Raw genomic sequence first — 57,671 nt, forward strand, 5'->3', positions numbered from 1 at the left:
CAAATCATTCCTGGTGTTGCTGATTATTATGCAACTACAGTTTTTGATGGTTTTGATTTTGCTAACCTTTTAGTGAAAACTCGTGAGGGTCGTCCAATTAAAATTGATAACAATACTATTTCTGGAGCTAAGTTTTCAGCCAATGCTAGGATTCATGCGTCTATTTTATCTTTATATGATAGCATGCGTTTGAAAGAGCCTAAATTGGAAGGAAAAGATAGTAGCTGGTCTGCTGTTGATTTAAAAATTAAATCTAGTCTTGCTGATGCAAAAGCAAAAGGTGGGCAGGTTGTATTGTTGACTAATACTTTGGCAAGTCCATCAACTGAGAAATTGATTGGTGAATTTATTGCTAAAAATCCAAATGCTAAACACGTTGTTTATGATGCTGTTTCTTCTTCTGAAGCATTAGATGCATTTGAGACTGTTTATGGAGAAAGAGCTTTAGTTGATTATGATTTTTCTAAAGCTTCTTTAATTGTTTCTGTTGGGGCTGATTTCTTAGGAGACTGGCAAGGTGGTGGATACGACTCTGGTTATGCTAAAGGACGTATTCCTCAAAACGGAAAAATGTCTCGTCATTTTCAGTTTGAATCAAATATGACTTTATCTGGAGCTGCTGCTGATAAGCGTATTCCGATGACTATCGCGAATCAAAAGCAGGCTTTAGTTCAAATATATAATATTGTTACAGGTGCTAATGTCTCTGTTTCTTTAGACGGGTCGTTTAAAGCTGAAGTAGTGAAAGCTGCTCAGCAACTTAAAGCTGCTGGTTCTAAAGGAGTTTTAGTATCTGGACTTGAAGATAAAAATGCTCAATTATTAGTTTTAGCTATCAATCAAGTGTTGGCTAGTGAAGCTTTTAGTACTGCTGGAACAAGACAAATTAGAAAAGGTTCGAATGCTCCTGTTGCTCAGTTATTAAAGGATATGAATGCTGGAAGTGTTCACACTTTGATCATGAGTGGAGTTAATCCGGTTTATACTTTAGCAGAAGCTGCTTCATTTGAAGCGGGATTAAAGAAAGTAAAAACTTCAGTTGCATTTTCTCTAAAAGAAGATGAAACTGCTTCGCTTACTACAATTGCTGCTCCAGCTCCTCATTATTTGGAGTCTTGGGGAGATGTTGTGATTACAAAAGGAACTTATAGTTTGACTCAGCCAACTATACGTCCTATTTTCAATACAAAACAATTCCAAGATATTTTACTATCATTAAACGGAATTCCTGGAACTTTCTATGATTATATTAAAGCTAATTCAGCTGGTATTATTGTGGGTACTTCTTGGAATAAAGTATTGCATGATGGGGTTTTTGTAATAGGTTCTAGTGTATTAACAGGAGGGTCATATGACTATTCTTCTGCTGCGGCAACATTATCTAAATCAAAATCTACTGGTGATTTTGAATTAGTATTGTATACTAAAACAGGTATGGGTGACGGGCAGCAAGCTAATAATCCTTGGTTGCAAGAATTTCCGGATCCGATTACAAGAGTTTCTTGGGATAATTATTTAACAGTTTCTAGTGCTGATGCCAAAAAGTTTGATTTTTCAAACCCAATTGTTGCAAACGGAGGTTTAAACGGAAGTTATGCAACTATTACAGTTGATGGAGTTAAGTTAGAAAATGTTCCAGTAATAATTCAGCCAGGTCAGGCTGTTGGTACAGTAGGTTTAGCTGTAGGTTACGGTCGTAAAGCGGCTTTGAAAGAAGAAATGGTAGTAGGTTTAAATGCTTACTCATTATATAAAAATTTCAATAGTGTTCAATCTGTATCTATTGCGAAAGCAGGAGGAGAGCATGAGTTTGCTTGCGTTCAGGGACAGAAAACATTAATGGGTAGAGGAGATATTATTAAAGAAACTACTCTTAAGATTTTTAATGAAGAAGATGCAGAGCATTGGAATGAACAACCAATGGTATCTTTGGATCACCAGGAAGTTAAAGCCACTACAGTAGATTTATGGGAATCATTTGATCGTTCTACAGGACATCACTTTAACCTGTCAATTGACTTAAACGCTTGTACTGGTTGTGGGGCATGTGTTATTGCTTGTCACGCTGAGAACAACGTACCTGTTGTAGGTAAAGCAGAGGTAAGAAGAAGCCGTGATATGCACTGGTTGCGTATTGACAGGTACTATTCTTCTGAAAGTACTTTTGAAGGTGACAACGAAAGAAAAGAGAATATCGCAGGTTTATCTAGTTCATTATCTACATTTAATGAAATGGAAAAAGCAGGTGAAAATCCACAAGTAGCTTTCCAGCCAGTTATGTGTCAGCACTGTAATCACGCACCATGTGAGACAGTTTGTCCGGTTGCTGCTACATCTCACGGTCGTGAAGGTCAAAACCATATGGCATACAACAGATGTGTTGGTACACGTTATTGTGCAAACAACTGTCCTTATAAAGTACGTCGTTTCAACTGGTTCTTATACAACAAAAACAGTGAATTTGATTATCACATGAATGATGATTTAGGTCGTATGGTATTAAACCCAGACGTAAACGTTCGTTCTCGTGGTGTTATGGAAAAATGTTCTATGTGTATCCAAATGACACAAGCTACAAAATTAAAAGCGAAAAATGAAGGACGCCCAGTTGCTGATGGAGAATTCCAGACAGCTTGTTCTAACGCTTGTTCTTCTGGAGCAATGATATTTGGAGATGTTAATGATAAAGATAGTAAAGTGGCTAAATTGGCAGCTGACGAAAGATCATATCACTTATTAGAGCATGTTGGAACAAAACCTAATGTGGTTTACCATGTTAAAGTTAGAAATACCTAGTACAAAAAATTATTAATTAAGAAACAATATAAAGGATTATGTCGTCTCATTACGAAGCACCCATTAGAAAACCTTTAGTTATAGGTGATAAATCTTATCACGATGTAACAGTAGATGTAGCTGCACCTGTTGAAGGTCCTGCAAACAAACATTGGTGGATTGTATTTTCAATCGCATTAATAGCCTTCCTTTGGGGATTAGGCTGTATAATTTACACCGTATCTACCGGTATCGGAACATGGGGATTAAATAAAACAGTTGGTTGGGCTTGGGATATCACGAACTTCGTTTGGTGGGTTGGTATTGGTCACGCAGGAACTTTGATTTCTGCAGTATTATTACTTTTCCGTCAGCGTTGGAGAATGGCAATTAACCGTTCTGCAGAAGCAATGACTATTTTCTCAGTAGTTCAGGCAGGTTTATTTCCAATCATTCACATGGGGCGTCCATGGTTAGCGTACTGGGTTTTGCCTATTCCAAATCAATTTGGATCTCTTTGGGTAAACTTTAACTCGCCATTACTTTGGGATGTATTCGCGATTTCAACGTATCTTTCAGTATCATTAGTTTTCTGGTGGACTGGTTTATTACCTGATTTTGCAATGCTACGTGATAGAGCGGTTACACCTTTTACAAAAAGAATTTATTCTATCTTAAGTTTTGGATGGAGCGGTAGAGCAAAAGACTGGCAACGTTTTGAGGAAGTATCTTTAGTTCTTGCAGGTTTGGCTACTCCACTTGTACTTTCCGTGCACACGATTGTATCGATGGACTTTGCTACTTCTGTAATTCCGGGATGGCATACAACAATTTTTCCTCCTTACTTCGTTGCAGGAGCGGTATTCTCAGGATTTGCAATGGTAAATACCTTGTTGATCGTTATGAGAAAAGTTTCTAACCTTGAAGCATATATTACACTTCAGCATATTGAATTGATGAATATCATTATTATGATTACTGGTTCTATTGTTGGTGTTGCCTATATCACTGAATTATTTGTAGCTTGGTATTCTGGTGTTGAATATGAGCAATATGCGTTCTTAAACAGAGCAACCGGACCTTATTGGTGGGCATATTGGGCAATGATGACTTGTAACGTTTTTTCTCCACAATTTATGTGGTTCAAAAAACTAAGAACGAGTATTATGTTTTCATTTATTATTTCGATTGTAGTAAACATCGGAATGTGGTTTGAAAGGTTCGTAATTATCGTTACTTCTTTACATAGAGATTACCTTCCATCTTCTTGGACAATGTTTTCACCAACATTTGTTGATATTGGAATTTTCATTGGAACAATTGGTTTCTTCTTCGTATTGTTTTTATTATACTCTAGAACATTCCCTGTAATTGCTCAGGCAGAGGTTAAAACAATTTTGAAAGGAACTGGAGATAATTACATTAGAGAAAGAGCAGAAAATAAAGATTCACACCATGAGTAATAAAGTAATATACGCCATTTATAATGACGATGATATTTTGATGGATGCAGTAAAGAAAACCAGAGCTGCACACCATCATATTGAAGAGGTTTTTACTCCATTCCCAGTTCACGGATTGGATAAAGCGATGGGTTTACCACCAACAAGATTGGCAATTTGTGCTTTTCTTTATGGATGTGTTGGTATTTCTGTTGCAACATTTATGATGAGTTATATTATGATTCATGACTGGCCACAGGACATTGGTGGAAAACCAAGTTTTAGTTTTATTCAGAATATGCCATCTTTTGTGCCTATTATGTTTGAGATGACTGTATTTTTTGCTGCCCACTTAATGGTTATTACTTTTTATATGAGAAGTAGATTATGGCCATTCAAAGAAGCTGAAAACCCGGATGTAAGAACAACAGATGACCATTTTTTAATGGAAGTTGCTGTAAATGATAACGAATCAGAACTTGTTTCTTTTTTCGAAAGTACAGGAGCTGTTGAAGTTAAAGTAATTGAAAAGAATTAATTGTAGCTATGAAAAGGATATATAAAATAACACTTTTAGTTGGTATAACTATTTTAGTTTCATCTTGCCACAATAATTCGGCGCCAAACTATCAGTATTTCCCTAATATGTATGAATCTGTAGGATACGAAACTTATTCTGAGGCTTCTGTATTTAAAGGTGGAAAAGAAGGGCAGCTTCCTGTAGAAGGAACTATCAATAGAGGTTTTGAACCTTATGAGTATGAAAATTCAACTGCTGGTTATGAATTGGCTAAAGCTAATTTAAAATCACCTTTGACTCAGGAAGAGAGAAGTTCTGAAAAAGGAAAAGAGCTTTTTGAAATTTACTGTATAAGTTGCCATGGTGCTTCTGGAAACGGTAAAGGTAAATTAGTTGAAAGAGAGAAATTTCTTGGAGTACCTAGTTATAAAGACAGGGTTATTACTGAAGGAAGTATCTTTCATGTTGAAACTTATGGTTTAAACGCGATGGGTTCTCATGCAAATCAATTAAGTGCCCACGAACGTTGGTTAGTTGCTGACTATGTTCTAAAACTAAAAAGCCAATTATAATTGTTGAACAAACTGATCGTAATAGATATGTACACATTTTCAAGTAAATTAAAAACGTTTTCTTTCATCTTAATGGCCGTTGGTATATTAGGGATTGGATATGGTTTTTTAAACGCTCCTAAAAATATTGAAGACGTAGAAACTCTTCTTAAAAAAGAAGCATCTGAGCACGGTGGAGGACATGGTGAAGCCGCTGCAGCACATCATGAAGAATCTGCTGAAGCAGCTCACCATGAGGAAAAACCGGAAGTTGTTCATCATGAAGAGGCTAAAGATGCACATGCTGAAGTAGCTGTAAATACACACTCAGTTATTGCACATAAAGATTCAGTTGTTGCAAAAGAAGAAGTCGCTAATGAAGTAAAAACTGAAGAAGCACACGAGAGTACAGTTGCAGAAGCTAATGTTGCTAAACATGAAATAAAAGATCAAAAACATGAGGAAGTTTCTCATGAACATGATCCTAAAGCACACGCAGAACACGTTCTGCACCAATTACAAAACAAGCCATGGTCTGCTTTGTATGTTGCATGTATTTTCTTTTTGTTGCTTTCTATGGGTGTTTTGGCATTTTATGCTATCCAACATGTTGCTCAAGCTGGCTGGTCTCCTGTATTGTTTAGAGTTATGCAGGGAATAACAGCTTATTTGCCTGTTGGTTCTCTTATTTTCTTTGTTATACTAATTTTGTGCGGACTTCATTTTAATCATATTTTTGTATGGTTAGGAGAAGGAGTAACAGATCCAAAAAGTGAGCATTATGATGCAATTATTGCAGGTAAGTCAGGTTATTTAAACTTTCCTTTCTGGATAGCTAGAGCGGCTGTGTTTTTAGGAGGATGGAATTTGTACCGCTATATTACTAGAAAAAATTGTTTAGCTCAAGATGAAGCGAATGATGATTTAAATTATAAAAAGAATTTCAAACAAACAGCTGGATTTTTAGTATTCTTCATAGTTTCTGAGTCTATTATGTCTTGGGATTGGATTATGTCTTTTGATCCACACTGGTTCAGTACTTTATTTGGGTGGTATGTATTTGCTTCTTTCTTTGTAAGCGGTATTACTACAATCGCTTTAGTAACTATTTACTTGAAATCTAAAGGGTATTTAGAATTTGTAAATACAAGTCATATTCATGATTTAGCTAAATTTATGTTCGGAATTAGTATATTTTGGACTTATTTATGGTTCTCTCAATTTATGTTGATCTGGTACGCAAATATTCCTGAAGAGGTTACATATTTTATAACAAGAATTCAATTATACAACCTTCCTTTCTTTGGTGCTGTAGTTATGAATTTTGTTTTCCCTGTATTAATTTTGGTTAATACTGACTTTAAACGTCTAAACTGGGTTATTGTAATGGCTGGTATTGTTATTTTATTGGGGCACTATGTTGACTTTTTTAATATGATTATGCCTGGTACAGTTGGTGACAGATGGTTTATTGGAGTTTCTGAAATTGCATCTATTCTTTTCTTCTTAGGGCTATTTATTTTTGTAGTGTTTACTGCATTAAGCAAATCTCCTTTATTGGCAAAAAGAAATCCTTTCATCGAAGAAAGTAAACATTTTCATTATTAATATTTAAAGAAATAAACAGATGACAAGTTTGTTGGTAATTGTAGTTTTAGTTTTATTAGCAGTTGCATTATGGCAATTGACCAAGATATTTGATCTTACTCAAGTAGGATCTTCTTCGGACGATTCGCAAGTTGCATCAGATAATGATAATAATATTCAGGGATATATTATGTTTGGCTTCTTGGCTTTCATTTATATCTTTACGATTTATGGTTTACTAAAATGGGGTAATTTAGCACTGCATACGCCAGCTTCAGAGCATGGTATTTTAGTAGATAGTTTAATGAATATTACTTGGGTATTGATTTTTAGTGTGCAAGTTATTACTCAAGGATTATTATACTGGTTTTCTTTTAAATATAAAGGGAATAAGGATAAAAAAGCATTATTCTTTGCTGATAGTAATAAATTAGAAGCAATTTGGAGTATTATTCCATCTGTTGTTTTAGCGGTTCTAATTCTTTATGGATTGTACGCTTGGAACAATATTATGTTTGTTGATAAAGATGAAGATGTAATAGAAATTGAATTATATGCTCAACAATTTAAATGGACAGCACGTTACGCTGGACAGGATAATGTTTTAGGAAAAGCAAACGTTCGTTTAATTGAAGGAGTTAATACTTTAGGAGTTGATATGTCAGATCCTAATGCTCAGGATGATATTGTAGTTAGCGAATTGCATATTCCAAAAGGAAAAAAGGTACATTTCAAAATGCGTTCTCAAGATGTACTACACTCAGCTTATTTTCCTCATTTTAGAGCTCAAATGAACTGTGTGCCAGGTATGGTAACTGAGTTTGCTTTTATTCCAACTTATACAACTTCTGAATATAGAGAGCTTCCTTTTATGGTTGAAAAAGTTGCAAATATCAATAAGCTTAGAGCACAGAAGAGTGCTGAACTTATTGCTAAGGGAGGTACAGCATTAGATCCTTATACATTTGACTATTTATTATTATGTAATAAAATTTGTGGAGCTTCTCATTACAATATGCAAATGAAGGTAGTTGTAGATTCTCCTGAAGATTATAAAAAATGGTTAAGCGAAAAAACTACTTTGACTGAGGATATTAAAGCTGCAGCTGCAGCAGAGAAACCGGCAGAAGGTGGAGTTGAATCAACTACAGATAGCACTGCTAAAGATACTGTTAAAGCAGTAATTGATACTGTTAAAGCTGTTGTAGCTAAAGTTGCTATGAAATAATAATATTTATTAAGAAAATTTAAAGTATACATATATGTCAGCAGAAGCGCACGATCACGATCACGGACACGATCATCACGAGCACGAACATCATCATAAAGACACTTTCATTACTAAATACATTTTTAGTATTGATCACAAAATGATTGCTAAGCAATACCTGATTACAGGTATTATCATGGGAGTAATTGGTATTGGAATGTCCTTGCTTTTTAGAATGCAATTGGCTTGGCCAGAAGAGTCTTTTAAAATATTTAATGTTTTATTAGGTGATAAATTTGCACCTGATGGTGTAATGGCAAATGATATTTATTTAGCTTTAGTTACTATTCATGGTACTATTATGGTATTCTTTGTACTAACGGCCGGATTAAGTGGTACTTTTAGTAACTTACTTATTCCGCTTCAAATTGGTGCAAGAGATATGGCTTCCGGATTTATGAATATGATTTCATATTGGTTGTTTTTTCTTTCGGCCGTAATTATGTTGTCATCGTTATTTGTTGAAGCTGGACCAGCTTCTGCAGGTTGGACAATTTATCCACCATTAAGTGCTTTGCCACAAGCGATTCCAGGATCAGGTGCAGGTATGACTTTATGGTTAGTTTCAATGGCTATATTTATTGCATCTTCATTAATGGGATCTTTAAATTACATTGTAACTGTAATTAATTTAAGAACTAAGGGAATGTCTATGACCAGACTTCCTCTTACTATCTGGACATTTTTCGTAACAGCTATTATTGGTGTTATTTCATTTCCGGTATTATTATCTGCTGCTTTATTATTGATTTTTGATAGAAGTTTTGGTACTTCATTCTTCCTTTCTGATATTTATATTGCAGGAGAGGTTTTACATTATCAAGGCGGTTCACCTGTATTGTTTGAACACTTATTCTGGTTCTTAGGGCACCCTGAGGTTTACATTGTAATCTTACCAGCAATGGGTCTTGTTTCTGAAATTATGGCTACGAATTCTCGTAAACCTATTTTCGGATACAGAGCTATGATTATGTCAGTTCTTGCAATTGCGTTTTTATCTACAATTGTTTGGGGGCACCATATGTTCCTTTCGGGAATGAATCCTTTCTTAGGATCTGTGTTTACTTTTACAACTTTATTGATTGCAATTCCATCTGCTGTAAAAGCTTTCAACTGGATTACAACTTTATGGAAAGGTAACTTACAGTTTAATCCAGCGATGTTATTTTCTATTGGAATGGTTTCTACATTCATCACTGGTGGGTTAACAGGAATCATTTTAGGAGATAGTACTTTAGATATTAATGTTCACGATACTTACTTCGTAATTGCTCACTTTCACTTAGTAATGGGTATTTCTGCTCTTTATGGAATGTTTGCCGGTATTTATCATTGGTTTCCTAAAATGTATGGAAGAATGTTAAACAAAAATTTAGGTTATATTCACTTTTGGGTAACAGCTGTTTGTGCTTATGGTGTTTTCTTTCCAATGCACTTTATAGGATTAGCCGGTTTGCCAAGACGTTATTATACAAATACAAACTTTCCATTATTTGATGATTTGCAAAATGTTAATGTTTTAATTACAATGTTTGCTTTGATTGGTGGAGCCTTCCAATTAGTATTCTTATACAATTTCTTTAGTAGTATTTTCTACGGTAAGAAAGCTGTTCAGAATCCATGGAAATCTACAACTCTTGAGTGGACTACCCCAGTTGAGCATATTCATGGTAACTGGCCAGGCGAAATTCCACATGTATACCGTTGGCCATATGACTATAGTAATCCAAATCATGATGTAGATTTTGTACCGCAAAATGTACCAATGAAAGAAGGTGAAGAAGTTTTACATCACTAAAAAATAATTCAAAAAAAGACTGTCCGAAATGGCAGTCTTTTTTTTGTTTACGATTCATTAAAAAATCTTGTTTTAGAAACTCATTAGTTTCTATATCTTTGTAAGATGAATGAAAACCTTGATCCTACCACAAAAGGATATAACCCAGAAGAGTTAGATCTTGAAAAAAGATTGCGTCCACTATCATTTGATGATTTTGCCGGACAAGACCAAGTTTTAGAAAACTTAAAGATTTTTGTTGCTGCAGCTAATCAGCGTGGTGAAGCACTCGATCATACTCTCTTTCATGGTCCTCCGGGATTAGGTAAAACTACGTTAGCCAATATTTTAGCAAATGAACTTGAAGTTGGAATTAAAATTACTTCGGGGCCGGTTCTCGATAAACCGGGTGACTTAGCAGGGTTGCTAACGAATCTTGACGAAAGAGATGTTTTATTTATTGATGAAATTCATCGCTTAAGTCCAATTGTTGAAGAATATCTATATTCAGCAATGGAGGATTTCAAAATTGATATTATGATAGAATCAGGACCAAATGCCAGAACGGTTCAAATCAATTTAAATCCTTTTACCTTAATTGGAGCTACTACACGTTCCGGATTATTAACGGCTCCAATGCGTGCTCGTTTTGGAATTTCATCACGTTTGCAATATTATACAACCGAACTTTTGACGACTATTGTTGAAAGGAGTTCAGCTATACTTAAAATGCCAATTTCTTTAGATGCTGCTATTGAAATAGCTGGTCGCAGTCGTGGTACACCTCGTATTGCTAATGCATTATTGCGAAGAGTACGCGATTTTGCTCAGATAAAAGGCAATGGGACTATCGATCTTGAAATTGCTCGTTATGCCCTAAAAGCGCTTAATGTTGATGCACATGGTCTTGACGAAATGGACAACAAGATACTGTTAACAATTATTAATAAATTTAAAGGGGGACCTGTTGGCCTTTCTACTTTAGCAACAGCTGTTTCTGAAAGCAGCGAAACAATCGAAGAAGTATATGAACCCTTTTTAATTCAGGAAGGTTTTATTATGCGTACGCCACGCGGACGTGAGGTCACTGATAAAGCTTATAAACATTTAGGTAAGATCAATACGAATATTCAAGGCGGATTGTTTTAATAGCTATATTAATGTCTGAGAGTAAAAAATATAATTATCCTCATAAAATTTCATTAGGAAGATTTCTATTGGATGCTGAAGGCGTTAGAAGGAATCCGATACCTTATCATAAAAAATATTTCGAAAAATTTGGTGATTCTTTTTCAATTAAGATAGGATTGTCAAAGCATATCATATTGTCAAGGGATAATGAAGTTGCACAATATATATTACAGAAAAATCAAAAAAATTACCATAAATCTAAATTTCAGTCCGTTTATCTTTCTAAATATTTAGGAAAAGGATTATTGACAGTTGATGGAGACTTTTGGTTAAAACAAAGAAGACTTATTCAGCCTGCTTTTCATAAACAAAAAATGAATCAATTGGTTGAGAATATGAATCAAACAATTGTTTTGGAACTGAATAGTTTGGAAGAAGGAAAGCCAATTGATCTTTTTCCTGTAATGAGTAAGTTGGCATTTAATGTTGTCGCTAAATCGCTATTTCAATTTTCCATTTCTGAAGAAAAATTAGATCGAATAAAATTTATTATTGAAGAAGTTCAGAACTTTTTGGTTAAGGAAATAAGACTGCCTCATAAAGCTTGGTGGTTTTCATTAAGTGGGCAGGTGAAAAAGCACGAACAGCTTGCTTTAGAAAACAATAATATCATCAAAGAAATTATTGATATAAGAAATTCTTCAAATGAAGAATATAATGATTTGCTCAACATGTTAATGGAAACCAGATATGAAGATACCGGAGAGCCAATGTCAATTGCCCAACTCATAGATGAAATTAAAATCTTATTTATCGCCGGACACGAAACTACTGCCAATGCTTTAACATTTGCTTTATACCTTTTAGGACGACATTCAAAAGTTCAACAAAAAATACTAGATGAAATTTTAGAAATTGAATCCCAGACGGATAATGTTGTTGAACAGCTTCAGAAAATGACATATACTAATGCTGTACTAAATGAAGCAATGCGTTTATATCCTCCAGCATGGATTACTGACAGGCAGAATGTAAAAGACGATACATTAGCTGGCTACAATATTAAAAAGGAGACCTTAATTGGTGTTTCATTTTATGCGTTACATCGAAATCCCAAGTATTGGGATAATCCGGATAGCTTTGATCCCGAGCGTTTTTTGGGTGAACAAAAGAAAATTTCAATGCAATATTTTTATCCTTTTGGCGCAGGACCAAGAATGTGTATTGGAGCCGGTTTTGCTATATATGAAATGTGTCTGACCATTGCTCATATAGTGAAAAAAAATAGAATCGTATCGAATACTGACGAAGTCAAGTTTAACCCTTTGATAACATTAAAGCCTGTTGGGGTTGAAGTTTTATTCTTGAAAAGATGAGTATTAATGCTAAAGAGACATATTCGAAATTTATAAAATCAGAAGCTAAAAGATTAGGTTTTCTTTCTTGTGGGATTTCTAAAGCTGGTTTTCTAGAAGAAGAAGCACCCCGACTTGAAAAATGGTTAAACAAAAACCATCACGGTCAAATGGCTTATATGGAAAACCATTTTGATAAACGGTTAGACCCAACTTTACTAGTTGATGACGCAAAAAGTGTTGTTTCACTTTTATTAAATTACTACCCAGCGGAAACTCAAAGTCAGGATAGCTTTAAAATTTCAAAGTATGCCTACGGTCAGGATTATCATTTTGTAATTAAAGAAAAATTAAAAGAGTTTCTGTTTTCTATTCAGGAAAAAATTGGCGATGTTTCGGGTCGTGCTTTTGTCGATTCTGCACCTGTGCTGGATAGGGCTTGGGCAGCCAAAAGTGGTTTGGGCTGGATTGGTAAAAGTGGTAATTTGATTACTCAAAAAGTAGGTTCTTTTTATTTTATTGCTGAACTGATACTTGATTTGGATTTGGAATATGATTATGCAACGACAGATCATTGTGGCTCTTGCACTGCTTGTATCGATGCTTGTCCTACACACGCCATAGTAGCTCCCCATGTAATTGACGGTAGTAAATGTATATCTTATTATACTATTGAACTTAAAGAAAATATACCTTATGAAATGAAGGGTAAATTTGACGAATGGATGTTTGGTTGTGATACCTGTCAGGATGTTTGTCCCTGGAACCGGTTTTCAAAATCACATTCAGAGCCATTGTTTAATCCTAATCGTGAGCTACTTTCGTTTTCCAAAAAAGATTGGATAGAAATTACAGAAGAAACTTTTCGTGTTGTTTTTAAAAATTCTCCTATCAAAAGAACCAAGTTCGATGGTTTAAAGAGGAATATAAAGTTTTTAGAATAATATTTTATTTAATAGGCACGCTATCCGCTATCATATATTTTTATTTAATTGTTTTGTCAGAAGTAAGGTTGTGCTTTTATAATAAAAGCCATGAATCATTATTTTTCTTTATGAGAATATTTTTGAAGGTTAAATGTTTTGTATTTCATTATATATGAATTGATTATGTGTTAAAAAACAGAAGAAGGTGTTTTTTGTATTCTATTTTTTTTAACTTTATAGTCCTAAAATATTTCAGATATGACTGTAAATCAAATATTAAACGCAAAAGGGAAAAATGTTTATTCTGTAGGTTCGACTACAACTGTTTATGAAGCATTGAAAGTGATGGGCGAAAAAAATATAGGCGCTATTCTGATTATCGATGACTTTGAACTAAAAGGGATATTGTCTGAGCGGGATTATGCACGAAAAATTGTTTTAAAAGATAAATCTTCAAAAGAAACTTTAGTTGATGAGATTATGGAAAGTACTGTTTTTACGGTAAAACTTTCAGATAATTTAGAAGACTGTATGGAACTCATGAGTACAAAAAGAATAAGACACCTGCCGGTTTTAGAAGACGAAATTGTTGTAGGTATTATTTCGATCAGTGATGTCGTAAAGGCCATTATTGAATTACAAAAGGATACGATTAATCACTTAAATTCTTATATTTCGCAATAACGATTTATAAAATAAACTTATAAATAGTCCAAATTACATTGGGCTATTTTTTTTGTAGTAATCCAATATTTTTAGGGAAAAGAATGTTCAAAAACAGATTGATTTAAACCAAGTCTTATATCTTTGTAAGGCAAAATAAAAAGCGAAGACGAATGAATAAAGAGACTAAAAGAAGAGAAGCGTTATTGTATCATGCAGAACCGACTCCAGGAAAAATTCAAGTAGTTCCAACCAAAAAATATGCAACCCAAAGAGACTTATCTCTTGCTTATTCTCCAGGGGTAGCAGAGCCATGTCTGGAAATCGCAGCAAACATTGATGACGTTTATAAATATACAGCAAAAGGAAATTTAGTAGCCGTAATTTCAAATGGTACAGCTGTTTTAGGTCTTGGAGATATAGGTCCTGAAGCAGGAAAACCAGTAATGGAAGGAAAAGGTCTGCTGTTTAAAATTTTCTCTGATATTGATGTTTTTGATATTGAAATTGGAACAAAAGATGTAGAAGAATTTATTCAGACTGTAAAAAATATTGCTCCCACTTTTGGAGGGATTAATCTGGAAGATATTAAAGCTCCGGAATCTTTTGAAATAGAAAGACGACTGATAGAAGAGTTAGATATTCCGGTAATGCATGATGATCAGCATGGAACAGCTATTATTTCTTCGGCAGCTTTAATTAATGCATTAGAATTAGCAGGCAAAAAAGCCGAAGATGTAAAAGTTGTAGTTTCCGGTGCTGGATCAGCTGCGATAGCTTGTACAGATTTATATGTTTTGCTGGGCGTTAAAGTGGAGAATGTTTTAATGTTCAACAGTAAAGGGCTTTTAACAAAAGATAATCCTTCGCTTTCAGAATTGCAATTGAAATATGCTGTGGATGGTGCTAAAATTGATTTGGCAGAAGCTGTAAAAGATGCAGACGTTTTCATAGGATTATCTTCAGGAAATATTTTATCGGCTGAGATGTTATTGTCAATGGCCGAAAGCCCAATTGTGTTTGCGATGGCAAATCCAAATCCTGAAATAGATTATAATTTAGCAGTAGAAACCCGTAAGGATGTTATCATGGCTACAGGGCGTTCAGATTTTCCTAATCAGGTAAATAATGTTTTAGGTTTTCCTTACATTTTTAGAGGAGCCTTGGATGTCAGGGCTACAAAAATCAATGAAGCAATGAAAATGGCGGCAGTAAAAGCGCTGGCTTCATTAGCAAAACAATCTGTACCGGAACAGGTTAACGTAGCTTACGGTGCAACAAAGTTAGGTTTCGGCCGTGAATATATTATTCCAAAACCATTTGATCCAAGATTGATTGCAATTGTGGCACCCGCTGTAGCAAAAGCAGCGATAGAATCAGGCGTTGCTAAAAACCCGATCACAGACTGGTCTGCTTATGAAGAAAAACTGTTAGAACGTTTAGGGAATGATAATAAAATGGTGCGTTTAATTACTAATCGCGCCAAAATGGATCCAAAACGAGTTGTTTTTGCCGAAGCAGAACATTTAAATGTTTTAAAAGCAGCACAGATTGTATATGAAGAGGGTGTTGGTTTTCCTATTCTATTAGGGAATAAAGAAATCATTTTAGAACTTAAGAAAGAGTTAGGTTTTGACGCTGATTTTGAAATTATTGACCCTAAAACAAATGAAGAAGAGGCAAGACGTAACAGATTTGCAAACTCATATTGGGAAACAAGAGAAAGAAGAGGTGTTTCTTCGCTGGATGCTCAGAGATTTATGCGTGAAAGAAATTACTTTGCAGCAATGATGGTAAATGAAGGAGAGGCCGATGCTGTAGTAACTGGTTATTCAAGAAGTTATCCGAGTGTGTTGAAACCAATGTTGCAATTAATTGACAAAGCACAGGGTGCTTCACTTGTTGCAACCGCCAATATGATGCTTACATCACGTGGGCCAATGTTTTTATCTGATACTGCTATTAATATTAATCCAACTTCAGAAGATTTAATAAATATTGCAATTATGACTGCCAAAACAGCAAAAATGTTTGGTATAGAGCCTGTTATTGCAATGGTTTCTTATTCAAATTTTGGATCTTCAACTCATCAGAATGCGTCAAAAGTTAGAGATGCCGTTGCTTATCTACATAAAAATTATCCTGATATGGTTGTGGATGGAGAAATTCAGGCTGATTTTGCCCTAAATCCGGAAATGCTTCAGGAAAAATTTCCTTTTTCCAAATTAGCTGGAAAAAAAGTAAATACCCTCATTTTTCCTAATCTCGAGTCAGCAAATATTACTTATAAGCTGTTAAAAGAATTGTATAAAGTAAATTCTATAGGTCCAATTATGATGGGTATGGGCAAGCCTGTTCATATTTTCCAGTTGGGAGCAAGTGTTGAAGAGATGGTTAATATGGCGGCTATTGCAGTTATTGATGCTCAGGAAAAAGAATTAAAGAAAAACAAACTAACTAAATAGCTGAAGGCGCAAGCCGTTGTTAATATTGTCTTAATTTTATTATATTTGGCATCACAAAAAATACTATGATAGCACATTTGCAAGGAAAATTAGTGGAGAAAAATCCAACAGAGGTTGTGATTGATTGTGCAGGGGTTGGATATCAGGTAAATATCTCTTTGCATACTTTTTCTCTAATTCCAAATACTGATTTTGTAAAATTGTATACGCATCTTTTAATCAAGGAAGATGCGCATACATTATACGGTTTTGTCGAAAAATCCGAAAGAGAAATATTTAGAATGTTAATATCAGTTTCGGGTATCGGGGCTAATATTGCCAGAACCATGTTGTCTTCGATAGAACCAAGACAAATTATAAATGCTATTGCATCAGGAGATGTTGGAGTAATTCAGTCTATTAAAGGAATTGGTAATAAAACAGCCCAAAGAGTAATATTGGATTTGAAAGAAAAAGTCTTAAAGTTATATGATCTGGATGAAGTTTCTGTAGTTCAAAACAATACAAATCGAGATGAAGCGTTATCTGCTTTAGAAGTTTTAGGTTTTGTTAGAAAAACATCGGAAAAAGTTGTCGAGAAGATTATAAAAGAAGATCCGGAAGCTTCTGTAGAAACTATTATCAAAAAGGCTTTAAAAACGTTATAAATTACTATTAAGACTTGAATTGTATGCGTAAAATTTTACTTTTTTTACTGGTTTTATTTTGTGGCAATGCTTTGCATGCTCAGGTAAATCCAACAATTCAGGATACTACAAAAACAGGATTTTCTGTAGGTAAATTAGAGCTTGAGAATCCTCCAAGTATACTTACTGCATACAGATATGACCCTATCACAGATCGGTATATTTATTCGAGTACAGTAGATGGTTTTTCGATTAATTATCCTCTTGTTTTAACTCCAAAAGAATACGAAGATTTACTTCTAAAAGAATCAAGAAGAGATTATTTTAGAAAAAAAATGATTGCTGTTGATGGTAAAAAAGCCGGGAGCGAAGAAGCTAAAAAAGATTTATTGCCAAGATATTATGTTAACTCGAGCTTTTTTGAATCTATTTTTGGGAGTAATACAATTGATGTAAAGCCTACTGGTTCAGTTGAAATGGATTTGGGATTGCGATATAGTAAGCAAGACAATCCGTCATTTTCTCCAAGAAACAGATCAAGCCTCACTTTTGATTTTGATCAAAGAATTAGCATGAGTCTGATGGGAAAAGTAGGGACCAGATTAGAGGTAAATGCCAACTATGACACTCAATCTACATTTGCATTCCAAAACTTATTCAAACTTGCCTATACGCCCACAGAAGACGATATTGTGCAAAAAGTAGAAGTTGGTAATGTTAGCATGCCATTAAATAGCACTTTGATTCGTGGAGCGCAGAGTTTGTTTGGTGTTAAAGCACAATTGCAATTTGGAAAAACAACCTTTACGGGAGTTTTTTCTGAGCAAAAGTCACAAACAAAAAGTATAGTAGCTGAAGGAGGTGGAACAATTCAGAATTTTGATTTGTATGCACTGGATTATGATAACGATAGGCACTTCTTTTTATCACAATATTTTAGAAATAAATATGATGCTTCATTAAGAAATTATCCTTTTATTGATAGCAAGGTTCAGATTACAAGGTTGGAGATTTGGGTAACAAACAAGCAAAATCGTGTGAGTACAACAAGCAATAACTTGCGAAATGTTATTGCACTTCAGGATTTAGGAGAAGCTCAAATCACAGGAATTCCTGACAATGAAATTGTAGTGACAACATCCGCAAATCTTTTTGTCAAGCCTATAGATTCACCAACCGATAATGGTAATAACAAATATGATCCGGCAGCTATTGGTAACGGAGGATATTTGAATCAGAATATTAGAGAAATTGTAACAGCGAAAAATGGTTTTAATAACCCGGACGACCCTAATATTACTGAAGGTAGAGATTATTCGGTATTAGAAAACGCAAGAAAGCTAACGTCTACAGAATATACATTTAATCCTCAGTTAGGTTATATTTCCTTACAGCAGCGCTTGGCTAATGATGAAATTTTAGCAGTTGCTTATGAATATACTGTTGGTGGAGAGATATATCAGGTAGGAGAGTTTGGTAGTGACGGGGTTGATGGGACAGTTGTAACAGGAAGTGCTCAGAATAATAATCAGGCTGTTATTACTCAAAGTTTGATTTTGAAAATGCTGAAAAGCAGTTTGACAAATGTTAATAATCCAGTATGGAATTTGATGATGAAAAATATCTATCAAATACCGGGTGCTTATCAGATAAAACAGGATGATTTTAGATTCAATATTCTTTACACAGATCCTTCGCCTATCAATTACATTAAGCCGGTTGACGGAACTACTTTTCCAACAACTTTTCCTGTTACAGATACGCCGTTATTGAAAGTTTTTAATTTAGATAAATTAAATTACAATAACGATCCGCAAGCCGGAGGTGACGGTTTCTTCGATTATCTTCAGGGAATCACTTTTGATGCTCAAAACGGACGTATTATTTTTACTACCAAAGAGCCTTTTGGAAAGTTACTATTTGATAAATTAAATACGGGAACAGCGGGAGAAAATTATGACATACCTTCTACTTATAACGCGAATCAAAAGAAATATGTGTTTCAAAGCATGTATAAGACAACACAGTCAGGTGCTTTACAGGACAGCGATAAAAACAAGTTTTTATTAAGAGGAAAATATAAATCATCAGGCAGCGATGGAATTCCTATTGGTGCTTTTAACGTTCCGCAAGGTTCAGTAGTCGTTACCGCTGGAGGAAGAGTTTTGGTTGAAGGAATTGATTATAGTGTCGATTATCAGTTAGGAAGAGTGCAGATTTTAGATGCATCTTTACAGGCGTCCAATACACCAATAGAGGTTTCGTTAGAGAATAATTCGGTCTTCGGTCAACAGACCAGAAGGTTTATGGGAATCAATATTGAACATAAAATTTCTGATAAATTTGTTATTGGTGGTACGTATTTAAAAATGACCGAAAAACCGTTTACTCAAAAATCGAGTTATGGTCAGGAATCTGTAAATAATACGATTTTTGGATTTAATGGAAATTATTCAACTGAAATTCCGTTTTTTACAAGATTAGTAAATAAACTACCTAACATAGATACAGATGTTCCTTCAAGCCTTTCGATAAGAGGGGAAGTAGCTTTCTTAAAACCCGATGCACCAAAAGCAAGCGATTTTGAAGGAGAGGCAACAATATATGTGGATGATTTTGAGGGTTCACAGTCAACCATTGACATGCGATCTGCTTATGCCTGGAGTTTAGCTTCAACACCATTTATTAATGATTCAAATGATAATACTTTTGGAGCTTCAAACACTAATTTGGACTATGGGTATAAAAGGGCTAAACTGGCATGGTATTCTATAGATCCAATTTTTTATACTCAAAAACCATCCGGAATATCAAATGACGATTTGTCTTTAAATACTACCAGAAGAATTTACAGCAAAGAATTATATCCTAATACTGATATCGCTCAAGGACAATTACAGGTAATTAATACACTTGATTTGAGTTATTATCCTTCAGAGAGAGGGCCCTATAACAATAATCCAGATTTTGGGACAGATCCGGTAAATGGTAATTTTGGTGGAATTATGCGTTCTTTAAATTCAACCAATTTTGAGCAAAGCAATGTCGAGTTTATCCAGTTTTGGATGTTGGATCCTTATTATGAAGGAAATGGCGCAGTCCAGCCTTCCAATACGGGTAAAATTTATTTTAACTTAGGAGAGATTTCAGAAGATGTTTTAAAAGACGGAAGAAAGCAATATGAAAACGGATTGGGACCTGATCAGATACTAGTTACACCTAAGCCAATTTGGGGGGATGTTCCTGCTTCTCAATCACTAATTTATGCTTTTGATAATAATGCAGGAAACAGGACTAATCAGGATGTAGGTTTGGATGGTTTGCCGGATTCTAAAGAATCTACAGTTTATACTAACTATTCAGCAGCAGAAGATCCTGCAGCAGATAATTATACTTATTTTTTAAATTCAGACGGAGGCGTTCTGGACCGTTATAAAAAATACAATGGCGTTGAAGGAAACTCCGCTGTAGACATAAACAATGCTAACAGAGCATCTACAACACTGCCTGATGTCGAAGATATTAATCGTGACAATACCATGAATACCATTAATGCTTATTATGAGTATAGCATAGATATGAAGCCAGGTATGGCTGTTGGACAAAATTATATTACTGATGATAGAATAGTAAATGATGTTCCATTGCCTAATGGTACAACTACTACAGCAAGATGGATTCAGTTTAAAATACCGGTCTCAGAATATAAAAATAGAATTGGAAGTATTTCAGATTTTAGATCTATCCGTTTTATGAGAATGTTTATGACTGGATTTAACGATCAGATTACGGTACGTTTTGGGGCATTGGATTTGGTTAGAGGTGAATGGAGAAGGTTTGATGGTACTCTGGATGTAGCTGATACAAACCCGAAGGATGACGGAACTGTTTTTGAAGTACAGGCAGTTAATATTCAGGAAAACAGTACAAAATCTCCGGTAAATTATGTTATGCCACCAAATGTTCAAAGGGAACAGCTGTTTAATAATAATACTGTAATTAATCAAAATGAACAGTCATTAGCATTACGTGTATCAGGGAACGGTTTGGAAGGACAGGATTCAAGGGCTGCTTTTAAAAATGTAAGTCTTGATATGCGTCAGTACAAAAAACTGAAGATGTTTCTTCACGCTGAATCATTAAAAGGAGAGGTTGTTCTTGATGATAATGAAATGGTTGCATTTATTCGTTTTGGAAATGATTTTACAGAAAACTTTTATCAGATTGAAATACCATTAAAAGCAACTCAATTTATTGAAAACGGTCCTACCGATATAAATCCGGATTTGGTCTGGCCGGCAGAAAACGAAATGAATTTAGCTCTTGCTCTATTGACTAAAATGAAAATTAAGGGAATGAGTGTTGACATGAACTCTCCTAAGCGCGATATCAACGGAATCTATTATCCGGATAATGATCCTGATTTAATTTTAGAAGGAGGTGATGGTGACAGTAAATTAAAACTGGGGATAAAAGGTAATCCTAATTTTGGTTTAGTCCGAAATTTAATGGTAGGAGTTAAAAATGATAACAGTGGTGATATTGGTAATGCTAATGAAAAGAAGATAAAAGGAGAGGTTTGGTTTAATGAACTTCGATTATCTGATATGGATAATAAAGGCGGAATGGCAGCAATTTTAAGTATTGATACCAACATGGCTGATTTTGCTACAGTTTCGGCAACAGGGCGAAAAAGCACCATTGGTTTTGGATCTATTGAAGAAGGAGCAAATGAAAGGGATCGTGAAGATATCCAGCAGTATAATATTGTTACGAATTTGAACTTAGGAAAATTATTACCGCCGAAATGGGGTATAAATCTTCCATTTAATTATGCAATAGGAGAAGAAATAATCACACCGGAATATGATCCTTTTAACCAGGATATTAAATTGGAACAGTTGTTAAACGAAACAACAGATCAGACTCAAAAAGATATTTACAAAAATAGAGCAATAGATTATACCAAGCGAAAAAGCATTAATTTTATTGGCGTTAGAAAAGACAGATCCCAAGAGCAAAAACCACATGTTTATGATGTAGAGAATTTTACTTTTTCTCAATCCTACAATCAGGTGGAGCGTCATGATTATGAAATAGAGGAATATCAAGACCAACTGTCAAATTCATCTGTAAACTATGCTTATACGTTTCAGCCAAAAGAAGTAGTGCCTTTTAAGCAGACTAAATTCATGAAAAAAAGTGAGTATTGGAAACTGTTAAGTGATTTTAATTTTAATTACCTGCCTTCTAATATTTCATTCAATACAAATATAATAAGACAGAGCAATAGCCAACAATTCAGGCAGGTACAAGATGTGCCGGGAATTGGTTTAGAAACTCTTTACAGAAGAAACTTTGCGTATAATTATCAATATGGATTTGCATTTAATCTGACTAAATCTTTAAGGCTAAACTATACAGCTTCATCAAACAATATTGTCAAAAATTATCTGAATGATGATAATACCCCAAAAGACGATTTTAATTTTTGGGATGATTATTTTAATATTGGAATACCAAATCAACATACACAGCAATTAATCTTAAATTATGATATCCCAATCAATAAATTACCGATTTTTAGTTTTGTAAAAGCAAATTATTCCTATACCGCTGATTATAACTGGCAACGTTCTTCATCTGCTATGTCTGGACTTGAAGTAGAAAATCCTGATGGATCGATTACAGTCAATAATCTAGGAAATACGATTCAAAATGCAAATTCAAATACGCTAAATACAACTTTTAATATGACAACGTTGTACAAGTATTTAGGATTAACACCAGGAGTAAAAAAGGCTGCTAAGCCAAAAACTACAGCAGTTCCAAAACCTGGAGAGAAAATAGTAAATACTAATAAAACAGTTGCAACGAGCAGACCTTTTTATGATGGGTTGATTGGTGTTTTAACGAGTGTAAAAAATATTCAGGTAAATTATACAGAGAATAGTGGTACCGTTTTACCCGGCTATACACCAAGTATTGGATTTTTAGGAACGTCTAAGCCAAGTTTAGGTTTTATTTTTGGAAGTCAGGATGACGTACGTTATGAATCTGCTAAAAACGGTTGGCTGACCACTTCGGATAAGTTCAATCAAAATTTCACCCAAGTAAATACTAAGGCACTAAAGATAACGGCTAATCTTGATTTGTTTCCGGATTTAAAAATAGATTTAACCATGGACAGATCCTATTCTGAAAATTCTTCAGAACAGTATAGCGTTACCAATGGTCAATATGAATCTCTGTCGCCTTATACATATGGAATGTTTTCAATTTCAACTGTATTAATCAAAACAGCATTTTCTGCAAGTGATGAAAATGTATCAGCAGCTTTTGATGATTTTAGAAGTAATCGTTTGATTATAGCAAATCGTTTGGCAGGAGATTATTACGGAGCTGATGCCATTCCGAGATATGGTGACGCTGCAAACCCAATTCCAGCACCTTCTACAGATCCGAATAGCGATCCTGAAAAAAGTAAGAGAGATCTCTATACAGCAAATGCAGGATATCCAATTGGATTTGGAAAAAGTAATCAGGCTGTTTTATTGCCTGCTTTCTTAGCTGCTTATTCTGGAACGGATGCCTCAAAAACTTCTACAGGAATTTTTAGAAATTTTCCTATTCCAAACTGGAGTATAAAATATAATGGATTGATGCGTTACAAATATTTCAAAGACAGGTTTAAACGCTTTTCTTTGCAGCATAATTACAGAGCTTCCTACACAATTAATCAATTCAGATCAAATTTTGATTATAATGAAAATCCAGATGGCACGGATGTAAATGGTAATTTCTTCAATAAGACGATCATGTCAAATGTGAATTTGGTTGAACAGTTTAGTCCGTTGGTTCGTGTTGATTTTGAATTAAAAGGATCTTTAAGAGTGCTTACGGAAGTTAAAAAAGACAGAGCTTTATCAATGAGTTTTGATAATAATTTATTGACAGAAGTAAAAGGTATTGAGTATGTTGTTGGTTTAGGATATCGCTTTAAAGATGTTATTTTTTCATCCACTTTAGCAGATAATCCTACCGGAATTATAAAAAGTGATATTAATATCAAAGCAGATTTCTCTTATAGAAATAACCAGACTCTGGTTCGATATTTGGATTATGACAATAATCAATTGGCAGCCGGTCAAAATATATGGTCATTAAAACTTACTGCTGATTATGCATTCAGCAAGAATCTTACCGCCATATTCTATTATGACCACTCCTTTTCGAAAGCAGTAATTTCTACATCATTTCCGTTAACTAATATTCGTTCAGGATTTACAATTCGATATAATTTCGGAAATTAATTTTGTGATTATAAACTAATTTTCATTAGAAGATTGTTACATTTGTTGCTTTAAAATTAAATTATCAATTTTCAAACATAGTATTATGAGCATACCAGCAAATTTAAAGTATACAAAAGATCACGAATGGGTTAGCATCGAAGGAGATGTTGCAACAGTAGGAATTACTCATTTTGCTCAAAAAGAATTAGGGGATATTGTGTATGTTGAAGTAGAAACTTTAGATCAGACATTAGATAAAGATGAAGTTTTTGGAACTGTTGAAGCTGTAAAAACAGTTTCTGATTTGTTTTTGCCTTTAACTGGAGAAATCATTGCTTTTAATGAAGATTTAGAAAGCACACCTGAAAGCGTAAATTCGGATCCATACGGAGCCGGATGGATGATTAAAATAAAAATTGCTAACGCTGCAGAGATTGACTCATTGTTATCAGATGAAGCATACAAACAACTGATAGGTGCCTAAACAATTGCTTTTATTGTGGGCTATAGTTTGCTCAGGAATCATTACCTATTTTTGTCTTACAGATTCAAGTAATATCCCGGCAGTAAGTTTTCCCAGTATCGATAAAATAGTGCATTTTTGTTTCCATTTTGGATTTACAATTTCGTGGATCTTGTTTTTTAAAAAAGAATTCAAAGGAAAGACAACAGATGATTATAAAGTGTATTTGATTTCGTTTATATTTTCAGTTTTTTTTGGAATAACCATCGAAATATTGCAAGGTGTTTTTACTAAAACAAGAGCAGCAGATGTAACGGATATTTTAGGTAATGCAATTGGAGCTACAGCGGCTGTTTTTGCGGCAATAGCTTTTAAAAAGCAAATCGATAAAATATAAAATATTAATTCCCACTTCGGTGGGTTTTTTATTTTCAATAAGGCAAGCTTAAAAAAGTATGTCATTTTTTTGAATTTTAAATGTATTTTTGTTGCAATTCTTGTAATTTTAAAATCATGAATGTTAACCAGTATTTAGATTCCACTTACTTAAAAACCGCCTCTCAAACCGGTCTTTCGGAAACAGAAAATGAGATTGTGGTTAAAAATGTAATTGCTGAAGCTATCGTCGAAGGTTTTAAACTGGTTATGGTTCGGCCGGAATATGTGGCTTTAGCTAAAGAAATGATTTTAAAAGCCAATTCTAATCTTGATGTTGGTACTGTTATAGATTTTCCTGAAGGCAAATCTGATATTGAAACAAAAATCAGGGAAGCAAATGAAGCAATAGCGAATGGTGCAGATGATCTTGATTTTGTTTGTAATTACGAAGCGTTTAAAAACGGAGATGTTCAATTAATAAAACAAGAGATTTTAATAGCCACGCAAATAGCATTAGCAAATAATAAAACTGTTAAATGGATTATAGAAGTGGCAGCATTGAATGAAAAAGAAATTATTCAGCTTTCTTCTTTGATAAAAAAAATTGTTATTTCTAATTTTAAAGAGGAAGAATATGCTTCAGTTTTTGTAAAATCATCAACTGGTTTTTATAAAACTAAGGATAATTCTCCAAATGGTGCAACTATTTCTGCAATAATTATGATGTTAGAAAATGCTTCACCGTTACCAATAAAAGCTGCCGGAGGTGTTAAGTCATATGAGGAAGCAATAGAAATGATTCGTTTAGGAGTTAAACGTATCGGAACTTCATCTGCTAAAGCAATTGTAAATGGAGAAAATACCACAAATCAATACTAATGAAAATCAAAAATATTTTGAATAAAAGTTTTTTAACTTTGTGTCTGGCATTATCATCATTTGTTGTTTTAGCTCAGGAAACAAACCAATCTTCTGTAAAGGCGGGTTTTGCAGCTGAGCAGCTTCCTGTTTTTCCTAATTGCGAAAATTTGGTATCTAAACAATTAGAAAATTGTTTTTACAAAGAAGTTCAGGATTTTGTTTATGAGAACTTTGAAATTCCTGAGAATTTAAAACAGACAAATTATAAAGGTGAAGTTAAAGTGTTGTTTGAAGTTGATGCAGATGGTTCTTTTAAAGTGATTTATATCAATGCAGTAAGTGATGATTTAGTTAAAGAGGCTAAACGTGTTTTTAGTAAGTTTCCTAAAATCAAACCTTCCACATATAATGGTGTTGCAACCTATTCTAAATATACTATTTCAATAGATTTGCCATTAAAAAGTTCAGAGCAAATCGCAGCTGAGGCATTGGCTGCTGCAGAAATTTTAAAGCCAATACAAAAGCCAATGACAGAATTGGATAGTATTGTGTATAAAAAATACAACAACCCGGAATTCCAAAGTCATTTGAATATTCCCCTTTCTCATAGTTATTATGCGCAATTTGATGGAGCAATGAATCAGGTTGGCAGTAATAATCATACTGCATCTAAGCCCTATACGTATGCTGAAGTTTCAAAATATTATAATTTAAAAGCGGTAAACGAATCGCTTCAAAAGAAAACTTCAGGCTGGCTAGGAAGAAAATGGTGGAATGAAAATATGGTTCAGATTCAGGGTGAAGATTATTGGTTAGCTTTGAATCCTATTGTTGATTTGCAAATGGGTAAGGCTTCGGACTATGATGGTTCTACCTATGTAAATACCAGAGCTATTAATTTTAGAGGAGGTGTAGGAAAGCAAATCAATTTTACAACTACAATTTTTGAAAGTCAGGGAAGATTTGCCGGTTATTTTAACGATTATGCGAACTCTTTAAAACCTTCGGGAGGGAATCCTGCTATAATTCCAGGCATGGGTATTGCGAAAAAATTTAAAACAGATTCTTATGATTTTCCTTTGGCCGAGGCGAATATAACCTATACTCCAAGTAAATTTTTCGATTTTCAATTGGGCTATGGAAGAAATTTTATTGGTGATGGGTATCGGTCATTGTTAGAAAGTGACGGAGCAAGTCCATATCCTTATTTAAAAATTAATACTACGTTTTGGAAAATAAAATATACCAATACATATATGTGGCTCAAAGATGTTCGTCCAGGTGTTACGGTAGATAAAACGTATGCATCAAAATATATGGCCAACCATTATTTGAGTTGGAACGTTTCAAATAAACTGAATTTAGGTTTTTTTGAATCTGTAGTTTGGACAGATAGTAATAATAGAGGTTTTGATGTGAATTTTGTTAATCCAATTATTTTTTATCGTTCTGTTGAGTTCGCTTCGTCATCAAAAAGTGGAAATGCTCTTTTAGGGTTTACATCTAAATACAAATGGAGTAATCAGATTAATTTGTATGGGCAGTTTTTAATCGATGAATTTTCATTTGGAGATGTAAAAGGGGGAGATAATAGTTGGAAAAACAAATTTGGTTACCAAATAGGGGCTAAATATTTTAACGCTTTTAAAGTAAAAGATTTGCTAATGCAGTTAGAGTATAATCATGTGCGTCCGTATGTGTATTCTCATAGTGCGGTAATAACAAATTACGGTCATAATAATCAAAGTCTTGGTCATCAATGGGGCGGTAATTTTAATGAATTAATTGCAATAGTACGTTACCACAAAGGCCGTTATTATGCTGATGCGAAGCTAACAATTGGAAAAAGAGGGTTTGATTTTGATACAACAGAAGATGGTTATAATTATGGGGGGAATATCTATAAAAGTTATGAAGAAAATCGCCCGTATGATTCTGGTGTAAAAGTAGGTCAGGGTAATAAAACCAGCATTTTTATCGCTGATATTCAAGGAGGATATCTTATAAACCCTATGACTAATTTAAAACTTTTCGGAAGTTTTATTTACAGGAATTTTGATCCAATGCAGAATACTGCAGCTACTTTTTCACAAAATACAACCTGGTTTACTTTAGGACTGCGTTCAGATGTATTTAATTGGTATTTTGATTACTAACATTTAATAAGATTTTTCGAGGAAATTGTGTTAAAGATTTAAAAGACCTTACTTTATAAAGGTTTTATTAGAAAAATCTAATTTTATAGGTCAAAATTCTATAATCTAATTTGTACATTTGCACCACTTAAAAAAATACACAAACAATTACGGTATTGAACGCTACTAAAAATACAATTTCACTTAAATCAATATTTCTGGATTTCAAAGAGATTACCAAAGCTGGTTTAGCAATTAGTGTTTTGTTTTCTTCGATTGCGGGATATTTGTTAGGTGTAAATAGTGAGGATCCTTTTCAATGGAGCGTTTTAGCTGCGTTGATGGTTGGAGGTTACTGTATGGTCGGGGCTTCAAATGCTTTTAATCAGGTAATCGAAAAAGATATTGATTCTTTAATGGAGCGTACCAAAAATCGTCCGGTTCCTTCAGGGCGCATGACTCCAAAAGTAGCTTTGTTTGTAGCAAGTTTATTGACAATTATTGGTGTCGTATTGTTGTATACAATAAATGCAAAGTCGGCAATGTTTGCTGCAATATCTATATTTTTGTACACAAGTCTTTATACGCCTTTAAAAACGGTAACTTCATTATCTGTTTTTGTGGGAGCTTTTCCGGGCGCAATTCCATTTATGTTAGGATGGGTGGCAGCAACAGGAGAATTTGGAATAGAAGCCGGTACATTGTTTTTAATTCAGTTCTTCTGGCAATTTCCGCATTTTTGGGCTATTGGCTGGTTTTTGTATGAAGATTATGAAAGGGCTGGAATCTTTATGCTTCCAACAGGAAAAAAAGATAAAGGAACAGCTTTGCAGGTAATGCTATATACGATATGGTTAATAATAGCTTCTTTATTGCCGGTTTTAGGCTATACAGGGCAATTGTTTATTACACCTATCGCGGCAGTTGTGGTTTTTTTATTGGGATTATGGATGTTGTTTTATGCGGTGCGATTATATCAGCTGCGGACTTCTAAGGCTGCCAGAACATTAATGTTAGTTAGTGTTTCTTATATTTCTTTGTTACAGATTGTATATATAGTAGATAAATTTTTAAGATAGTTATGGAAATGACAATGAAAATAAGTGAAGAACAAGTGCAAAAATCAAAGTCGGCAAAGTTGATTTTATTGTTCGCAATGGTAAGTATGACAATGATGTTTGCCGGATTAACAAGTGCTTTTGTAGTTAGTAAATCAAGAGCAGACTGGTTGAAGGATTTTCAGATGCCAACTGCCTTTTATTGGAGTACATTGGTTATTATTGGTTGTAGCGTTACTTTTTATTTAGCTAAAAAAGCAATTGAAAAAGGAAATAGAAGTGCGACTTCTGCATTTCTTTTAGCAACATTTGCTTTGGGAATTGCTTTTGTAATTTTACAGTTCAGAGGCTTTGGACAAATTATCGAAAGCGGGTATTATATGACAGGACAAGGTAGTTCGATTACTACAACTTTCCTTTATGTTATTGCTCTTATGCACCTCTTGCACTTGGTAGGCGGATTAATTTCACTTTTAATTATAATTTATAATCATTTTAAACAAAAATACAATTCGAGTCAAACTCTTGGTATAGAACTAGGTGCAATGTATTGGCACTTTCTGGACTTATTGTGGGTATTATTATTTTTATTTTTATATTTCTTTAAATAAGAAAAAAACGTAAATTTGGGAACTTTTTAACGAATATCTTTTATGGAAGCGACAGTTACTACTGCAAATAACGACGAAAAAACTTGGGGAGGCGGAGAGCATATCCAGCCATTAGGAGCAAGTTATGGTAAAATGATGATGTGGTTTTTTATCGTATCAGATGCCTTAACATTCTCTGGATTCCTGGCTGCTTATGGTTTTTCAAGATTTAAATTTATTGAAACCTGGCCTTTGGCTGATGAGGTGTTTACTCACTTTCCGTTTATGCACGGTGTTTCGGCTCCGATGTATTACGTAGCCTTAATGACTTTTATTTTGATTTTTTCATCTGTAACAATGGTTTTGGCTGTTGATGCAGGTCACCAATTAAAGAAAACAAAAGTTGCTGTATATATGTTCTTAACTATTATTGGAGGTTTAATTTTCGTTGGTTCTCAGGCCTGGGAATGGAAAAACTTCATAAAAGGAGAATATGGTGCGGTTGAAACTGCTGGAGGAAGTTTATTACAGTTTGTTGATGCAAGCGGTAAAAGAGTAGCTTTGGCTGATTTTGCAGTAAAATTACCAGAGCAAAGAGAGGCTTTGACAAGAAGCCACGCAACCTGGTTTGTTGAAGATGCTGAAACACAACCAACATATACTGTTGCTGAAGTTCAGGCTGGTTTTAAAGCACATCCTGAATTATTAATCAGAACAGAACAGCTTACTGATAAAAAGAAGAAAACAGTACTGACAAGGGTAGAGTCTGAGTCTCGTTTAGGTACTGCAAAATATGTAGTAGAAGGAGCAAACCTGACAAGAAACGAATACGGAAGTAAATTATTTGCTGATTTCTTTTTCTTCATCACAGGATTCCACGGATTCCACGTATTTTCGGGAGTTATTATTAATATCATTATTTTCTTTAATGTGTTATTAGGTACTTACGAGAAAAGAAGAAGCTATGAAATGGTAGAGAAAGTTGGTTTATACTGGCACTTTGTCGATCTGGTTTGGGTATTTGTATTTACAGTTTTCTACTTAGTTTAATTTTAGATTTTAATTATTATGTCACACGAGCACGTATCAAATACAAAAAGAATCTGGTTTGTTTTTGCATTACTATCAGTAGTAACTACAGTAGAAGTTATTTTGGGTATTTTAAAACCTGAATCATTAGAATTTAATCATTTTGTTGGTTTGAACTTGTTAAACTGGATTTTCTATATCCTTACAATTTTCAAAGCATATTATATTGTATGGGCATTTATGCATATGGAAGGTGAAAAAAGCAGCCTTAGATGGTCTGTTGTTTCACCGGTTATCTTCCTTGTTTTATATTTATTGTTTATTCTCTTAACAGAAGGAAATTATATTTATGGGGTTTTTAAAGATTCTACTATTAAATGGAATTTTTAACATGATATTAATTCGAAAAGAAGCTCCGTTTAACGGAGCTTTTTTTATTTTTGTACCTCATTAACTTCCATTGTAACAATGAAAAAAAATATAGTTCTTTTTTCGCTTTTTGTATTGCCAATTGTTGCCTATTTGTTTTTTGCTTCTGGCGTGAATAGTTTTACTACACTTCCTGTAATTACTCCAAAAATTGCTGATTTTGGAAATTGGAAATCTTTAGATAATAAAAAAGTTTCTCTTAATAAAAAAATTACTGTTTTAGGATTTTCAGGATCTGATATTTTAAGCAACCGGGGAAATTATTTTAATTTAAATGAAAAAATTTACAAACGCTATTATGGTTTTGAAGATCTTCAATTTGTAATAGTTTGTCCAATAGGTACGGAAAAGGATGCTCAAAAAGTGGTTGATGCACTTAAACCTTTTACGGATGTTAAAGGGTGGAATTTTATTTTTGCTCCTCCTGCTCAAATTGAAGCTTTTTATAATCAATTACGTTTAAAAGGTAAACTAGATCAAAATCTGGGAACACCTAATGTTTTTATTGTTGATAAAGAAAGAAATCTTAGAGGCAGAAAAGGGGATAACAAAGACAAAAAAGAGGAATATAAAGAAGGTTATAGTACTTTTCATCCGTCTGAATTAAGCAACGAAATGCTGGATGATTTTAAAATAATTTTGTACGAATACCGTGCAGCTCTTAAAAAAAATCATAATGCTACTAAACAATTATAAATTAGAACTGTATGTTTAAAAATAAATCTTATATCGGAATTTCGTTTATCATTTTAATTTTCGGAATTTATGCAGTACCTAAAATTGTAGACAGGATAAAAAATGGCGAAGTCATAAAAGGGGACCGCTTGGATAATGTAGATCAGAAAACTTCAAAAGCAGATACAAAATTAGTAAAAATTGGAGCCGCTCCTAAGTTTGAATTAACTAATCAGGACAATATTAAAATTTCAAATGAGACTTATAAAGGTAAAGTTTATGTATTAGAGTTTTTCTTTACTACGTGTCCATCGATCTGCCCAAAAATGAATCTGAGTATGCTAGAGATTGAAAAAACTTTTTTTGGGAATCCTAACTTTGGAATCGTTTCTATTACGATTGATCCAACTCATGATACTGTAAAAGTTTTAAAAGAGCATAGAGAGCTATTAGGTGTTAAATCATCTACATGGAATTTTCTTACCGGAGATAAAACAACTATCATGGATTTATCCAATAAAGGATTTAATTTGTATGCGGGAGAGAATGTGAAAGTAAATGGTGGTTTTGAACATTCCGGATTATTTGCATTAATTGATAAAGACGGGAATATTCGTTGTCGTAAGGACGATTTCGGAAATCCAATTTTATATTATGACGGCCTGGATAAAAAAGGCGTTAGAGACATTCAGCAAGATATTAAAATATTATTAGAAGAATAAGATGGAAGAGCATTCATTAGAAAAAAAATTCAATAAAATTATAACTATAGTTTCTATTTTAATTCCAACTGTAGTAGGTATTTTATTTGCCGTTAAATTAAAAGACTTCGGAATTAATGTTGAGCCTCTTTCGTTTTTACCCCCAATTTATGCCACTACAAATGGCATTACTGCTGTGGTTTTAGTTTTGGCAGTAATAGCAATTAAAAATGGTAAACAAAAGCTCCATCAGCGTTTAATGACTTTTGCTATTGCTTTATCACTGGCTTTTCTGGTCATGTATGTAGCGTATCATATGACGGCTGAGTCGGTAAAATTGGGAGACCTAAATCATGATGGAATTGTTGATGCTGTAGAAAAAGCGAAAGTGGGAACTGTTAGATTTTTGTATTACTTTATTTTAGGAACTCATATTATATTATCGGTTGCTATTATTCCGTTGGTCTTAATTAGTTATGTGAGGGCTCTTGGGCAACGTTTTGACAGGCATAGAAAAATTGCCAGAATAACATTTCCACTTTGGTTATATGTTGCTGTAACAGGCGTAATTGTTTATTTAATGATTTCTCCTTATTATGCTTAACATACAAAATAGAATAACGAATAAAGAAAATAGAATAGCGTATAGAAGTATAGCTGCGAGTTTGGTCTCAAAGAAATATTTCTATATTCTATTTTCTATATTCTTTTCTCTCACTGCAAATGCTCAATGTGCAATGTGTCGTGCTGCTCTTTCGGGAGAATCAAACATTAAAAAAGCTGAGGCAGTAAATGATGGAATCGTTTATTTAATGGTAATTCCGTATTTGCTTGTAGCTATAATTGGATTTTTAATTTATAGAATGTATCAATCAAAAAGCAAAAAGACCGAATGAATTCGGTCTTTTTTTATTTTAATCCATCAACAGAGACATTCACTGTTCCGTTGATTTTGATAAATGCTATAATGGCCTGATTGGTTAATTGTATTTTGTCAAACTGTATATCTTCCATTTTTCCGTTAATAAAAACACCTGGCATTGGGGAGTAATTTTTAAGATAAGCGGTCATACTTTTTTTACCTTCTTCTAAATTAGGCTGTATTGAATATCTGCAGTTTTCTTCCATTTTTTTCAGGATATAACCTTGAGCAAGCCAGTTTGCTGTTCGCATTAATTTACTTTTCGTATCTAAAACATAATCCAGTTTATCGAAATAAATTTCTTTAGTCTGTGGGTTATATTGGGGAAAACCGTTTAAATAAATGGTTCCGTTTACATATCCTAAAACCTCAAGAGCAATTACCATTTTTCCGTCTTTATGCCAAATTTCAACGTTTTTTACGGTAACTTTTTTACTTCCGGTTCCAAATTCCTGTCCCGCAAAATTTTTAGTCATTATTTTTGAAGCCTCAACATAACTTGATATAGCAGCGATATTAGTTGTAATTTGATTTGGAATTTTGGCTATCGGTTTCAAAACAATTTTAGAGCTATTAAACTTAGATTCAGGTTGTTTTCCAATCAAAGTTTCCATATTGCACTTCATTCCCATATTCAGTAAAAACAAATCGTTTTTGAGTTTTACATTAGTCGAATATACTTCTACCGGAACAATTCGAAGCCAGCTTTCATAAGTTTCGTTCATTTTCAAAGGCGTGCAGATTTTTTCTAAAGCTGATAAAACATTTGGCTTAAAATCCATTGATTCTTCGATTGCCGAATCTATACTTTTTTCAATTTTTGATTTAAAAATAGAAATTGCCGGATTTACTAAATAAGTGATAGGCATGTTTTTTCCAAAAACAGTCATGGTTGGACTTTCGTTCCAGTCAAGAGATTTAAATTCTGTTTTTGTGTTTAGTTTCCAGTTTGTTAAGTTGGCTTCACTTGACAAAGTAATTACGCCATTCAAGTTGAATTCACGTGTGTCGTAAAGTTCGACTCCTAATTTCTTAGTTCCAATTCGGTATTTAATATTTGCTTTTAAAGGCAAAATGGTTTTTATCTTTTTATCTGCGTTTGCCGGATCGTTTTGAATTTTGATTGGAGCCTGTTTCCAGATTTTTATTTCTATGTCATCATCCTCAATATTATTATCTTCGAAAATCAATCCGTTCAAAAGTGTATTGGTTTGATTTTCAACATCTTTTAATTTTACAGTGATCGGTAAATTAATAAAAGATGGATTAGTGTCATAAATTAACGGACTAGCATCATCCGGTTCAGGTTTTAATGTGGCCAGTTTTTTAGATGTAGAGCAGCTAACCAACAATGTTAAGGTTATACAAAGAACTGAAAAAGAAAGAAATTTCATGTGAAGGTTTTTAGTGTGGCAAAATTAAGAAAACTTTTATATTCTTTGAAAAAAGTGTAACAATTAGTCAATTATGTAGTCTTATTCTAAAAGTCAGATAAAATTTATTAACTTTTTATTACCATAAAATACGTAATTAAAATGTTATTATTGTCTTAAAATTCAGCGGTATTATGATTGAAATCAAAGATTTGCATAAATCCTATAAAATGGGAAGTTCAGAATTGCATGTGTTAAAAGGGATAAATTTTAATATAGAAGAAGGAGAACTTGTTGCCATAATGGGATCTTCTGGTTCAGGAAAATCTACACTTCTTAATATTTTAGGAATTCTGGATGAGGCAGATTCAGGAAGTTACATATTAGATAAAACTCCGATAAAAAATCTTAACGAAACAATAGCATCAAAATATCGGAATAAATTTCTGGGATTTGTTTTTCAATCTTTCAATTTAATAAATTATAAGACTGCTCTTGATAATGTAGCTATGCCGTTGTATTATCAAGGAATAAAAAGAAAAGAACGCTACGATATTGCAATGAAATATTTGGAGAAAGTAGGACTGGGGTCTCATTCGCATCATTTACCAAATGAGCTTTCAGGAGGTCAAAAACAACGTGTTGCTATTGCAAGGGCATTGGCATCAAATCCGAAAGTTTTATTGGCAGATGAGCCAACAGGAGCTTTAGATACTAAAACTTCTTATGAGGTTATGGAACTTATACAGGGAATTAATGATGAAGGAAAAACTATTTTAATTGTTACTCATGAGCCTGATATTGCCGCTATGTGCAAAAGAAATGTAGTCCTGAAAGACGGATTAATTATTGACGATAAAAAGGTAGAACAAGTTAGAGCATCATCTTATGTTTAATATTGAACGTTGGCAGGAAATCTTTGAAGCAATCTCCAAAAACAGGTTAAGAACATTTCTTACCGGAATTTCTGTGGCTTCTGGAATTTTTATTTTAGTGATTTTGCTTGGTGCCGGAAAAGGTCTTCAAAATGGAATTGAAAAGCAATTCGAGAATGATGCTAAAGGAATTATTGAAGTTTGGTCAAATGTCACAACCAAAGAATACAAAGGATTAAATCCAGGCAGGCAAATTCAGTTAAGAAACAGTGATTATGATCTTCCTGTTAAAAAATTTGATGAGGAGATTGATAAAAAATCATCTGTTCGTAATACGTGGGGAGGTATTGTGAGTTATGGAAAAGAATCCGGAAATTATCAGTTTAGAGGTATTAGCCCGGATTATTTGTCTCTTGAAAATGGTACTATTATTAAGGGACGTTTCATTAACAATAGTGATATGAAAAATAATGAGAAAGTAGTTGCCATTGGTTTGAAGGTTAAGCAGGATTTGTTTAAAGAGAAAGATCCAATAGGAAAAGAGATTTTAGTCAATAATATAAATTTTAAAGTAATTGGAGTTTTTACAGATCCTTCCGGAGAAAGAGAAGAATCCAGGATTTATATGCCTATGACCACTAATCAGCGTGCTTTTGGTGCAGGTGATAAAATAACCGGTATGCAGTTTGTTTTGAATAAGAAAGCCAATTATGATGAAGCTTTGGCACAGTCAAAAAAATTTACCGAAGATGTCAAAAGGTTATTAAAAGCTAAAAACATTATTGCTCCAAATGACGATAGTGCTATAGGAGTTTATAATTCTGTTGAAGAAGCAAAACAATTTTATGATTTAAATCTTTACATCAGATTGTTCTTTTGGTGGGTTGGTATTTGTACTATTATTGCCGGTGTTGTTGGGGTAAGTAATATTATGCTTATCATTGTAAAAGAAAGAACTAAAGAAATTGGAATCAGAAAAGCGTTAGGAGCATCACCTTTTTCTATTATTTCTATGATACTTCATGAATCTATTTTTATCACCACTATTGCCGGCTTTTCCGGACTATTGGCTAGTTTGTTATTGCTGGAATTTGTTGGGCCAATGGTTCAGAGCGAATATTTCAGAAATCCTGAAGTCGATTTTAGTGTAGCTCTAACAACACTTGTTTTACTTGTATTTGCAGGAGCCATGGCAGGTTTTTTCCCGGCATACAGAGCTGCAAAAATAAAACCTATTGTAGCACTTAGAGACGAATAACTATGTTTAGCAAAGATAATTGGGATGAGATTTTACAGGCTTTAACAGCCAATGTTTTTAGAACAGTCTTAACTGCATTTGGTGTGTTTTGGGGTATATTTATTTTAGTAATATTACTTGCTGCAGGAAATGGATTGGAAAATGGGGTAAAAAAAGGTTTTGACGGAATAGCTACAAACACTATGTTTATGTGGAGTCAGACAACATCAAAAGCATATAAGGGCTTACCAAAAGTACGTCGTTATGATTTTAGAAATAGTGATGTTGCATCTTTAAAAGCAGCTTTTCCGGATTTATTATATGTTTCTCCCCGAAATCAATTGGGTGATTTTAATGGGACAAACAATGTAGTTAGAGGGACAAAAACTTCTGCATTTACCATTTATGGTGATTATCCTGAATTGATAAAGCAGCAACCAATGGATATCACAAAAGGGCGTTTTATAAATCAACAAGACATACTTGAAAGAAGAAAAGTAGCGGTAATTGGAAAAGGTGTTATTACTGAGCTTTATGGAAAAGAAGAAGAAGCTGTTGGGACATATGTAAAAATCAACGGCATTAATTTTATGGTCGTTGGGGTATATAACTCTAAACAACAAGGAGGAAATGCTGAGCAGGAACAAAAAAATATTTTTGTCCCGTTTACAACTTTTCAGCAAGCTTTTAATTATGGAGATAAGGTAGGATGGATGGCGCTTACAGCCAAAGATGAAGCATCTATTACGGCTTTAAAACCACAGATTTTAGAAAAAATAAAAGCACTTCACTCGGTTAATCCTGCTGATGAAAGAGCAGTTGGGAATTTTGATTTATACGAACAGTTTAATAAAGTGCAAAGTCTTTTTAATATTTTAAAAATCATTGCTTATTTTGTAGGAACTTTGGTGTTGATTTCCGGTGTAATCGGTATTTCAAATATTATGCTTATTGTTGTTAAAGAACGTACGAAAGAAATTGGAATTCGGAGAGCTTTGGGTGCTACTCCGGCAGCAGTTAGAGGACAGATTTTATCAGAAGCCATATTTTTAACAATCATTTCAGGTATGTTTGGGATAGCCGTAGCGACCGGAATCATTGCGCTTTTAAACATGGCATTAGATTCAATGCCTCCAAACAGCAATACCATGTTTGCAAACCCAAGTGTAGACTTAGGAGTTGTATTTGTTGCTTTACTAATATTAGTGGGGTCAGGGCTATTAGCGGGTTTTATTCCGGCTCAGATTGCAATAAAAGTAAAGCCCGTTGATGCATTAAGAACAGAATAAAATTATAAATCAAAATAATCGATTAAATAAAAACAAATGAAAAAAGGAATAACTATAACTATTTTAGTTCTTATTACCATTATCTTTTTTGGCGCTTTATATTATTTGTATGCTAAAAACCAGGAATCACCAATTGTTTTTAAAACAGAAAAAGCTGAAATTAAAACGATTGTAAAAAATACTATTGCTACCGGAAATATTCAGCCTGATGAAGAAGTTTTAATCAAACCAAATATCTCAGGTATTATTGAAGCAGTCTATATTAAAGCCGGAGAAAAAATTAAAGCCGGAGATATGATTGCAAAAATTAAGGTTGTTGCAAATGTATCTAATGTTAGCAGTACTCAAAATCAGGTTCAGACAGCTAAAATTGCTTTAGATAATCAGGAGAAGATATACCAAAGACAAAAGACCCTATTTGATAAAGATGTAATTTCTGCTAATGATTTTGACGCAGCACAATTGGCTTATAAGCAGGCTAAACAAAATTATTTGTCTGCAAAACAAAACCTGGATATTGTAAAGACAGGAACAACTGCATCATTAGGAAATTATGCAAATACACTTATTCGTTCTACAGTTAACGGAATGATTTTAGACGTACCGGTGAAAGTAGGGAATCAGGTTATTGAGAGTAATAATTTTAATGAAGGGACGACTATAGCAAGTGTTGCAGATGTTGGAAGAATGATTTTTATTGGAAAGATAGATGAATCTGAAGTTGGAAAAATAAAAGAAAAAATGGCAATCGAAATTACAGTCGGAGCTATAGAAAATAAAAAATTTAATGCAGTTTTAACTTATATAGCTCCAAAAGGAGTAACTGAAAACGGAGCTATTCAATTTGAGATTAAAGCTTCTTTAGAAAATAGAGATGCTACTTTTATCAGAGCTGGTTTAAGTGCAAATGCTTCAATTATTTTGGAAAAGGCAGACAAGGTTTTGGCTATCAAAGAATCATTGGTTCAATTTGACAAAAAAACGCAAAAACCATATGTAGAAGTAGAGACTACTGCTCAAAAATTTCAACGTAAAAATTTGGTTTTAGGAGTTAGTGATGGAATTTATGTTCAGGTTAAGAGCGGGATCAAATCTTCTGATAAAATTAAAATCTGGAATCAGGGATTGATTAGTGAAGGAGAAGGCGAAAAAAAATAATTTGATTTTGTAAAAGATTTTTGGGTTTATAAAATATTAAATTTGCATGGTATCTTTACTCTGCTTTCATTCGAAATATATGAAAATAAATAAATATAATAATCTTGTTTTTACCTTGTTATTTGGGCTTGGATTATCAGCTCAGGCACAAACAAAACAATGGACACTGGAAGAATGTGTGCGATATGCATTAGATAATAATATCACGATAAAACTATCTGAGTTAGATGTTAAAAACGCAGCAATAGATAAAAAAGATGCTTTTGGAAATTATCTGCCTTCTGTAAACGGTAGTGCTTCCCATTCATGGAACGTTGGTTTGAATCAAAATATTACTACCGGTTTACTTGAAAATCAAACTACACAATATTCTTCTGTAGGTCTTAGTGTGGGTGTTGATATTTACAAAGGATTACAAATTCAAAATACCTATAGAAGAACAAAACTATCTATTATTGCGTCACAATATCAATTGGTAAAAATGCAAGAGGATATTTCTCTAAATGTTGCAAATGCTTTTTTAGAAATTCTTTTCAATAAAGAAAATTTGAAAGTTAAAAAAGAGCAAATGATAATTGATGAAAAACGATTTGCCCGTTCGGAAGAGATGGTTAAAGCAGGTACAATTCCACGTGGTGATTTGTACGACCTAAAAGCTACTGTCGCAACAGACCAGCAAGCAATTATTGTTGCAGAAAATAGTTTGTTAATTTCTAAATTGAGTTTGGCGCAATTATTACAGCTTAAGGATTTTACAGATTTTGATGTAATTGATGATACCAATGTAAAAGATGAAAATAATATCTTGGCGCAAAATCCGGTAGATATTTACAACAAAGCCAAAGAGATTAGAACCGACTTAAAGATTGCACAGACTAATCTTGAAATTGCTGAAAAAAATGTAGCGATTGCTAAAGGTGCTTATCAGCCTACTTTGAGCGCTTTTTATAATTTTAATACCAGAGCAAGTTATTCAGATATTGTGACGGGATCAGTTCCGAATACGTTAAATCCAACTTCACAAATTGGTTATGTAGAAGGAACAAATCAGTCAGTTTTGACGAATAATTATTCTCCGGTTTTGGGAAGTCCAGATGGAATTTTGGATCAATTTAGTAACAATAAAGGTCAATCTTTTGGTTTTCAATTGTCAGTTCCAATTTTCAATGGTTTTTCAGTACGAAATAATGTTGAGCGTAATAAGGTAAGTTTAGAAAAATCTAAAATAGATTTAGAGCAAAAAAGTTTAGATTTGCAACGTAATGTTTACACAGCTTTTACAGATGCAAAAGGAGCATTAAATGCTTATGAATCTTCGACAGTAACATTAGAAGCAAGACAACAATCCTATAATTATGCGAAAGAAAAATATGATGTTGGTTTAATGAATTCATTTGATTTCACTCAGGCGCAGACATTACTGACCAACGCGCAATCTGATCTTATCAGAACAAAATATGATTACATGTTCAAAATAAAAATACTTGAATTTTACTTTGGGATTCCAATAGTTCCGGTTATTCAAAAATAATTTATTATGTCAAAAAAAACAATTTATTTCTTAGTCGGTGGTGCAATAGTTATTATTACTACTTTACTAATACTTTCAAAATCGGGAGTAATAGGAAATAAGGACGAAGGCAAAGAAGTAGAAACATCAAAAGTAATAGCTTCTACCATTGTTGAAACAGTTTCAGCTACCGGTAAAATTCAACCTGAAATAGAAGTTAAAATATCTCCGGAAGTTTCAGGGGAGATTATTTTGTTAAACGTAAAAGAAGGTCAGGTTGTAAAAAAAGGTGATTTGCTGGTAAAAATAAATCCGGATTTATATACGTCAAGTTATAATCGTTCTGTTTCAAATTTATCCGGAACCAAGGCTGGCTTAACTCAATCAGAAGCTAGTTTTAAAGAAGCAAAAGCGAATTATGAGCGAAATAAAACCTTGTATGATAAAGGTGTTATTTCGAAATCTGACTGGGACAAGGCTATCGCTTCATTTGAAGTTGCTAAAGCGACTAGACAAAGTTCGTATTATAATGTTCAAAGTGCTTCTGCATCAGTAAATGAGGCAAAAGATAATTTAGGTCGTACCACAATTTATGCTCCGGCAGACGGAACTATTTCAGTATTAAATGTAGAGTTGGGTGAACGTGTTCTGGGAACGCAGCAGATGGCCGGAACAGAACTTTTAAGAGTGGCTAATCTTAACAACATGGAAGTTGAAGTAGATGTAAATGAAAATGATATTGTAAAAATAAAAATAGGTGATGAAGCAAATGTAGAAGTTGATGCTTATCTAAAGAAAAAATTTAAAGGTACTGTAACAAGTATTTCGAATTCTGCAAGTACCACTTTAACTTCAGATCAGGTGACTAATTTTAAGGTAAAGGTTAGGATTTTAAAAGAATCTTACCTGGATCTGCTGGAAGGTAAGCCTGCATCATATTCACCATTCAGACCCGGAATGACAGCAACTGTTGATATTATTACAAAAACGAAAACTAATGTTTTGGCAGTGCCAATTAGCTCTGTTGTAGTAAAATCAGATACAACAGCTGTAAAAGATTTTAAAGTTGAGGATCATCCCAATGAAGATAAAAAGATTACACCTAAAAGTGATAAAAGATTCGAATGTGTTTTCGTAAAAGTCGGGGATAAAGCAAAAATCAGAATTATAAAAACAGGTATTCAGGATGATACCAATATCGAGATAATGTCTGGATTGAAATCTGGTGATGTTGTTATTACAGGTCCTTATACGACCGTTTCTAAAGAATTAAATTCCGGAGATAAGGTAAAACTTAAAAAAGCTGAAGTTCCAAAAAAGTAAATCAATAGTATGATCATTGCATTGCATGGAGTTCCGGCAGAAATCCTTTTCAGTTTGCTTGGGGCTTTTACTTTCGTAGTTATATATTTGATATGGGTGCATTACAGTGTTTATAAGACAAAATATTATAATGATGAGTTTAGATATTTTGCAGTACAAAAAAGACTTATTATATATTTAGGCTTTTTATTAGCAAATTTATGTGTAGCATTTCTGTTATTTTGGTTATTAACCTTTATTTTTGCAACTTTAATTTTCAGATGATTTTTTAATAAAAACACTTATTACATTGTCTTTTATTCTCAATATAGAAACCGCCACCAAAAATTGTTCTGTATCCATTGCTAAAAATGGTGAAACCATTATATGCAAAGAAATTGCAGAAGAAGGCTATTCACATGCTGAAAAATTACATGTTTTTATAGAAGAAATAATCGTTGAAACGGGAATTTTAGTTCATGATTTAGCAGCAGTTGCCGTAAGTCAGGGGCCTGGGTCTTATACCGGTCTGCGAATAGGGGTTTCGGCAGCAAAAGGATTATGTTTTGCATTAAACATCCCATTGATTGCAGTAGATACTTTGCAAACTTTAGCATCTCAGGCTAAAGTTACTGAAGGGAAAATAATTTCAATGCTGGATGCCAGAAGAATGGAGGTTTACAGCGCAATTTATAATGCTGACTTAGAAATTGAAAGACGAATACTTGCAGAAGTTATTGATGAAAATTCGTTTAAGGATTTTACTGAAACAATTTATTTTGTTGGTGACTGTGCAGAAAAATGCAAGTTAGTTTTGACGAATGAAAATTTCATATTTTTAGAAGATATTAAATATCCTTCGGCTGCAGCAATGAGTAAAATCAGTTATGATAAGTATCAAAAAAGCGACACTGTAGATGTCGCTTATTTTGAACCTTATTATTTAAAAGATTTTATGATTACTCCTTCAAAAAAACAATAAGTATTTTTTATTTCTGCAGCGTATAAGGTTGAATTGCAATACCTGCTTCATCTAATGCTGTTTTGCAATTCTCCAAAGTTTCAGAAAAAACAGCTCCGTAGTTTTCGTTTTTTGCCCATGGACGAACTGCGAATTCTATAGAACTTGCCGTTAAGTTCTTTACAAAAACTTCAGGTGTCGGAGTTTTAAGAACTTTAGGGTTTTTAATTAACACGTCTAACAAAATATCCTTTGTTTTTTTGATATCAGAGTCATAAGAAACGGCAAAAGTTAAATCAGCTTTACGCTCACCCTGCATTGAATAATTAATAATATTTCCATTGGATAATGCTCCATTTGGAATAAAAACAGTTTGGTTGTTTCCCGTTATTAATTTTGTAACAAAAATTTGAATTTCTGCTACTGTAGCAACAATGCCTTGTGCTTCAATAGTATCTCCTACCTTGAAAGGCTTGAAAAGGATAATCAGCATTCCGCCAGCAAAGTTTGAAAGTGAACCTTGTAATGATAAGCCCACAGCTAAACCCATTGCTCCTAAAATAGCAACAAATGATGAAGTTGGTACTCCCAGATTTGAAATAACGGTTACGAATAATAAAATTCGTAAAGCCCATAGCAATATGTCAGCAAGAAACTTAGATAAAGTGGGGTCTAAATTTCTTTTAATCATTATGTTTCTAATGATTCTGTTTGTCAATCTGATGGCGTATAAGCCAATAAATAAAATTAAAAAAGCAGAAATTAATTTCGGCGAATAATCAATTAATAAATCAATAAATCGCGTTGCGTAATTACTGAGTTGATCTGGGTTAACATCCATGTTTTTAGATAAAAAAAACCTTCTGAAAGAGAAGGTATATTAATTTTGCAAATATAAAGATTTACTGTTGAAAAAAAGTCTTAATTCTTATAAGATATAACAGTTATTAGTCATTTTCTGTTATTGTTTTTTCGCTAATGTCTACTACTGTATCATAAGCTATTGGTTGAGTATTTTCAGTTTCTACACTCTCTTTTACGGAATCAATAATGTCATTTAGAGAGTCTGTCGTTTTTTCTACATATTGACTTAGGATATCTTTTGCCTGATCAGTAAATTCCTCAGCCTCTTCGAATATAGGTTCTGAGGTTTCTTTAATTTTAGTAAAAGTTTCCTCGAAAAAAGTTTCTGCTTTTTCAATATATGAAGTTGCAGTCGTTTCTTCGGTTTCTGTATTGGCATTTTGTGTTTGAGTACTGAGGGCGACAGAGGAATTCTTAGATTTGCCGAGTAAATTTCTTAAAAACGATGATAGTCCCATGTTTCATAAAATTAATAAGTTAAATGCAATATTAACTATTTTGCTTAAATATATAGGTTTCTTTGATAAATTACTGAAAATAAGTTAAGTATGGAGCTTAAAAAAGCGCCATAAATGACGCTTTTAAATATAAATTAATTTGTTTTTTAAGCATTTAAAGCTTCAACAGTAATTTTTTCATCATTCAACATGCTTTTTAGCATATTTTCGATACCACTTTTTAAAGTAAATGTAGAGGATGGACAACCACTGCAGGCACCCTGTAAAATCACTTTTACAACTTTGTCATTTTCATTATACGAATCAAAAGCAATATTTCCTCCATCTGCTGCAACAGCCGGCTTTACATATTCTTCCAGAATGTTAATTATTTGTTGTGATGTTACGTCTAATTTATCAAAAGCTTCATCTTTTGTAATATCATTTTTAGTAGAAGTTTCAATTAAACTTTCGTCTAAAACTGTTCCTCCATTTTCAATAAACTGTTTGATGAAAGTTCTTAGTTCAAGAGTAATTTCCTGCCAGTCATTGATGTCGTATTTAGTAACCGAAATGTAATTTTCATCAATAAAAACTTCTTTCACATATGGAAACTTAAATAATTCTTTTGCTAATGGAGAAGAAGCTGTCTGGTCTATATTTTTGTATTCAACAGCATTTTTAGTCAGCATTCTGCTTACTACAAATTTTAAGGCAGCCGGATTTGGAGTTGTTTCCCCATAAACAGTTATCGGTTGTTTTTTAGACTTGTTTTCATCTATGTTTATGATGCTACCGCCGTTATTAACAAAAGCTTCAATTTGTTCAGCAACAGCATCCTGAACATCCTCCCATTCTACAATGCTGAATCTTTCTACAGCAATAAAATTCCCTGAAATATAAACTGTTTTTACGAATGGAAGATAAAATAATTGTTGAGCTAAAGGGGATGATTTTGCTTCATCGATATTTTTGAATTCAAAATTTTGATTCTGAGTTATAAAATCTTCAAATTCGAATTTTATGATCGTCGGATTTTGAGTTTCTTTTATAGTGATTTTTACCATGTCTGTATATTTTTTGTAAATTTAATAAAGTTATTTTCTACTAATGGCTATATTTGATTTTTTAATAAAATAATTAAGATTCTTTTTGTAATCAATCTTGTTAAATTTAAAAAGCATCTAATATGTTGACTTATACGAAATTGAGAATCAGAATCTTATTTGTTTTTATAATCACTTCTCTTTATTCCTATTCGCAAGAAGGGATTCCGGTATACTCTGATTATTTGTCTGATAATTATTACTTGATTCACCCCTCTATGGCTGGCGCAGCAAATTGTGCCAAAATAAGATTGACTGCCAGAAAACAATGGTTTGGTCAGGATGATGCACCCTCTTTGCAAACCTTAAGTTTTAATGGTAGAGTTGGTGAAAGGTCAGGTGCTGGTATTATCGTTTTTAATGATAAAAATGGTTATCATTCGCAAAAGGGAGTGAAACTTACGTATGCCCATCATATTATGTTTTCAAGAAGTGAACTGGATTTAAACCAGCTTTCTTTTGGTATTAGCGGAGGTTTTATTCAGAGTCAGTTGGATGAAACTGCATTTGGAGGCGTCTTTGACCCAATTGTTTTCGGATCAGTTCAAACAGATTCTTACTTCAATGTTGATGTAGGAGCTTCGTATAATTTTTTGGATTTTTATGCTCACGCGACTGTTCAAGGACTTATTGAAACCAGAAGGCAATTATATACTGATTATGAAAGTGATAATTTGAGAAAATTTCTTTTTAGCGCAGGATACGTTTTTGGAAAAACAGAAAATATTACCTGGGAGCCTTCTATTTTATTTCAATTTTTTGATAAAACGAAAGAAAAGTCTATTGATCTGAATTTGAAAGCTTATAAAAATATGGATTTTGGGAGTTTATGGGCTGCATTGTCTTACAGAAGAAGTTTTGACGGAGCAAGATACAGCGCAGGAAGCGAAGCCAATAATCAAAAATTACAGTATATAACACCTATAATTGGTCTTAATTATAAAAAAATCATGTTTGCCTATACATATTCAAACGTTACAGGCGATGTAAAATTTGATACAGGCGGTTATCATCAGATTACTCTTGGGATTAATTTGTTTTGTACCAGAGAACGATACGATTGTAAATGTCCTGCGGTTAATTAAATTTAGAATATCATGTTAATAAAAGCTGTAAACGGGAAGTCTCCCATAATTCCTGATGATTGTTATGTTGCGGAAAATGCCACTATTGTTGGCGATGTTATTTTTGGTGATTCATGTAGTGTTTGGTTCAATGCTGTGATTCGTGGCGATGTAAATTTTATTAAAATTGGGAATAAGGTCAATATTCAGGATGGTGCTATTATTCATTGTACCTATAAAAAACATCCGACAATTATTGGTAATAACGTCTCAATAGGACACAATGCGATTGTACATGGCTGTACTATTCATGACAATGTGTTGATTGGAATGGGAGCTATCGTAATGGATAATTGTGTTGTCGAAAGTAATTCGATTATTGCAGCCGGGGCAGTTTTAACACAAAACACAGTGGTAACTTCAGGAAGTATTTACGCCGGTGTTCCTGCCAAAAAAGTGAAAGATATTGATCAGTCAGATTTTGCAGGCGAAATCGAGCGTATTTCAAATAATTATGTGATGTATTCAGGCTGGTTTAAAAACGAAGATTGAATTTATAAATTGATTCTTTCGAAAAAAGCATTTTTATAGCTTTCACTAATCGGAATGCGTTTGTCGCTAATCAAAACCTTATTTTTTTGTATTGATTTTACATGCTTGATGTTGATGATGTATGACCTGTGAATTCTTGAAAAACCTTTGCTGAACAGTAGATTTTCTAATTTTATCAAGCTGATGAGTGTCAGAGTGAATTTGTTATCTGTAGTGTAGATTTTGACATAATCTTTCAATCCTTCGATAAATAATATATCCGAAAAATTCATTTTTACATTTTCATATTCGGCTCTCACGAACATAAAATCCTGCTCTAATTCAGGGACTGTTGTACTTTCCGAAATAGCCTGAACTGTTGGTGGAATTAAAATTTGTTGTGCCCTAACTACAGATTTTAAAAAACGATGAAACGGAATTGGTTTTACCAGGTAATCAACTGCACCAAGGTTAAAACCTTCAACAGCATAATCAGAATAAGCCGTTGTAAAAATAACTAAAGGTTTTTTTTCAATGGTATTTAAAAATTCAATCCCTGAGAAATGAGGCATCTGAATATCGAGAAAAATTAAATCGACATTATTTTGATTAATAAAAGACACGGCATCAATGGCATTGTTGAAAGTGGTGATTAATTCTAATGATTCAACTTTGCTAACAAAATCTTTTAACAAATCGACTGCTAAAGGTTCGTCATCAATAATTACACATCTCATCTGTTTCGATTTAAATTTTAATAAATTGGTCAAGTCAAAAGTAGCTTTAAATGAAAGATTTACAATTTAAAATTTAGTTAAAATATTAAATTAACTAGCTTTGTTTGGTATTGATTTTAATGAATGTCAGTTTGAATTTTATCTAGTTTTAAATGTAGATGTACATGATAATATTGCTTATCTTCTTTTATCGTCAATTCGTGTGCGTTAGGATATAACAAATCTAATCTGCTTTTGATATTTACTAATCCGATGCCTGAATTTTCAGGATCTTTTTCATAGCTTTCGATAGTGTTTTCAACCCAGAAATCTAGATTATTCTCTAGAATAAAAATTTTGATCTTTACATGAGCAGCTCCTTTATAATCTGTTCCGTATTTAAAGGCATTTTCAATAAATGAAATTAATAACAAAGGTTCAATGAATTTATTTTTAGTATCGCCATGAACGTTTATAACTATGGCTTCAATATTGTTGAGCCTCAATTTTTGTAATTCAATATAATTCTGAATATAATTTATTTCTTTTTCTAAAGCCACCGTTTTATTATCTGTTTCATACAGCATATAGCGCATTAATTCAGATAATGTCACGATGGCATCAGGGACCAAATCAGATTTTTTGTGAGCCAAAGAATAGATACTGTTAAGAGAGTTAAAGAGAAAATGTGGATTAGTTTGTTTTCGTAAATAATTCAATTCAGTGTTTGTTCTATGTGTTTCGGCTATTAATTTGTTTTGTTGGTTTTGATAAAATTCCGTTAAGGTTCTAATAATTGTACTAATGGCTGTAATTAGAAGATAAAAAAAGGATGGGCCTATTTTAAAAAAAAGAGGTTGCTTATGCGAACGAATCCTACCGTCCCGAACAAACATTTTGGCTTCATCGGGCATCATTCTGGGGAACATCATCTTTTGAGGCCGCAAATGATTAAACTCAGGAAAAAAATAATTGATTCGTATAAACATAAAGAATACAATTAATACAATTACAAAGACAAAAAAGAGCCAGTATTTTTTTTCTAAAAGTAAAACAGGCACCAGATAAAAATAGTTCAGATAAAACAAAATAATTCCCGTTCCCCATTGTACATAGAAATCATTGTTGATTCTAAATGGGCTTTCATAAAATTGAATCAGTGATGTCAATATAAAGAAAGTCCATATCGTAACATGGAATAAAATTTTATTTGAATTTGTATTTTTAAGGGCACCGATATTCATTTACATTTTTATTTTTAATAAAATTAAATCATTTTTGGTTACCGATGGTGATGTATTTTGATTGAGCTTTTTTACTACTAAATCAGCCACTTTTAAAGCATCTTCCTCTGAACTAAAACTTTTGACCTCGCTAATAACCGGAATAATGGTTTGCTTGATTAGAATTTTATCTTTATGCGAAATTGTATATCCCCAGCCGGATGCGGTTTTTATAGATTCAACGTGCAAAGTTTCTTTTTCTGTACAAGCTGTCAACTGCAGGGAAAATAGAATAAAAAGCAAATTCTTCCGGAATATTCTCCGGAAGAATTTTAAATTTGGGGCATTAATTATCATCGTCATTTTGTTCTTCTAACGGTTTGAATTCCCAGGCATCATCGAAATACGTTGAGCCAATTCTTCCTAACATTAAAAAACCTCTATTGTTAATTGCAAAACCTACGGCATCAGTTCTGGCAGCTCCTTCGAGTGCAGTTCTTTCTTCCCATAAGTCAGTAGAAGGATTATATTCCCATACAGTTTTAATACCTTCACCTCCTACAACGTATCCTAATCCGTTTAAGCTGAAACTGGATGCATTTGATCGGGTTATAGCATAGTCATTATTCCAGCTGTAATCATCATCATCATCCTGATCAATATCTCGAAGTCTGGTCCAAACATCAGTTGCGGGGTTAAACTCCCAAAAATCTACCTGATTAACACTGTTATTTACACCAGTTCCTAAATAGGCTTTGTCATTTATAACAAACACTGTTGCATTACGTCTTTTATTTCCGCTAAAACCGCTAACAAGTGTCCACGTATTAGCAGAATCATCATATTGATAAAAATCTTTTAAATAATTTCCATCATAACCTGTTCCAAAATAAGCTTTTCCACCCACCTGAAAACCCACTGCTCCATAACGTGCCGATCCTGTAAAATCAGTTTTTTGTGTCCATGAATTGCTGCTTGGATCGTATTGATAAAAATCTTTCAGTTTGTTTGTTCCATCATACCCAAGACCAACGTATCCTTTTTCGTTTAATGTAAAACTAGAAGCAGAACTTCTTCCAATTCCGGTAAAATCAGCTTTTTGTTCCCAATAATCTCCATTTGAGTTGTAGGCCCATAAATCTTTTAAATATTCGTCTCCAGTATACCCAGTAGCAATATAAGCATAATCTCCAATAATAAAACTGGTTGCACTAGATCGAGCCGGCCCATCAAATGATGATTTTTTAATCCAGTTTCCTACTAATTCATCATCTTCGTCATCATTACTGCAGCCTATAAAAAACAGACTTGAAAATAGTGCCGCGAATAATATTCCTTTTTTTAAATTATTCATAGTGTTTAAATTTATTTATTGTTTGTATTTGATCCCAATGCTTAAAATGTAACCGTTGCCGGTATTAAAATCATATAATTTATGATTGTTTTCGTCCAAAAGATTATATTTTTTGTCGAAGTCATAACCAGCTTTAAAATTTATGAACCAGTTTTTATCCATATTCCTTTCATATTCTAGTGCAGTTGTCATTTGGGAAGTGCTTATTTTTGCTGCCGTAGTGTATAAACCAACAGATTCATCCAGATTGTAAAAACTACCATTATAGCTATTACTCAAACTAAATTGGTTTCGTTCATTATTAGAATAAGTAAGTTTAGAATCCGGAAAGCCTATTATTAAGCTGCTTTGATTGTTTATTTTTCCAGAAAATGATATTGTAGGTATGAATTTGGGTGAACCGAAAACTGTTGATCTCTCAAAACCAATGTTTAAAGCTATTTTTGAATTTAATTGTTGATTCAATTGAAAACTTCCTAAAACACTTGCATCTGAAATACCCAAATTTTGTTGAAAATTAATTGTTGGTGTAATGACTAAATTTAATTTGGTAGCATCAGAAACTTTATGTGAAATTTTAAATTCGTTTTGAATTCGATTAAACTGATTCAGATTTTCAAAAGATTCATAAGCCCTGGCGTCGTATTTAATTGTAAGATTTGTGTATTCCAGTTTATTTGTAATTTCATTTTTATCGTTTAATTTTTTGGAAACAGATATAACGCTATTTACTTCATTAAAAGTAATTTCTTCTGTTGGTTCATTCTTTAAATTAAAATCGACACAAAGATTTTGTTGTGCCTTAATACTTAAAGTACAAACTAAAAACACCAACCAAACTAAAACCTTTATTTTCATTACTTCTTTAATTAGTCCAAAAGTAATGGGCAGCCTGTCTTAAAAAAAAGAAGATATATGTATGGTTGTTTTTGGTAGACGAAATGGCAATTTTTAAGGCTCAATAGGGTATTGATCTTTTAAAACCAGTTGTAGATGATTTTGTACTATCTATAGGCTAAAAATGCTGAATTGTATATGTTATAGTGTTCTCCAGAAATGTGCCTTTTATATTTGTTCAAAAAATTGGATTATGTATAAGTTTATATTGATGTTGTTTTTTGGCTTCGCAATAGTTTCATGTGGTACAGATACAGATGCAGGGGAATTCGTAGTTGGATCTGATTATCTGGCAGTAAACAACAAGGTAATTTTAATCGATACTGTAACGGTCGAAATGGCGACCATAAATTTCGATTCTCTTATTACGTCTAATCAAAGCAAAATTTTGGTTGGAAACTATGATGATCCTCTTTTTGGTAAGGTAAAATCAAACAGTTATTTTCAATTGGCTTCAGATTCGTATAGTTTAGCCAGTAGTTCATCTGATACAGAAGCAACAAATTATGTTTTCGATTCTATTTCCATGATTTTAAAATATGATAATTATTATTATGGAGATACAACCAAAGTACAAACATTTAATATTCATCGATTAATTCAGAAAGTGAAACCGAATACGGACGATGATTCTTTTTATAATAATTCATCTTTAAATTATAGTCCGGAGAGTTTAGGAACCATTTCCTATAAGCCCAGACCACTGGAAAAAGATTCGATCAATATTAAAATGGATGTTGCTTTTGGACAGGCACTTTTTCAAAAATTTAAGCAAAGAGAGATTACAGATTTTGACAGTTTTACAGAATATTTGAAAGGGTTCGTACTTGTTCCGTCAACTGAAAATTCTTCAAGTGTAATTGGATTTGCTTTAACCAGCAAAGTACGGCTTTATTATTCTAAAAGTTTAAGCGATACCGAAACGTCGTATATTAAAGATTTTACTTTTTTGGATCCTACTAAACAATTCAATGCCATTTCGCTGGATAAAACCGGTACTTTAATTCAGAATTTGCCAGCTTCAAACAGTAAGTTGTCCAGTTTGCTGACCAATAATCAAAGTTATATTCAGTCTGGAACCGGTTTGGCTTGCCGAATTGATTTTCCAAACATAAAACAGCTTAAGTACATATCAGATAAAGGTGCAATTGTTGATGCCCAATTGATTGTAAAACCAGTTAATAATACGTATTCTGAAAAGTATCCTTTGGCTGATTCATTGCGGGTATATGTTGCAGATAAATTAAACAGGATTAGCAGTACTTTAAATAGCTCCTCAGGTACCGCGCTATACGCTACGCTAAACAAGGAAAGTGATGAGTTTAATGAAAATGTACAATACTCATTATCACTTGGGAATTTTTTGCAGAAAGAAATGCTTAAACAATCAGATTCCAGATCATCGCTGGTTTTTGTTTTGCCAAATATTAATAAAGGCGTAAACAGGCTTGTATTAGGTGATCAAAAGCATGTGAATAATAAAATTCAATTGAAAATTTATTACCTCTCTTATTAAATGAAAAATAAAATCGCCTTTTTAAGTTGCTTCATTTTAATGTATGTAACCTCATTTTCGCAAAGTATTTCCAGTTCTCCTTATTCATTATATGGTTTAGGAAGTATATATGAAGCAGATTATGGTTCAATTCCTTCAATTGGCTCTTCCGGAATTGCACTTCCATCAGATACTTTTATTAACAACCTCAATCCCGCTTCATTAGGTTATGTGCCACTCAATCATTTTATGTTTGAAATTGGAGGAAAAGCGATTGGAACAACCTTTCAGAGTAGTTCTAAAACAGAAAAGCGTAATAATTTTCAGTTTTCGCATATTGCTTTTGCATTCCCGATAACTAAAAAATCTGCTTTTAGTATTGCTTTGCGCCCATATTCGAGTGCTTCATTCAAAATTTCAGATTTAAAATTGCCTATTTCAAATACTTCGGAATATTATACTTTGAACGCAGAGGGATCTGGTGGATTAAATAATTTTGATTTTTCATACGGTTATCGTTTAAGTAAAAAATTAGCAATGGGAGTGACGGGAACTGTGCTTTTTGGAAATACTACAGATGAAAGAAGTTATCTAATTTCAAATTCATTAACAACAATCAATAAAAAAACAGATTATAGCGGTTTACGTGCAACTTTAGGAGCTCAATATAAAATTGACTCTACTTTTACTATTGCTTCGACTTTTAAAGTGCCAAGTCAAATAAAAGCATCTAAAGTTCAGACTGTAGAAAATATAAGCAATTCAAATGAAAGCGTTATAGAATCTGATGTAGCTTCTGATGCCGATGATTATTATATGCCTTTAGAAATTGGTTTTGGAATCAGCAAACGATTCAAGAACAATTTAATTATGACTCTTGATTACGAAAAAAGTCTTTGGAGCGATACAAACCAATCAGAATTATATGGTGATTTTGTAAACCAAGATCGCTTTGCCTTGGGGTTTAGTTTTAGAAAAAATAAAGATATTAGAAGTTATTGGGATAGAGTTCAATATGGAACTGGGGTGAATTTTGACACAGGTTATCTCGAAGTTGATGGGAAAAGAGTCAATAATGCTGCAATTTCTATTGGAGTTACTTTACCTGTCGACAATACTTTTTCAGCTCTTAATATTTCGTATTCATACGGACAAAAAGGCAAGATTGGCGATGGGTTGATAAAGGAAAATTATCATAAATTATCGCTTAATTTATCATTAGACGGAATTTGGTTCGTTAAACGAAAAATAGAATAATTAGCTTAAAAATCCTTTTGGATCACGTTGTATTTATTATTTAAAATTGATTTTAAAACAGCCGGACCTGAATTGATATAAAACACAGGTTCACTTTTTTCAGCATTAGAAAAACCTACTTTTTCACGCAAAATATTTTTGGTCTGCCTGGCTACTGCTTCCCCTGAATCTATGATTTGAATGTGTTCGGGAAGAATTTTTTTAATTTGTGAAATTAAATATGGATAATGACTGCATCCTAAAACCAAATAATCAATATTGGCTTCAATCATAGGCTGTAAATAAGTCTCTAATAACCGGGTCATTTCCGGAGAATTCAGATTGCCGTCTTCGATAAGCTGAACCAATCCATAACCAACTTGCTCTATGATTTTTGTGTCATGAAACATTTCAGCAGTCTTGTTAAACAACTCACTATTCAGGGTTCCTTTAGTGGCTAAAATGCCTATAACCTGTGTTTTAGAATTATGTGCAGCAGGTTTTATGGCAGGTTCAATTCCTATAAAAGGGATGTCATATTCCGCACGAAGTTCCTGAATGGCATTTGTAGTAGCTGTATTGCAGGCTACAACAATTAATTTACAGTTGTTCTCAATTAAAAAATCTACGTTTTTTCTACTTAAAGCAACAATTTCTTCTTTGGTTTTTTGACCATAAGGAGCATTTTTACTATCTGCTAAATATATGGTTTTTTCGTTCGGAAGTAATTCGTGAATAGCGCTCCATATTGAAGTTCCTCCAATTCCGGAATCAAAAACGCCTATAGGATTATTGTTCGTCATAAAATAAAGTAATATTTTTTGAGAATCTAAATTCGTACTTTTTATTGGATTTTAAGTTAAATAAATTAGAAAATTAATCGAATGTGAGTCTTTTTTAGGTTCATATTTTTCAATTTCAAAACCAGATTTTAAAAAATAAAAAATTCCAATTTTTGCAGACTAAGAGCAGGCACTTTTTTGTCTAACAGAAACAATTTATCTAATTTGGTAAAGGATTTTCAGTTTTGATCGTATAAGGTCAAATATGGATGGTTTTACGATTAATGGAGGCGTAAAATAAAATTATAAAAACAAAAATGGCTCAACTTAAGTTGAGCCATTTTTGTAATAACAAATTTGTTTCTTAGAATCCTAAATCTTTTTTAACATCAGCAGTAATGTTTGGACCATCTGCCAATAAAAGTGTTGAACCGTCTAATACGTATTGGAAACCTTTAGCTTTTCCAACTTTTTGGATTGAAGCTCTTACTTTTTCCATTAAAGGTTTTACGATATCAGTTTCTTTTTGTTGCAATTCTTTTTGAGCATTGTCTCTGTAATCACCAATTCTCTTTTGCATATCCTGAACTTCTTTAGAGCGTTCAGCATTTACTGCTTCAGTAGCAGTAGCAGCTTCTTGTTCATACTTTTTGATTTTTGTCTGATACTCTTCAATCATTTTTTTGTATTCAGCATCGTATGTTCCACTTAATTTTTGTAATTGAGTTTGAGCATCAAGCATAGCTGGCATTTTCGACATAATCTCGCTAACATCAACATGAGCCGTTTTAGCCTGCGCATTCATTGTATTGTTTGCAGTCAAAATAAGCACTGCAGCAATTAGTAAAGTTTTGATTTGTTTCATCATTTTAAAATATTAATTAATTATTGGTCGTATTTGTTTTTTGTGTCTCGGCTTCTTTAGCTTTTTTAGCCGCTTCTCTTTCTTCTAAAATTTTCTTCTTTTTTTCTTCTAACTCTTTTTTACGCTGTTCGTAAAGTTTCTGTCTTTCTTCGGCCTTATTAACTGCAGGCTCAGTAGTTGTTGTCGGTTCAGTTGGAGTTGTTGTTGCAGGTTTAGCAGTTGTGTCAGTTTTTGCTGTTCCTGTTGTATTAGTAGTTTCAGAAACCGTGCCATTTTTTTTGGCTGCCTTTTCAGCTGCTATAGCATTTCTTTTATCTTCGTATTCTTTTCTTTTAGCTTCTTGTTCTAATTTTCTATCCTGAACTAATTTTTCCCTTGCTGCTTTTCTTGCGTCTAAAGCCTTCTGTCTATCAGCCATTGCCGGATTTTCGTCAATAGCATTTTCAATATTTTCTTTGGCTTCTTGTTCTTTTAATTGCTTTTTGGTGAGTTGTTCTCTCTTTTCTGTTCTATTTAAAATACGTATGACCTGGTCACTTATATCAAATCTTTTTGCTGAAAAAAGCATAGTCAAATCAGATGATTTGTCAAAAATAAAATCGTAATTTTTTGCTTCTGCAATATCCTGAACTGCGGTAAAGACCTGATCTTGGATTGGTTTTGCCAAAGCTGCTTTTTGACGCATTAAATTTCCGTCAACTCCAAATTGCTTTTGTTGGTATTCCAGCATTTCATTTTCAAGAAATTTAATTTCGGTTTCCCTTTCCTCAATAAGTTCTTTTGTAAGTAATGCTTTTTCGGTTTTAAGGTTTTCTTTTAATTTGTTTATTTCTAATTTTTTAATTTCGATTTCCTGCTTCCATTTAGTCGCTTTTAACTCTAATTGAGATTTAGATTCTTTGTAATCTGAAACATTTTCTAAAATATATTCCATATCGATATAGCCAATTCTAGTCGATCTTGTTTGTGCCTCATTTGTGTTTGCTGCAATCAAAGCTAAAAATATAAATAAAAATTGTTTTCTCATACGATAGGTTTTTGTCTAAATTTTAACCAAATATCATCTTTTTAAAATTGTTGTCCAATAATAAAGTGAATTTCCTGACCATGAGCTTTGGTTTCACCTGGCTGAGCATCAAAACCATAACCAAAATCAATACCCAATAATCCAAATGCTGGCATAAATACACGTAGTCCAAAACCGGCTGAACGATACAAATCAAATGGGTTATAATTTTTAAATCCATCATATGATGCACCTGCTTCTAAAAACGTTAAAGCATAAATAGATGCTGATGGTTTTAATGTAATAGGATAACGTAATTCCATTGAGAATTTGTTATAAATGGTTGCTCCTACTTGCTGTCCATATCTGGAATCTGTTTTGTCAGTAATAATTGGAGTCAAAGAGTTGTTCTCATATCCTCTTAATCCAACTGTTTCCCTGCCATCCATAGAATAGTTAGCCATACCGTCTCCACCTAAATAAAAACGTTCAAAAGGTACAACACCTCTATCTGCATTATAGGCTCCCATGAAACCAAATTCAGTTAATGTTCTTAAAACTAATTTTCCATATACTTTATTATACCAATCTGCTTTAAATTTAATTTTATAATATTCAAGCCAGTTGTATTTTTCCTGATCTACTTTTGCAGGATCAGCTGCTGCTTCCTCTGGAGTACTTACTACATTTCCAGCAGAATCTAAATAACTGTTTTTAGGAATTGTAACTTGGCCAGTAGCATCTGTTTGATCGGCAGTAGTTTTTC

General features: G+C 33.1%; 50 protein-coding genes (2 of these 50 running past the window's edge). 37 read left to right on the forward strand and 13 right to left on the reverse strand.

Features of this window, described 5'->3' with window-relative positions:
- From BXU10_RS10295 to BXU10_RS10420, 26 genes are all read left to right on the forward strand, one after another.
- Nucleotides 1-2,796: the 3' portion of a TAT-variant-translocated molybdopterin oxidoreductase gene (locus BXU10_RS10295; protein WP_078227252.1), read on the forward strand. It extends 255 nt beyond the left edge of the window; only the last 2,796 of its 3,051 coding nucleotides appear in the window; its start codon lies beyond the left edge, outside the window; it ends in the stop codon at nucleotides 2,794-2,796.
- Nucleotides 2,797-2,834: 38 nt separating this feature from the next.
- Nucleotides 2,835-4,238: an NrfD/PsrC family molybdoenzyme membrane anchor subunit gene (gene nrfD / locus BXU10_RS10300; RefSeq protein ID WP_031454418.1), complete on the forward strand. Its 1,404-nt coding sequence runs from the start codon at nucleotides 2,835-2,837 to the stop codon at nucleotides 4,236-4,238.
- Nucleotides 4,231-4,755: a DUF3341 domain-containing protein gene (locus tag BXU10_RS10305; protein ID WP_078227253.1), complete on the forward strand. Its 525-nt coding sequence runs from the start codon at nucleotides 4,231-4,233 to the stop codon at nucleotides 4,753-4,755. The genes nrfD and BXU10_RS10305 overlap by 8 nt, the downstream gene beginning before the upstream one ends.
- A gap of 8 nt (nucleotides 4,756-4,763) precedes the next feature.
- Nucleotides 4,764-5,309 carry a cytochrome c gene (locus tag BXU10_RS10310; protein WP_078227254.1) on the forward strand — a complete coding sequence of 182 codons (546 nt, stop codon included), beginning with the start codon at nucleotides 4,764-4,766 and terminating at the stop codon, nucleotides 5,307-5,309.
- 27 nt (nucleotides 5,310-5,336) lie between these two features.
- Nucleotides 5,337-6,896: a quinol:cytochrome C oxidoreductase gene (locus tag BXU10_RS10315; RefSeq protein WP_123921975.1), complete on the forward strand. Its 1,560-nt coding sequence runs from the start codon at nucleotides 5,337-5,339 to the stop codon at nucleotides 6,894-6,896.
- A gap of 19 nt (nucleotides 6,897-6,915) precedes the next feature.
- Nucleotides 6,916-8,103: a cytochrome c oxidase subunit II gene (locus BXU10_RS10320; RefSeq protein ID WP_078227256.1), complete on the forward strand. Its 1,188-nt coding sequence runs from the start codon at nucleotides 6,916-6,918 to the stop codon at nucleotides 8,101-8,103.
- A 34-nt stretch (nucleotides 8,104-8,137) separates the two neighbouring features.
- Nucleotides 8,138-9,943, forward strand: coding sequence for a cbb3-type cytochrome c oxidase subunit I (locus tag BXU10_RS10325; protein WP_031454423.1), 1,806 nt, complete (start codon nucleotides 8,138-8,140; stop codon nucleotides 9,941-9,943).
- 105 nt (nucleotides 9,944-10,048) lie between these two features.
- Nucleotides 10,049-11,071 carry a Holliday junction branch migration DNA helicase RuvB gene (ruvB, locus tag BXU10_RS10330; protein WP_078227257.1) on the forward strand — a complete coding sequence of 341 codons (1,023 nt, stop codon included), beginning with the start codon at nucleotides 10,049-10,051 and terminating at the stop codon, nucleotides 11,069-11,071.
- 11 nt (nucleotides 11,072-11,082) lie between these two features.
- Nucleotides 11,083-12,429, forward strand: a complete 1,347-nt coding sequence (locus tag BXU10_RS10335) for a cytochrome P450 (protein WP_078227258.1) — start codon at nucleotides 11,083-11,085, stop codon at nucleotides 12,427-12,429.
- A complete protein-coding gene (gene queG, locus BXU10_RS10340) occupies nucleotides 12,426-13,352 on the forward strand; it encodes a tRNA epoxyqueuosine(34) reductase QueG (protein ID WP_078227259.1) in 927 nt (308 codons plus the stop codon). Before BXU10_RS10335 ends, queG begins: the two co-directional genes overlap by 4 nt.
- A 240-nt stretch (nucleotides 13,353-13,592) precedes the next feature.
- Entirely contained in the window at nucleotides 13,593-14,018 is a 426-nt protein-coding gene (locus BXU10_RS10345) for a CBS domain-containing protein (protein ID WP_031454427.1), read from the forward strand.
- 152 nt (nucleotides 14,019-14,170) lie between these two features.
- Nucleotides 14,171-16,462, forward strand: a complete 2,292-nt coding sequence (locus tag BXU10_RS10350; protein ID WP_078227260.1) for an NADP-dependent malic enzyme — start codon at nucleotides 14,171-14,173, stop codon at nucleotides 16,460-16,462.
- 65 nt (nucleotides 16,463-16,527) lie between these two features.
- Nucleotides 16,528-17,109, forward strand: a complete 582-nt coding sequence (gene ruvA, locus BXU10_RS10355) for a Holliday junction branch migration protein RuvA (protein ID WP_031454429.1) — start codon at nucleotides 16,528-16,530, stop codon at nucleotides 17,107-17,109.
- A 23-nt stretch (nucleotides 17,110-17,132) separates the two neighbouring features.
- Entirely contained in the window at nucleotides 17,133-24,401 is a 7,269-nt protein-coding gene (sprA, locus tag BXU10_RS10360) for a cell surface protein SprA (protein ID WP_078227261.1), read from the forward strand.
- Nucleotides 24,402-24,486: 85 nt separating this feature from the next.
- The gene (gene gcvH, locus BXU10_RS10365; RefSeq protein ID WP_078227262.1) at nucleotides 24,487-24,867 is read left to right on the forward strand and encodes a glycine cleavage system protein GcvH; all 381 of its coding nucleotides are present in this window, start codon (nucleotides 24,487-24,489) and stop codon (nucleotides 24,865-24,867) included.
- A complete protein-coding gene (locus BXU10_RS10370; protein ID WP_078227263.1) occupies nucleotides 24,860-25,243 on the forward strand; it encodes a VanZ family protein in 384 nt (127 codons plus the stop codon). The genes gcvH and BXU10_RS10370 overlap by 8 nt, the downstream gene beginning before the upstream one ends.
- Nucleotides 25,244-25,359: 116 nt before the next feature.
- Nucleotides 25,360-26,103, forward strand: a complete 744-nt coding sequence (deoC, locus tag BXU10_RS10375; protein WP_078227264.1) for a deoxyribose-phosphate aldolase — start codon at nucleotides 25,360-25,362, stop codon at nucleotides 26,101-26,103.
- Complete coding sequence (locus BXU10_RS10380) at nucleotides 26,103-28,241, forward strand: energy transducer TonB (RefSeq protein ID WP_123921976.1); 2,139 nt, start codon at nucleotides 26,103-26,105, stop codon at nucleotides 28,239-28,241. Before deoC ends, BXU10_RS10380 begins: the two co-directional genes overlap by 1 nt.
- A gap of 155 nt (nucleotides 28,242-28,396) precedes the next feature.
- The gene (cyoE, locus tag BXU10_RS10385) at nucleotides 28,397-29,299 is read left to right on the forward strand and encodes a heme o synthase (protein ID WP_078227265.1); all 903 of its coding nucleotides are present in this window, start codon (nucleotides 28,397-28,399) and stop codon (nucleotides 29,297-29,299) included.
- 2 nt (nucleotides 29,300-29,301) lie between these two features.
- Entirely contained in the window at nucleotides 29,302-29,889 is a 588-nt protein-coding gene (locus tag BXU10_RS10390; protein ID WP_078227266.1) for a cytochrome c oxidase subunit 3, read from the forward strand.
- A gap of 42 nt (nucleotides 29,890-29,931) precedes the next feature.
- The gene (locus BXU10_RS10395) at nucleotides 29,932-30,918 is read left to right on the forward strand and encodes a cytochrome c oxidase subunit 3 (protein ID WP_078227267.1); all 987 of its coding nucleotides are present in this window, start codon (nucleotides 29,932-29,934) and stop codon (nucleotides 30,916-30,918) included.
- An 18-nt stretch (nucleotides 30,919-30,936) separates the two neighbouring features.
- Nucleotides 30,937-31,287 (forward strand): cytochrome C oxidase subunit IV family protein, encoded by a 351-nt coding sequence (locus BXU10_RS10400; RefSeq protein ID WP_031454438.1) that lies wholly within the window; start codon nucleotides 30,937-30,939, stop codon nucleotides 31,285-31,287.
- A gap of 78 nt (nucleotides 31,288-31,365) precedes the next feature.
- Entirely contained in the window at nucleotides 31,366-32,022 is a 657-nt protein-coding gene (locus BXU10_RS10405) for a hypothetical protein (protein WP_078227268.1), read from the forward strand.
- A gap of 11 nt (nucleotides 32,023-32,033) precedes the next feature.
- The gene (locus BXU10_RS10410) at nucleotides 32,034-32,723 is read left to right on the forward strand and encodes an SCO family protein (RefSeq protein WP_078227269.1); all 690 of its coding nucleotides are present in this window, start codon (nucleotides 32,034-32,036) and stop codon (nucleotides 32,721-32,723) included.
- 1 nt (nucleotide 32,724) lies between these two features.
- A complete protein-coding gene (locus tag BXU10_RS10415) occupies nucleotides 32,725-33,306 on the forward strand; it encodes a DUF420 domain-containing protein (RefSeq protein ID WP_078227270.1) in 582 nt (193 codons plus the stop codon).
- Complete coding sequence (locus BXU10_RS10420) at nucleotides 33,299-33,598, forward strand: hypothetical protein (protein ID WP_078227271.1); 300 nt, start codon at nucleotides 33,299-33,301, stop codon at nucleotides 33,596-33,598. Before BXU10_RS10415 ends, BXU10_RS10420 begins: the two co-directional genes overlap by 8 nt.
- A 13-nt stretch (nucleotides 33,599-33,611) precedes the next feature.
- Here BXU10_RS10420 and BXU10_RS10425 read toward each other — a convergent pair whose 3' ends face one another.
- Nucleotides 33,612-35,018, reverse strand: a complete 1,407-nt coding sequence (locus tag BXU10_RS10425; protein ID WP_078227272.1) for a DUF4403 family protein — start codon at nucleotides 35,016-35,018, stop codon at nucleotides 33,612-33,614.
- A gap of 173 nt (nucleotides 35,019-35,191) precedes the next feature.
- On the opposite strand from BXU10_RS10425, the gene BXU10_RS10430 reads away from it, so the two are divergent.
- The 7 genes from BXU10_RS10430 to tsaB all read left to right on the forward strand — a co-directional run bounded on the left by BXU10_RS10430 (nucleotide 35,192) and on the right by tsaB (nucleotide 43,350).
- On the forward strand, nucleotides 35,192-35,893 hold the full coding sequence (locus tag BXU10_RS10430; RefSeq protein WP_031454444.1) for an ABC transporter ATP-binding protein: 702 nt from the start codon (nucleotides 35,192-35,194) through the stop codon (nucleotides 35,891-35,893).
- A complete protein-coding gene (locus BXU10_RS10435) occupies nucleotides 35,886-37,130 on the forward strand; it encodes an ABC transporter permease (protein ID WP_031454445.1) in 1,245 nt (414 codons plus the stop codon). Before BXU10_RS10430 ends, BXU10_RS10435 begins: the two co-directional genes overlap by 8 nt.
- A gap of 2 nt (nucleotides 37,131-37,132) precedes the next feature.
- Nucleotides 37,133-38,398, forward strand: coding sequence for an ABC transporter permease (locus BXU10_RS10440; protein ID WP_078227273.1), 1,266 nt, complete (start codon nucleotides 37,133-37,135; stop codon nucleotides 38,396-38,398).
- A gap of 36 nt (nucleotides 38,399-38,434) precedes the next feature.
- A complete protein-coding gene (locus BXU10_RS10445) occupies nucleotides 38,435-39,556 on the forward strand; it encodes an efflux RND transporter periplasmic adaptor subunit (RefSeq protein WP_078227274.1) in 1,122 nt (373 codons plus the stop codon).
- A 79-nt stretch (nucleotides 39,557-39,635) separates the two neighbouring features.
- Entirely contained in the window at nucleotides 39,636-41,087 is a 1,452-nt protein-coding gene (locus BXU10_RS10450) for a TolC family protein (protein ID WP_078227275.1), read from the forward strand.
- Nucleotides 41,088-41,093: 6 nt separating this feature from the next.
- Entirely contained in the window at nucleotides 41,094-42,389 is a 1,296-nt protein-coding gene (locus BXU10_RS10455; RefSeq protein ID WP_078227276.1) for an efflux RND transporter periplasmic adaptor subunit, read from the forward strand.
- A 289-nt stretch (nucleotides 42,390-42,678) separates the two neighbouring features.
- Nucleotides 42,679-43,350, forward strand: coding sequence for a tRNA (adenosine(37)-N6)-threonylcarbamoyltransferase complex dimerization subunit type 1 TsaB (tsaB, locus tag BXU10_RS10465; RefSeq protein WP_078227278.1), 672 nt, complete (start codon nucleotides 42,679-42,681; stop codon nucleotides 43,348-43,350).
- A 7-nt stretch (nucleotides 43,351-43,357) separates the two neighbouring features.
- On the opposite strand, the gene BXU10_RS10470 is transcribed toward tsaB, so the two are convergent.
- From BXU10_RS10470 to BXU10_RS10480, 3 genes are all read right to left on the reverse strand, one after another.
- Nucleotides 43,358-44,170, reverse strand: a complete 813-nt coding sequence (locus BXU10_RS10470; protein ID WP_078227279.1) for a mechanosensitive ion channel family protein — start codon at nucleotides 44,168-44,170, stop codon at nucleotides 43,358-43,360.
- Nucleotides 44,171-44,276: 106 nt separating this feature from the next.
- Nucleotides 44,277-44,651 carry a YtxH domain-containing protein gene (locus BXU10_RS10475; protein ID WP_078227280.1) on the reverse strand — a complete coding sequence of 125 codons (375 nt, stop codon included), beginning with the start codon at nucleotides 44,649-44,651 and terminating at the stop codon, nucleotides 44,277-44,279.
- Nucleotides 44,652-44,797: 146 nt separating this feature from the next.
- Entirely contained in the window at nucleotides 44,798-45,697 is a 900-nt protein-coding gene (locus BXU10_RS10480; RefSeq protein WP_078227281.1) for a NifU family protein, read from the reverse strand.
- 122 nt (nucleotides 45,698-45,819) lie between these two features.
- Between BXU10_RS10480 and BXU10_RS10485 the strand changes: the two genes are divergently transcribed.
- Nucleotides 45,820-46,821, forward strand: a complete 1,002-nt coding sequence (locus tag BXU10_RS10485) for a type IX secretion system membrane protein PorP/SprF (protein ID WP_078227282.1) — start codon at nucleotides 45,820-45,822, stop codon at nucleotides 46,819-46,821.
- Between the two features lie 12 nt (nucleotides 46,822-46,833).
- The gene (locus BXU10_RS10490; protein ID WP_078227283.1) at nucleotides 46,834-47,352 is read left to right on the forward strand and encodes a gamma carbonic anhydrase family protein; all 519 of its coding nucleotides are present in this window, start codon (nucleotides 46,834-46,836) and stop codon (nucleotides 47,350-47,352) included.
- Between the two features lie 2 nt (nucleotides 47,353-47,354).
- Here BXU10_RS10490 and BXU10_RS10495 read toward each other — a convergent pair whose 3' ends face one another.
- The 5 genes from BXU10_RS10495 to BXU10_RS10515 all read right to left on the reverse strand — a co-directional run bounded on the left by BXU10_RS10495 (nucleotide 47,355) and on the right by BXU10_RS10515 (nucleotide 51,482).
- A complete protein-coding gene (locus BXU10_RS10495; protein WP_078227284.1) occupies nucleotides 47,355-48,068 on the reverse strand; it encodes a LytTR family DNA-binding domain-containing protein in 714 nt (237 codons plus the stop codon).
- A gap of 116 nt (nucleotides 48,069-48,184) precedes the next feature.
- Nucleotides 48,185-49,291, reverse strand: coding sequence for a sensor histidine kinase (locus tag BXU10_RS10500; RefSeq protein WP_078227285.1), 1,107 nt, complete (start codon nucleotides 49,289-49,291; stop codon nucleotides 48,185-48,187).
- A complete protein-coding gene (locus BXU10_RS10505; RefSeq protein ID WP_223255418.1) occupies nucleotides 49,292-49,546 on the reverse strand; it encodes a DUF4907 domain-containing protein in 255 nt (84 codons plus the stop codon).
- A 70-nt stretch (nucleotides 49,547-49,616) separates the two neighbouring features.
- Nucleotides 49,617-50,624 (reverse strand): kelch repeat-containing protein, encoded by a 1,008-nt coding sequence (locus BXU10_RS10510; RefSeq protein WP_031454460.1) that lies wholly within the window; start codon nucleotides 50,622-50,624, stop codon nucleotides 49,617-49,619.
- A gap of 15 nt (nucleotides 50,625-50,639) precedes the next feature.
- Complete coding sequence (locus tag BXU10_RS10515) at nucleotides 50,640-51,482, reverse strand: DUF6268 family outer membrane beta-barrel protein (protein ID WP_078227287.1); 843 nt, start codon at nucleotides 51,480-51,482, stop codon at nucleotides 50,640-50,642.
- A 232-nt stretch (nucleotides 51,483-51,714) separates the two neighbouring features.
- On the opposite strand from BXU10_RS10515, the gene BXU10_RS10520 reads away from it, so the two are divergent.
- Nucleotides 51,715-53,037 carry a DUF4270 family protein gene (locus BXU10_RS10520; protein ID WP_031454462.1) on the forward strand — a complete coding sequence of 441 codons (1,323 nt, stop codon included), beginning with the start codon at nucleotides 51,715-51,717 and terminating at the stop codon, nucleotides 53,035-53,037.
- On the forward strand, nucleotides 53,038-54,273 hold the full coding sequence (locus BXU10_RS10525; protein ID WP_078227289.1) for an aromatic hydrocarbon degradation protein: 1,236 nt from the start codon (nucleotides 53,038-53,040) through the stop codon (nucleotides 54,271-54,273). It abuts the gene before it with no gap.
- Between the two features lie 5 nt (nucleotides 54,274-54,278).
- Here the strand turns inward: BXU10_RS10525 and murI are convergent, their stop codons facing one another.
- From murI to BXU10_RS10545, 4 genes are all read right to left on the reverse strand, one after another.
- Complete coding sequence (gene murI, locus BXU10_RS10530; RefSeq protein WP_031454464.1) at nucleotides 54,279-55,055, reverse strand: glutamate racemase; 777 nt, start codon at nucleotides 55,053-55,055, stop codon at nucleotides 54,279-54,281.
- Between the two features lie 343 nt (nucleotides 55,056-55,398).
- Complete coding sequence (locus BXU10_RS10535; protein WP_180908367.1) at nucleotides 55,399-55,902, reverse strand: OmpH family outer membrane protein; 504 nt, start codon at nucleotides 55,900-55,902, stop codon at nucleotides 55,399-55,401.
- Nucleotides 55,903-55,915: 13 nt separating this feature from the next.
- A complete protein-coding gene (locus BXU10_RS10540) occupies nucleotides 55,916-56,926 on the reverse strand; it encodes an OmpH family outer membrane protein (protein WP_078227291.1) in 1,011 nt (336 codons plus the stop codon).
- Between the two features lie 41 nt (nucleotides 56,927-56,967).
- Nucleotides 56,968-57,671: the 3' portion of an outer membrane protein assembly factor gene (locus tag BXU10_RS10545; RefSeq protein WP_078227292.1), read on the reverse strand. The gene runs 2,035 nt beyond the window's last position; the window shows 704 of its 2,739 coding nt (coding positions 2,036-2,739); its start codon lies off the right edge, out of view — the gene reads right to left on this strand; its stop codon occupies nucleotides 56,968-56,970.

It is taken from the genome of Flavobacterium sp. LM4 (assembly GCF_002017935.1).
Lineage (GTDB): Bacteria > Bacteroidota > Bacteroidia > Flavobacteriales > Flavobacteriaceae > Flavobacterium > Flavobacterium chungangense.

Coding starts and splice junctions, on each gene's coding strand:
- nrfD (WP_031454418.1), top strand. CDS start 2,835: ATGTCGTCTCATTACGAAGCACCCATTAGAAAACCTTTAGTTATAGGT.
- BXU10_RS10305 (WP_078227253.1), top strand. CDS start 4,231: ATGAGTAATAAAGTAATATACGCCATTTATAATGACGATGATATTTTG.
- BXU10_RS10310 (WP_078227254.1), top strand. CDS start 4,764: ATGAAAAGGATATATAAAATAACACTTTTAGTTGGTATAACTATTTTA.
- BXU10_RS10315 (WP_123921975.1), top strand. CDS start 5,337: ATGTACACATTTTCAAGTAAATTAAAAACGTTTTCTTTCATCTTAATG.
- BXU10_RS10320 (WP_078227256.1), top strand. CDS start 6,916: ATGACAAGTTTGTTGGTAATTGTAGTTTTAGTTTTATTAGCAGTTGCA.
- BXU10_RS10325 (WP_031454423.1), top strand. CDS start 8,138: ATGTCAGCAGAAGCGCACGATCACGATCACGGACACGATCATCACGAG.
- ruvB (WP_078227257.1), top strand. CDS start 10,049: ATGAATGAAAACCTTGATCCTACCACAAAAGGATATAACCCAGAAGAG.
- BXU10_RS10335 (WP_078227258.1), top strand. CDS start 11,083: ATGTCTGAGAGTAAAAAATATAATTATCCTCATAAAATTTCATTAGGA.
- queG (WP_078227259.1), top strand. CDS start 12,426: ATGAGTATTAATGCTAAAGAGACATATTCGAAATTTATAAAATCAGAA.
- BXU10_RS10345 (WP_031454427.1), top strand. CDS start 13,593: ATGACTGTAAATCAAATATTAAACGCAAAAGGGAAAAATGTTTATTCT.
- BXU10_RS10350 (WP_078227260.1), top strand. CDS start 14,171: ATGAATAAAGAGACTAAAAGAAGAGAAGCGTTATTGTATCATGCAGAA.
- ruvA (WP_031454429.1), top strand. CDS start 16,528: ATGATAGCACATTTGCAAGGAAAATTAGTGGAGAAAAATCCAACAGAG.
- sprA (WP_078227261.1), top strand. CDS start 17,133: ATGCGTAAAATTTTACTTTTTTTACTGGTTTTATTTTGTGGCAATGCT.
- gcvH (WP_078227262.1), top strand. CDS start 24,487: ATGAGCATACCAGCAAATTTAAAGTATACAAAAGATCACGAATGGGTT.
- deoC (WP_078227264.1), top strand. CDS start 25,360: ATGAATGTTAACCAGTATTTAGATTCCACTTACTTAAAAACCGCCTCT.
- BXU10_RS10380 (WP_123921976.1), top strand. CDS start 26,103: ATGAAAATCAAAAATATTTTGAATAAAAGTTTTTTAACTTTGTGTCTG.
- BXU10_RS10390 (WP_078227266.1), top strand. CDS start 29,302: ATGGAAATGACAATGAAAATAAGTGAAGAACAAGTGCAAAAATCAAAG.
- BXU10_RS10395 (WP_078227267.1), top strand. CDS start 29,932: ATGGAAGCGACAGTTACTACTGCAAATAACGACGAAAAAACTTGGGGA.
- BXU10_RS10400 (WP_031454438.1), top strand. CDS start 30,937: ATGTCACACGAGCACGTATCAAATACAAAAAGAATCTGGTTTGTTTTT.
- BXU10_RS10405 (WP_078227268.1), top strand. CDS start 31,366: ATGAAAAAAAATATAGTTCTTTTTTCGCTTTTTGTATTGCCAATTGTT.
- BXU10_RS10410 (WP_078227269.1), top strand. CDS start 32,034: ATGTTTAAAAATAAATCTTATATCGGAATTTCGTTTATCATTTTAATT.
- BXU10_RS10415 (WP_078227270.1), top strand. CDS start 32,725: ATGGAAGAGCATTCATTAGAAAAAAAATTCAATAAAATTATAACTATA.
- BXU10_RS10420 (WP_078227271.1), top strand. CDS start 33,299: ATGCTTAACATACAAAATAGAATAACGAATAAAGAAAATAGAATAGCG.
- BXU10_RS10425 (WP_078227272.1), bottom strand. CDS start 35,018: ATGAAATTTCTTTCTTTTTCAGTTCTTTGTATAACCTTAACATTGTTG.
- BXU10_RS10430 (WP_031454444.1), top strand. CDS start 35,192: ATGATTGAAATCAAAGATTTGCATAAATCCTATAAAATGGGAAGTTCA.
- BXU10_RS10435 (WP_031454445.1), top strand. CDS start 35,886: ATGTTTAATATTGAACGTTGGCAGGAAATCTTTGAAGCAATCTCCAAA.
- BXU10_RS10440 (WP_078227273.1), top strand. CDS start 37,133: ATGTTTAGCAAAGATAATTGGGATGAGATTTTACAGGCTTTAACAGCC.
- BXU10_RS10445 (WP_078227274.1), top strand. CDS start 38,435: ATGAAAAAAGGAATAACTATAACTATTTTAGTTCTTATTACCATTATC.
- BXU10_RS10450 (WP_078227275.1), top strand. CDS start 39,636: ATGAAAATAAATAAATATAATAATCTTGTTTTTACCTTGTTATTTGGG.
- BXU10_RS10455 (WP_078227276.1), top strand. CDS start 41,094: ATGTCAAAAAAAACAATTTATTTCTTAGTCGGTGGTGCAATAGTTATT.
- BXU10_RS10470 (WP_078227279.1), bottom strand. CDS start 44,170: ATGGATGTTAACCCAGATCAACTCAGTAATTACGCAACGCGATTTATT.
- BXU10_RS10475 (WP_078227280.1), bottom strand. CDS start 44,651: ATGGGACTATCATCGTTTTTAAGAAATTTACTCGGCAAATCTAAGAAT.
- BXU10_RS10480 (WP_078227281.1), bottom strand. CDS start 45,697: ATGGTAAAAATCACTATAAAAGAAACTCAAAATCCGACGATCATAAAA.
- BXU10_RS10485 (WP_078227282.1), top strand. CDS start 45,820: ATGTTGACTTATACGAAATTGAGAATCAGAATCTTATTTGTTTTTATA.
- BXU10_RS10490 (WP_078227283.1), top strand. CDS start 46,834: ATGTTAATAAAAGCTGTAAACGGGAAGTCTCCCATAATTCCTGATGAT.
- BXU10_RS10495 (WP_078227284.1), bottom strand. CDS start 48,068: ATGAGATGTGTAATTATTGATGACGAACCTTTAGCAGTCGATTTGTTA.
- BXU10_RS10500 (WP_078227285.1), bottom strand. CDS start 49,291: ATGAATATCGGTGCCCTTAAAAATACAAATTCAAATAAAATTTTATTC.
- BXU10_RS10510 (WP_031454460.1), bottom strand. CDS start 50,624: ATGAATAATTTAAAAAAAGGAATATTATTCGCGGCACTATTTTCAAGT.
- BXU10_RS10515 (WP_078227287.1), bottom strand. CDS start 51,482: ATGAAAATAAAGGTTTTAGTTTGGTTGGTGTTTTTAGTTTGTACTTTA.
- BXU10_RS10520 (WP_031454462.1), top strand. CDS start 51,715: ATGTATAAGTTTATATTGATGTTGTTTTTTGGCTTCGCAATAGTTTCA.
- BXU10_RS10525 (WP_078227289.1), top strand. CDS start 53,038: ATGAAAAATAAAATCGCCTTTTTAAGTTGCTTCATTTTAATGTATGTA.
- murI (WP_031454464.1), bottom strand. CDS start 55,055: ATGACGAACAATAATCCTATAGGCGTTTTTGATTCCGGAATTGGAGGA.
- BXU10_RS10535 (WP_180908367.1), bottom strand. CDS start 55,902: ATGATGAAACAAATCAAAACTTTACTAATTGCTGCAGTGCTTATTTTG.
- BXU10_RS10540 (WP_078227291.1), bottom strand. CDS start 56,926: ATGAGAAAACAATTTTTATTTATATTTTTAGCTTTGATTGCAGCAAAC.